This is a genomic window from Hyphomicrobium facile (assembly GCF_900116175.1).
In the GTDB taxonomy this organism is placed as follows: domain Bacteria; phylum Pseudomonadota; class Alphaproteobacteria; order Rhizobiales; family Hyphomicrobiaceae; genus Hyphomicrobium_B; species Hyphomicrobium_B facile.
In genome coordinates, this window is record NZ_FPCH01000002.1 from 56,516 (window position 1) to 112,215 (window position 55,700).

Here is a 55,700-nt window from a genome sequence, read left to right on the forward strand (position 1 = left end):
ATAAGCCGGCGACGAGATCTTGAATGAGCTTTTTCGGATTGAGCGGCTGGCCTGCCGCAAAGGCCGGACAGGATTGCTCGCATTTCCCGCATTCGACGCACGCGTCGAAACTCAAGAGTTCCGTCCATAGAAAATCAGAAGGCTTACGCGTTCCGAAATCGTGATTGCTCAATTTCAGCGGCGAGAGTGCGGTTGATCGCACTCCCGCGAAGCGCTCGGGCCGGGGATGGAATGCGAGATGCAGGAGCCCTGCGACCGCGTGCTTCATCGGACCGCCGGCTCCGATCCCAAGCGCGAGTTCCGCCGATCCTGCAAGCAGGAGCGCGAGTGCAGCGATCGCTATTCCAGCAGACAGCGTTTGCGATGGCACCAACGTCAGAAGGGCAAGCCCGAGCGCGAACGCAGCCAACGTATAAGGCAACCTGTTCCAAGCGCCGCCGGACAGTCTGAGAGGGGGATGACGCCGCCTCATCCACACGAAATACACGCCCGTCAGCATGACGCCTGCGGCGAGTAGAATGGCCCAGTCCAATACCGGTGCATAAAGTCCGAGGCCGTAGTTGATCGCCACGAGCACCAGGGCCGCGAATGCACCGCCTGCCGTCGCGATGTGCGTGTTCGCGATGTACGGATCGCGGGCGACGACATGATGGAGATCGACGAAGTAACGTTTGGGAACAGCCAAGAGGCCCGCCCATTCGACGTCCGCTTCCCGGCCCGTTCGCCACAACCTCGCCCGGCGCGCCAAGCCTATCGCCAGCGTCGCGACAGACACCCAAAAGAGTACCGTGACGGCAACCGCAACGGACACGATCAGAAATCCTTACACAGCCGGAGCGAGTCGTAGATGGCAGCGTGAATGTTGTGCATCGAAACGCAATCGCCGACGCGGAAGAGAAGGAATCGCTCGCCGTCCGTCGCTTCCTGGAGCGCGGGTTGCGGCTCGGCAGCATACAGCGATGCGAGATCGACCTGCCCGCGATTGAGAGAGCGGTCCTTCAGCGACGTGTAAAGCTCGGTATTCGGCGTGATGCCGTTTTCGATAACTACCTGATCGACGACGCGCTCTTCAAGCTCGTCCGTATATTCGTTGCGCAGCACGGCGACCTTCTTGTTGCCTTCCGCGTAGACGCGATCGAGCCAGAAATTCGGCGTCGGAATGATGCCTTGCGCATAGAGGCGACGGTAGAAGATCGGGAATGTCGTGCCGCCGACGTCATCGGAAACCTTCGCATCCGGCGTCACGATCTCGACGGTTGCGCCGCGGCTTGCGAGGAAATCCGCGGTGCCGAACCCCGCATGCGCGCTGATGCCGTCGTAAATGAGCACGTTCTCGGCGGGCGCCACTTTCTCCGAAAGGATGTCCCAGGAGCTAACGGATAGCCCGTCTTTTGCGCCCCAGTTGGCGACCTGATCGGTGAAGCTTCGGCCGCCCGTCGCGAGAACCACGATGTCGGGCTGCTCGCTCAGCACCATCTCGGGCGTCGCTTCCGTATCAAGTCGCCGGTCGACGCCCAAACGTTTCGTTTCGAGATCGAACCAGCGGACGATGCCCGCCATCTGCTCACGCTGCGGTGCCTTCGCTGCGAGGTTGATCTGGCCACCGACCGCCGAATTGCGTTCGAACAAAACGACGTCATGGCCGCGCGATCGCGATACGCGCGCGGCCTCGAGCCCGGCCGGTCCGCCGCCGACGACCACCACGCGCCTTTTTCTCGCGTCTTTGGCGGGCGTAATGACATGAGGCATCGTCGCTTCGCGCGAGGTCGCTGCGTTCTGGACGCAAAGCGTATCGGAGCCCGAATACATCCGGTCGATGCAATAGTTGGCGCCGACGCACTGACGGATCTGGTCCTCGCGTCCTTCGCGCACCTTCTTCATGATGTGCGGATCGGCGATGTGCGCGCGGGTCATGCCGACCATATCGACGAGGCCGTTCGCGAGGATGCGTTCCGCCTGTGTGATATCGCGGATGCCTTGCGCATGAAGCACCGGAACATCGACGACGGACTTGATTCCGGCGGCAAGATGCACGAACGGCTCGGGCGGCAACGCCATCGGCGGCATGCAATTCGCCAGCGTGTTATGCGTATCCGCGCCCGAACCGATCACGCTGAAGAAATCGATCATGCGTGTCTCGCACATGCGCTGTGCGATTTCCTTGAGGACTTCGTGATCAAGTCCGTCCTCATGGAACTCATCGGCACACATGCGCAGTCCGACGCAGAAATCGCGGCCGACGGCTTCGCGCACGGCGGTCAGCACCTCCAAGCCGAACCGCATGCGGTTCTCAAGGCTGCCGCCCCACTCGTCAGTCCGCATGTTGCTGCGTGGAGACCAGAACTGGTCGATCAGTTGCTGATGGGCGGCCGAGATCTCGATGCCGTCGAAACCCGATGCCTGCACGCGCTTCGCGGCCGCCGCGAAATCGCCGATGATGCGACGGATATCTTCAATCTCGATGGCCTTGGCATTGCCGCGGTGCACGAACTCGCGCACGCCTGACGGCGAGACGAGATGCGGCCACGGATCGCCGGCATAAGCCGAGCGGCGCCCCATATGCGTCGCCTGGATCATGATCTTCATGCCATGGCGATGGACCGTTTCCGCGAGCCGAGCCATCGGTTCGATGACGCGATCGGTCGTCAGGTTGACAGGCCGCCACGCGCCTTGCGGAACGTCGATCGACACGGGGCTCGACCCGCCGCAGATTGCCATGCTGAGGCCGCCCTTGGCTTTCTCCTCATAGTAGCGAATGTAGCGATCGCCCGGCATGCCTCCGGCTTCCGCATAAACCTCGGCGTGCGCCGTCGAGTAGATGCGGTTCGGCAGCGTCAATTGGTTGAGCTTGATCGGTGTGAAGATCGATGGGTAGCGCATTATGCTGGCACTCCCTCTTCAGTGACGCGGCTGCCGGCGAGGTCAGCAATACCCAATCCGTAGGGGACGGCAGCGCGCACGAGGTAGCGCCAAATGTAGTCGGCGAAGCTGCGCCGGATCACCACGCGGTAGCCTTCGCCCTGGCGGAATGCGTAAACCGACGACTTGCCGAATGTCGTGCCGACGACGCGGCCCGGTTCCAGCCCCGCGAAATCATAGACGCTGACATGCTGCAGAACGTCGAGGGCGTTCGGGCCTTCGATAATGACTTGCGTGTAGCCGCCCGAGTTATCGACGACCTGACTGCGCACGTCCGTCAGAGCGTGACGCAGACTGCCCAACAGCGCGGACAATTGAGCGCGCGGACAGACGATCATCCACTCGTCCGGGGAGAGCCACAAAATCGTTATGCCGTTCGATGAAGCGAACGTGCACGGCCGGAGCGGAAGCGATACGCCGAGCGATGTCGATGCGGCGGTAACGAAGGCAGGATCGGTGCCGTTACCGCGAAGGCTAATGTATCCGAGGTGCGGAATTTCGTTGGCCCAGACGCCGCAACTGCCGTCGATGGGCTTTGCCTGCTCTTCCAGACCGAAGGAATGGAGGGGCGACCGCATGGTTGGCTCAGACATTCTGCCGATCTCCTTTCGGGTCGACGAAAACAGGAGAGACGACCGTCACCTTGTGCGCTTTGCCGCCAGCGTAGGCGTAGAGCAGGTCTCGTCCGGATTTGTGTCCGTCTTCGCTCCTCCGGGCGATGCCGTCGCGGACGACCGCCAGCGCAATCGAGCGGCCGAGTTCGGGGCTGTAGTAGCTCGACGTGACGTGGCCGAGCATCGCGGCCGGTGGCGTGACATCGGCGCGCTCGATGACCTGAGCGCCTTCGGCGAGCACGATTTGCGGATCGTCCGTCAGTAGGCCGACGAGCTGTTTGCGGTTGGGGCCCGCCGTATCGCTGCGCGCGAACGAACGTTTGCCGATGAAGCTGAACGGCTTCTTCATGCCGACGGCCCAGGCCATATCGAGATCGAGCGGCGTCATGGATCCGTCCGTGTCCTGGCCGACGATGATGAAGCCCTTTTCGGCGCGCAAGACGTGCATCGTCTCGGTGCCGTAGGGCGTGATATCGAATTCACGGCCGCCGTCCATCAGCGCTTCCCAGACGTGATGGCCGTAATTTGCGTCGACGTTGACCTCGAACGCCAGTTCACCCGAAAAGCTGATGCGGAACACGCGCGCGGGAACGCCTGCGACTGTTCCCTCGCGCCAATCCATGAATTTGAAAGCCGACGGCGACAGGTCGATGTCGCTGCAGATCTTCGCCAGAACTTGCCGGCTCTTCGGTCCGACGACGGCGGCTGTCGCCCAGTGATCCGTAACCGACGTCATGTAGACGTCGAGATCCGGCCATTCGGTCTGATGCCATTTCTCGAGCCACGTCATAACGCGCGCGGCACCGCCCGTCGTCGTCGTCATGAGGAAGTGGTTGTCGGCAACGCACGCGGTCACGCCGTCGTCCATCACCATGCCGTTCTCATCGAGCATCAAGCCGTAGCGGCATTTGCCCGGCGCAAGCTGGGTCCAGGCGTTGGCATAGACACGGTTGAGGAATTCGCGAACGTCCTTGCCGCGAAGGTCTATTTTGCCAAGCGTGGAGGCGTCCATGATGCCGACACCGCGCCGCGCCGCCAGACACTCCCGGCGCACCGCCGCGTGAAGGTCCTCGCCCGTCTGTGGAAAATACCAGGGCCGCAACCACTGGCCGACCGGTTCGAACTCAGCGCCGCGCGCAACGTGAGCTGCCTGCATCGGCGAATAGCGCCGCGGCTCGAAGGTATCGCCCGCATGAGCGCCTGCGAGCGTGCCGAACGTCACGGGCGAATAGGCCGGGCGATACGTTGTCGTGCCGACTTCCGGGATGCTCTTGCCAAGAACGTCGGCTGCGATCGCGAAGCCGTTGACGTTGGAGAGCTTGCCTTGATCCGTTCCGAAGCCCAACGCCGTATAGCGCTTGATATGTTCGATCGATCGATAGTTCTCGCGCACCGCCAAATGGATGTCGGCGGCCGAAACGTCGTTCTGGAAGTCGACGAAGGCCTTCTTGCCGTGGCCCTCGGCCCGGCCGTCCGGCACTCGGAAGATGCGCCGCGCCGGGGTCGCATCCGGTTCATCCGTTTTTAGATTGCCTGATGATGTGGGCGCGGACTTGCCAAGCGATGAAAGGAGTTCACGCGTTATGCGCTCCGTTTGCTCAAGCGCGTTCTGCAAGCCGAATTCGCCGGTCACCGCGCCGACGCCGTAGATGCCGGATTTCGCGCGGCCCGCTTCCGGCACGACGAAGGCCAATCTCTCTTCGTCCCAATGAGGCCGACCGCCGTCGTGGCAGTAGAGATGGACCGTTGGCGATAAGCCGCCTGAGCTTCCCAGCGCATCGCAGTCGATAGACGGGCCGCTGCCAACAACGACATTGCGTTGTGCGTCGAGCTTTACGAGCTGCGCGCCTGTGACCGCGCGCCTTCCCCGCGCATAGGCGATCCCGAAGCCTGTTCTGACATCGACACCGGCGGCACGCACACGCTTTTCCCAGGCAGGATTTATGCGCGTGCGCGTATCGGCGAGCACGACTTCGCAGCCGGCGCGCGCGAGATCAGCGGCCCCCTGATAGACGTGATCGTTGCTCGTTTGCAGAAGAATGCGTTTGCCGACGGCAACCCCGTAACGATTGAGGTATGTCGTCAGCGCCGACGCCGTCATGATGCCCGGAACATCGTTGTTGCCGAACACCAGCGGCCGCTCGATCGCGCCCGTCGCCAAGACGACGCGCTCAGCGCGAATGCGATGCAGTCTCTGGCGCGGCTGATGGGCGGCGCGATCGGCTATCGGCAGATGATCCTGAAGCTGCTCGACGGCGAGCACCAAATTCATGTCGTGGAGCGCGAAGGCGCTCGTGCGCGTCAACACCTGCACGTTCGGCAGGCTTTGCAGTTCACCGACCGCAGACTTCAGCCAAGCGCTTGCCTGTTCCCCGCCGATGACGCTGTGCGGCGACGACAAAAGCCAGCCGCCACACTCGTTCTGCTCGTCGAGCAGGACAACCTTCAGCCCGGCACGTCCGGCCAGCAGGGCCGCGAGCAATCCAGACGCACCGCCGCCAACGATGACGACCTGTGCGTGCCGATGGCTGTGATCGTACGTTTCCGGGTCCGGTTCGGACGGCGCGCTGCCATAGCCCGCGGCCTGCCTTATGATGTGCTCGAACTTCGGCCAGAGCTTCTGGTTTTGAAACGTCTTGTAATAGAAGCCCGCGGGCATGAACCGCGAAAACAATCCACCGAGGCTCTTCAGATCGAATTCAAGTGTCGGCCAGCCCGTCGTCCGGCGCGCGACGAGGCCGTCGTAAAGCTCGACCTGCGTTGCCTTGAGATTGGGTATCGTATGCGCGCCGGTTTCGATCTGCATCAGCGCGTTCGGCTCTTCCGGCCCGGTGCCGATGATGCCGCGCGGGCGGCCGTACTTGAAGCTGCGGGCAAGCATTCGCGTGCCATTCGCGAGCAGCGCCGAGGCAAGCGTATCGCCTGCGAAGCCATCGTAAGCCTGGCCATCGAAGGAGAATGTCAGGGGCTTGTCGAAATCTACCCGCGCGCCAGGGCGGCGGACCCGATAACTGCTCACGTCGAGCCGCCCTCCGCATCATAGGCCTTGCGGCCTTCGGCCAGCGTCCACGATCCGGCAATGGCATTCGTCGCGGTGTTGCGCTTCACGACGAAGAACTTGCGGCACCCGGTGTTGTGCGACCACATTTCCCAATGCCAGCCCTTGGGATTTTTGCGCATGAAGAGATAGTCGCCCCAAGCTTCGTCATCGAGCGCTTCGGGAGTAGCGGGGCGCGGAATGAACGCCTCGCCGCCGTATCCGAATTCTTCCTCTTCCCGTTTTTCGCCGCAGTGCGGGCAAAACAACACAAACATCGTGCGGTCCTGAATTAGTGAGCGACGCCAGCTGCGCCGTGCTCATCGATAAGATGCCCTGTCGAGAAGCGTGCAAGATCGAACGCGCGGTTGAGCGGATGCGGATCGTCGCGCGCAATCGTGTGGGCGAAGACATTCCCCGATCCCGGCGTCGCCTTGAAGCCGCCCGTTCCCCAACCGCAGTTGAAGTAGAGGCCTTTGACCTTTGTCTTGCTGATGATCGGACATGCGTCGGGCGTCGTATCGACGATGCCGCCCCATTGGCGGTTCATGCGCGCGCGCGAAAACATCGGAAAGAGCTCGAGGATGGCGGCGGCGGTATGCTCGATGATGTGCGGGCTGCCGCGCTGCGTATAGCTCGTGTAGTGATCGATACCCGCACCGATGACGAGTTCACCCTTGTCCGACTGGCTCGCATAGCCGTGCACCGCATTCGACATGACGACGGTATCGAGGACGGGCTTCATCGATTCCGATACGAATGCTTGCAGCGGATGGCTTTCGATCGGCATGCGAATGCCGGCCATTTTGGCGAGAACGGACGAGTGCCCTGACGCGACGCAGCCGACGCGCTCGCTTCTGATCGTGCCGCGCGTCGTCTCGAGCCCAGCGATGCGGCCGTTCGCGATGTCCATTCCAGTGACTTCGCAATTCTCGATGATGTCGACGCCGTATTTGCTTGCTGCGCGCGCAAAGCCCCACGCGACCGCGTCATGGCGGGCGACGCCGCCGCGCGGTTGAAAGCTTGCGCCGAGGACCGGATATCGCGCTGACTTCGATGTGTTGAGGATCGGGATACGGCGCTTCACCTCGGCGGCATCGAGTACCATCGCGTCGATGCCGTCGAGGTTGTTGGCATTCACGCGGCGTTCGATATCGCGCATGTCCTGCAGCGTGTGTCCGAGGTTGAACACGCCCCGCTGGCTGAACATGACGTTGAAGTTCAGATCTTCGGTCAGGCCTTCCCAAAGTTTCAGAGCGTGCTCGTAGAGCAGGGCCGCTTCGTCCCAAAGATAATTGGAACGGACGATCGTCGTATTGCGCGCGGTGTTGCCGCCGCCGAGATATCCCTTCTCGAGGACCGCAATATTGCGAACGCCATGGTCTTTCGCGAGGTAGTAAGCCGTCGCCAAGCCGTGGCCGCCTGCGCCAACGATGACGACGTCGTAGGATGGTTTCGGCTCGGCGCTCCGCCACGCCGGATTCCAGCCCTCATTGTGCCTGAGGCCCTTCGTGAAAAGCGACCAGGAAGAGTAATCTTTCCTCATCCACACTCCCCACAGGCATCACGCGACGCGTGTGCTAAGCGACCATTTATCGAGATGCATGCGTTAGTTAGGCGGCGAGCGAGACTTCCGTGCTGCCGCAGAAGACGCAAACTTTGCTAATTGCGACACATCATAAACCGTTGCGTCAGGATGGCCCGTGGCGGGAGTGCCGTGTGCCCGCCCCTTCTATGCCGTGCGCATCTTGGCGATCAGCTCGCGCGTCGGCTCAATGGATATATCGGACCTTCCGGCCAATTCGAGGTCGCAGAAGGCCTTGGTCACGACTTCATGCTCCGTCAGGAACCGCAATGTCTCGACGTCGTCCGGCGCGCATCGCTCTTCGAGAGCGGCGTAGCGCTCGATGATTGGATCAAGCTCGCGGCTAAAGACTTTCATGAAGTCGGTCCACGGCATGCGCGCATATTTCTGAACGTGATCGACGCCCTTTTGACGGAAGACGTCGCTTTCGCGCGGGTCGCCGCCGAGCTTGGCGACGAGGTCGCGCATACGGGCTTTCGTCACCACTTCGAGTTCGGTCAATACGCGCCATTTCTCGGCGCGGGCCGGATCGTCCATCGCGCTGGCGATGCCACTGTAGAGCGCTTCGCCGTAGACTTCGCCCTGATAGGCGCGCTCGACCTTTTTGATGAAATCGTCTTCCGAATTGACCGTCATGGACAGCCCCCCTTCCGCATCGCGATAGCGCGCCGAGGCTAAAGCTGTGACGCGAAAGGACTTGGCGTCAAGGGCAGCGCAAACACGGTCAGCGAAAATGAGCCGGCGTTGTCACGGCGATCTGAAACATTGGAGACGCCGCTACGGCTGCCAGCGCCAGGCGGCGGCTTGGATCGAGTCATAGACGGCGTGATCGCCGTCGACACAGGCGACGACGACGATTGTCGTGCCGGACGCTCCGGCAAATTCATTCAACTTTTGGTCAACAATCGGTGAGGTGCCTTCTAATTGAACATGTAACACTATATCGGAACATATCGCGGGAAGAGCAACTCTGGCTGGGGGGTCAGATTTCCTGAGATTCAACAAGGAGTTATTTGGGGGTACCAAATTTTGAGACGTAGAAAACTGAAGCTTACGGTTATGGCCGGCACAGTCGGACTCATGGCCTCGCCCGGAAGCGCCCAGACGACCGCAGAGCCCTCCCACCAGTCTGAACTGCCGCACGTTGAGGTTGTTCAGCAAAAGAAAACGCCTCCAGCGGCGAAGAAAAAGACCGCACCGGTGCAGGCCGCGACGCCCCCATCGGCGCCGGCTCCGACCGCGGCGGCTGCGCCGGACGCACCGGTCCTTGAAAACTCGCCGTACGGCGCAAAGGCAAGCGGCGGTGCAGCTGCACGAGCCGAGAGCGGACCGATTTCGCCGATCAATGCCAAGTCCGTGCTGCCTGACAACCTGCAGGACTTCGCGGGCTCCGCCAGCCGGGTGACGTCCGGTGATATCGAAGCTGAGCGCCCGCTGACGACCCATGAAGCCCTGGTCAACGTGCCGGGCGTCGTGACCGTCACGGACGACGGCATGTCGCGCCACAGCGGCATCGGTGTCCGCGGCTCGCCATTCCGCCGCTCGCGCAAGGTCCTCGTCATGGAGGACGGCGTACCGATCAACTTCTCGACCTATCTCGACTCATCCACGCACTACACGCCGCCACTCGAACGTATCGAGAGCATCGAGGTGATGCGCGGACCCATCGTCAACTACGGCCCGCTCAACAACCACGGCGTGATCAACTTCCGCAATCTCTCGCCGTTCGGCGCCAATGAGACCGTTATCAAGAGTGCGATCGGGACGACGGATGGCAGCGACAGGGACATCAACAACTATCGCCACATCCATACGCGTCAGAACCTCGGGAACGTCGGCGTCGTCGCCTCGTACTCGGGTGCTGATGCCGGCGGCTCGTGGAATGTCGAAGATCTCGGCTACAACGACTTCTACGGTGCGATCGGATTCCGGGGCACGAACCAGGATCTGACCATCTCGGGCGGCTACTTCCGTCAGCGCGATACCTACGACGAGGACAACTTCCTTGGCTCGTATGCGGACTTCTTCAGGTTCGGGCGCAACAAGACCAAAGGCGCGGCTGCCGGCAACTTCGAAGCTCCGTGCTGCCACGATCTCAGCAACTACAATGCTGATTTCTTCCGCCTTCAGGTGGCGCACAATTACTACGTCGACAAGAACACGACCGTTTCGACGCGCTTTTTCACCAGCGATCACGAGCGCGCGCGCTTCTTCAACAGCGAAGACGCGCCGGGCGACACGCGGGCCGATATCCTGATGGAAGGACGTGACCGCCGCTACAAAAACTACGGCGCCGACTCGCGTGTCGAATTCGCAAATCTGCCGCTCGTCGGCGGCATTCGGCACGACCTGCAAGCCGGCATCCGGTACGAAGAGCAAGACTTCAACAATCAGAACCGCATCGGCGAGATTGGCGAGGTTCTCAACTTCGGAAGACGGGGCGCTCGCGACGGCGATCCGACAAAGCTCGAAGCGCAGTCGTTCGCGGCCTTCATCCAGTCCGCGATCCACGTAACGCCGACGTTCACCGTGGTACCCGGCGTCCGCCTCGAAACCTACGACATCAAATTCCATGATCTCGACGAAGGGATCAAGGGAAGCAAAAGCTACGACCAGGTGCTGCCGATGCTTGGCTTCGCGTGGAATGCAGCACCGCGGACAACGGTCTACGGCGGATATCACCGGGGTCTCACCCCGCACATCATCCGCGATGCGAACGATGATCTCGACTCGTTCCTCGCTCCCAAGGAGGAGATCGGCGATAATTTCGAGCTCGGCGTCCGCACGACAGCCTTCCACGGCCTGACGCTCGATATGGCCTACTTCCACAACCGGATTGACAATTATCAGTTCGGCGAAGCGTTCCAGAACGATGCCGGCGACCGCGTGTTCACGGCGCTCGACGAGGTCTCGATCAACGGCTTCGAAATCTACTCGCGGCTCGACAGCAAGCCCTTCACGGGCGGTCCCTGGAATTTCTTCGGTGAGGCGGTCTACACTTTTGCCGACGCGCAGATCGAAAAGGGCTCGGCGCTGGACGAAGACGACAATCTGCAGAACGTTGCAGGAAACAGCGTACCGGAATCGATCCGGCACTTCGCGAACCTCACCCTTGGCGTCGAGCACGCCATCGGATGGGACGCAAGCCTGAGCTGGACCTATCGCGGTGCGTTCCACACGGATGCGATCAATTCGTCCTATGCGGAAGAGGGTTTGATCCCGGACGTCTGGCTGCTGTCGGCTCGCTCCAACCTCAAGGTCACCGAGCAGCTCTCGCTGTTCGTCTCCGGCCAAAACCTGACGAACGAGTTCTATATCGCGGATCGGTCGGACGGCATCAAGCCGGGCCTCGGGCGCACCGTCATGGGGGGCTTCACGCTCAAGTTCGACTGATCAGAATTCTCGACACGACCCACGACCTTTGACTTCGGGCTCAATGCCGGATTTTCCGGCTTGGGCCCGAAGTTTTTTGCAGGATCAAGGTCCTCATGAAGCCGCCCGCGCGGCCGCCCGCCGAGCCGCGGCCTGATCAAAGTCAGCGAGATGCATATCAAATGACGCCCAGGGAACGCCGCTTATCTCTCCGAATGGCCAAACTCCGGCAGGCTGCGGTTGTCCGCCGAGTTCCTCAACGAGGCTATCGATCAAGGCCAGGAAGCGTTGTCTCTCAGGCTCAAGCTTTTTCAGCGTCTTGTCGCGTATATATGATTTGGGAATGTTCCTGCTCTTGAGCTCCGCGACCGCATCGCGGACCGCTCGCGGGGTTGCGTCACATACGATGCAGTATTCGGGATCGAAATATGCGTCCCGGCCTCCCGCGCTCGGCGTGCTGACGACCGAAAGGCCAGCGAGCATATATTCCACCGCTGCGTAGCTCGCGCCTTCTACCTCGGAAAGGAGAAGGCCGGTCGACGCCCAAGCGAGCGCGGCGTTGACCTCTGAATGAGAGACACGCACCGGCAGGTCATTTGAAATTTCGTTCAGCAACTCATGTGCTGGACAGCGCGCCTTCGTTTCGCGCCACAGGCGTTTAAAATCCTGCTGCCGGCTTTCCTCCGGCTCGCAATAGGTGAGGTAGGCAATTCTCTCAATCTCAGCTGCCAATTCGTGCCGCTTTCCAGCGACGAACCGAGCATTGTAAATCGCGTCAAACTCGACACTGGCCTCTGGAAGCGGCCGGAACACCCGCTCAGAAACGGTAAACTTGTGATTGAGAAACATCGCGGGCTGGCCAAATTTTTCGAGGAGCCGTGTCTCGCCCGGCGTGTTGCAAATGTATCGGATCTTATGGCGGGGATAGCGCTTGGTGTGCTGAAGAAATGACTGTCGAATTGCCTTCGCCTTTTGGGGCGTTTCTATCGACCAGGTAGGAAAGATGATGAAACCGGCTTCGACGTCTCCATAATGCCTCCCGAACGCGGGCGCCATTCCAAGAAACTCATCATAGGGGATGCCGGAAAGGAAAATTGGCGGCCGGTAGGACAGCACCCGGATTGGTCCGAATTTAATCGGTTCTCCGCGAAGCTCCGGAAGACGCTCAACTTCGAAAGAGGGACCCTCGGACGTCTGGCGAGAACCAACAAACTTTCGAATGAAGCGTGACAACCCCATGCGCCGTCTCCGGTTGTCAAAAAAGCTGGCAGCTGTCCGTTCGTCGATCTGCGGCAACACAATATGTCGTAATGCTTCATAAGGGAGCAAGGACCGATGCAAAGCCGGAGCAGAGCGGCGTGGGGGTCGTTGCCCAAACGCCCGGTCCCGGAAAAGATCCATGAGGTTCGACGAATGGGCGGCAGCAGGGGGCGCGAGCGGGAAACCGTGTCGCTGGTTCGAGAAATTTTTAGATGGCGACCCCGGCAGGATTCGAACCTGCGACATCGAACTTAGAAGGTTCGCGCTCTATCCAGCTGAGCTACGGGGCCAAAGGTGGCTAGTCTATACTCGTAAAAGGCCGCCGGATGAAAGACCCCTCTTCGCGTCGATCCCGGTTTCTGCCGGAGGAATTCGCGCGTGAATTCAGTGCTTCAGCCGTTCAGGCCGTCACATCCCGCGCCGATGTCTTCGTTTTGTCCGACCGCAAGACGCGGTAGATTTTCAGAAATCTGAAAACCGCCTGTATCGATGCGTACCTCAGGCCCACGAGACCGCCGGTCCAGTGCCGCCTGACGATGTAATATTTGAAAAAATTCATCGGCAGCTCGACGATCAAACGCGATGCGAGCACGCCCTGAGAGGTCGATCCGGCGTTTTCGACCATGAGCCACGTACGCTCGTCGAGCTTGCGTTTCATATCGGCAAAAGACCGCATCGAGTAATGATAGATGGGCGACTTGAGCGCGCCCACCGCAACCCCGTCGGTCACGACCGCATCATGAACGTTCGAATTCCTGAACCTGATGAACCGCCGGTTGTAGAGCCTCACATACCAATGATCCCGCGCCAACGGGCGTGGCGCCTCGGCCCCCGGATACACCAGATCTATCGGCAGTCCGTAAGCCACGAATTTCGGGTTGCCGTTCTTGAACGTGGCGATGATTTCCTGCGCGAGTTCCGGCGTGACCACCTCGTCGGCGTCTATATTGAAGACCCAGTCATTGCGGCATTGGTCTTCGCCGAAGCGTTTTTGCGCACCAAACCCCAGCCACGGCTGCGTGATGACCCTGCATCCTTCGGCAAGCGCGACGCTCACCGTATTGTCCGTGCTTTCGCTGTCGATCACGACGACTTCGTTCGCCCACGGGCGCAGGGATCGTATGGTTTGGGCGATACGGTCGCCCTCGTTCTTAGCAATGATGAAACAGGAAATTGGTACCTTAGGCATTACTCTGCCGCTCACCCCGCCTCGCGATTCGCACAAGCCCTAAGCACGTTCCAGCCAAGATGCAACCTTCGCAAACGATGTTTGCACAAGTTACAATCATAATGGCACATGCGACAGCGTGTCAGGAACTGCAGAAACAACAACGGGCCGCCACCGTCGCCGCCGACAGCCCGTCTAAACATTCATCAGATCCGCGCCGCTACGCTCGTCGTACCAATCGCGCGACGAACAGCAAAATGATCGCTCCGATGGCTGCAGCGATAATCTCACCAATGATGCCGGCACCTAGATGAAGCCCAAGATATGGGAACAGCCAGCCGGCAATGAACGCACCGATGATACCGACGATAATGTCTCCGACTAAACCGAAGCCACCGCCACTCATTATTTGCCCAGCCAGCCAACCGGCAATCGCGCCGATGATCAACCAGACGATCAGTGCTTGGAGATCCATTTTTATTTCTCCCTGTGAGCACGCTCACGAATCGCGATACGCGACACGGTATTATCATCCGCGTCAAAACGTCCGCTGGCAAGTTGGTCTCGTTGTCTCGCGGTCGGTACGAAACCGGCGACGTCCCGAAGGTGATCGCGTGACTGCGATTCGTCGGAAGCGCGGAGCTTTTCCGCGAGATCTGATGCCCCGGAGCCACAACCCACGACCGCGCGCATTCCGGCGGCCGCCCGCCGACGACAATTCGAAGTTAAATCAGCGGGACCAACTTACTGCTGTTGCCCGGTTATTGCGATTGCTTCGCGAGCCACGATCCGAGTTGCTCGAAATCCGCCGGTCCCGAGAACGCCGTGGCGGACCCATCGCCCGCGATGAGACGTGTGTAGGGCAGCTCACCCATCCAGTCTTGGCCGACGGCGAACCTCAGCTTTTCTTCAAACCCGTTGCCGAGAACGAAGCTCGACACTGAGCCGAGACCCGCTTTCTGAAGTGTGGGACTGATTTCAGCCGGCCGGGCTCCGCGTTGGTCCCAATTCACAAGGACCATCATGGCATCGGGGTGGGCGCGCGTGAACGCGCCCCAGTCCTTCAGCTCTGCCATGCAATTGCTGCAAGTCAGTCCCCAAAAATGGACGATGACCGGACGGCCTTTTTGGGCGTCCAGGATCTGCTTCAAACTATCCGCCTCGAACGGGCGGGCGGTTTGGGGGGCGGCTTCTGGGGCAGCTTCCGGGCTCGCCGCCGAACCGGCAATCGGCATCGCGGCGATGAACAGGGCGAGGAGTATCGAAGCAAGCCTCATGATTGGGGCTCCAACGGGATGAGCCGATAGCCATCCTGCAGCGTCAGCCACGAAAGGTACGCGCCCGCCGGACTTGCGATCAGCAACGGATGATCCGACGCATCGTGCGTCATCGCTATGCTGCGGGGGGCACTCCAGGTTTTTCCGGAATCGTGTGACGTGATGAGATCGATCGTCGTCATGGCGCCGTCGAAAGATTTGTAGGCAAGATAGACGACGCCGTGCGTCGCCAGAACATACGGCCGCGACGTCTGCGCGTTCGGATCGCCGAGCCGCATCGGCTCCGAAAACGTTTTTCCGTCGTCGTTCGAGTGTGCGTAGTAGAGGCCCTTCAATTTGCGTCCGAGCGCAAACCACGTCGCATGGTAGACGCCGTCCGGGCCGATCGCGAGGCTCGGGCCTTGATGGGGACAGGCGTCGATCTTCGCATCGTCATCGCTCACACGATAGAGCGGACCTGGCGTCTTGGAGTCTGCAAAGGTGATGACGGCATGATCGCGAATGCCGCCGTCGAAAATATTGCGAAAGAGTACGACCGGCCTCCCCGGCCCTGCGAAGGCGACGCCGATGCGGCAGCATTCGCAGGAATTGTCGCGTGCGATCGTCGCCGCTTGAAGCGTTCCGCCCGGCCGATCGTCCCATGCAAAGGCGAGCGCGGCTCCGGCGTAGGGTTTGCCATCCTTCTTTGCTTTCGCCCCGTTGCGCTTGTCGATCCAGGTGACGAACGCGCGACCATCCTGATCGAGCGCCGCCGTCTCGAAGCGCTGGCTCGGAGAGTCCGACGTAATCGGCTGCGGGGTTGAGAACGTCTTTCCGCCGTCGCCCGATCGCACGATGAAGGCGTGACCATTGTATTTTTCATCGCGCGACGCATACGTGACGATCACGCGGCCGGCTTGTCCGATAGCGATCTTCGGGCGGGCATCGGGCCCCTCATCGAGCGGCAAATCCGTTTTCGGCAGCGTCACCGGATCGGCGAATGTCTTGCCGAGATCGGCTGAACTTGCGACCGATACGCGGCCGCCCGCGATCCACGTTACCCATAATTTTCCGTCCGGCCCGAAAGCGGCCGTTATGACGCTGGCGCATGCGAGCGCCGTCGTTTGGCAGGCTGCGGGCGCGCCGTGATGGGCGTTCGCGTCATGTGCGACAGCGGCACCCGATCCGGGCATGATCGATGCGAGCAATAAAATCGCCATTTGAATATGAACGCGCATGACTCAAAACCTCACTTTCATACCGGTGAAGAACGTGCGCGGCGCACCCGCGTAAATTGAGCCGGTCCCGTCGGCGAGTTTATCGGCTGTCCCGCCGACGCGATCGGAGATGTTATTTGCAGATGAGATGTACGTTTCGTCGAAAACGTTCCTGACCTCGAAGTAAGTCATCAGCGAGCGTACGGGCCCGCTGCTGAATTCCATATTGTAGTGAACGTTGAGATTGACCAGATCGTAGCCGGGGGCCTTCAGGAGATTGGCATTCTCCATGAAGAAGCTGTCGTGCCATTCGTATTCGGCGAAGGCGCCTACTCCCTTGAACGGTCCGTGTGCGAAATCGTAACTTAGCCGCGTGGTGAATTCGTTCGGCGAGATGCCCGGGATTTTATTGCCGTCGCGGCTCGCAGCTTTGGCCGCACCCGAAAGCATCTCGGCATAATCGGTGTAATATTGATCGTTGTGGATGTAGGAGGCGGTCAATCTCAGACCGTCGGCAAGCGCGAAATCCGCAGCGACTTCGACGCCGCGGTGCTCGGATGCCGGAGCGTTGAAGCTGAATGACGATCCCGTGGGATCGACGGGCGCCTGCGATACGAGCTCGTTTTTGAAGAACTCATAGAAGCCGGTCACGCTCAATGTCAGGCCGGGCGCCGGTGTCCAGTCTCCGCCGAGGTCGAAGCCGACGTTTCTCTGCGACTTGAGATCCGTGTTGTTGCCGGGCTTGCCTTCCGGCGTCACGAACAAGTTCGAGAACTGCGGCGTGCCGTAACCGGTGCCGACGCGCGCGCGCCATTGCCATTCGCGCGACGGGGTATAGAGGACGCCGATCTCGGGCGCGACGTTCGTCATCTGGCGGTCGGCTGAATAGATCGTCGTGCTCGTCAGATCGCCGTCGGCGTTGTACTTAAAGCTCGTTTGCCCACCGTTGAGATATGTCCGCTCGACGGCCGCACCGGCAATGACTGCGACGTCGCTCGCGATGCGTACTTCCTCGCGTGCACGCACGCCGAAGTTCGTCGTCGATCCGGTGATCTCGGACTGAAGGAAACCCAATCTTGCATTTCCGCCCGGCGCGACGTTGTAGGTTTTGCCGTCGACGGGCAGATAATTCCAGTACGCGCCGAGATAGGAGAGCGTCGGCAGTCCGGCGAAATCGGAACGCTTCGTCAGGCCCGTGCTGACGTTGTATGAAAGATAATCACCCACCGCGCTCGTCGCGCCAGTCGGCTGATTGATGTTGCGGTCGTCGATCACGACCTGCACCTGCCCCGTGGTCGCTGCGTCGAAGGCGTGCTCCCACCGGAAACCTCCAATCGTGCGGCGATCGTCGCGGTTCGCGCCCGCTTCTTCAGCGGTTTGTTTCACGACCGGTCCGGAGCCCGTCGCCGAGAAGTTATTCGTCGCACATCCCACGGCGGCCGTTGCCGCAGTCGCGCAGCCCTTCTGAAACGGGTTCTGCTTGAACTGATTGAGGTTCATACGGAACGGCAATTCCGTTTCAATCGCGTTGTTGATGAACTTGAAGGTGAACGTGTCCGTCGCGGACGGCTTCCACGTCATGAGCGCGTTGACGGTTTGCGTATCGAAGGCGCTGTAGCCGAAGTAGCCGTCGCCGCGGACATCGCTCGTGAAGACCGACGCTTCCCAGTTCGCTCCGCGTTTGCCACCGATCGCGTAGTTGTTGAGGTAATTGAAACCGCCGACGTCGATGCCGTACTCGACGCCGTCTATGGCGCCGCCCGGGAAGGTCCGGAAGTTGATCGCGCCGCCCGTCGCGTAGTTTCCGAAGAGCGCCGAGGATGGTCCGCGCCAAACGTCGACGCCGGCATAGGCGTGCGGGTCGATCAGGTCGCTGCGCGAAAGTCCGTCGGGCTGCGTGACCGGAAAGCCATCGTCGAGGATGACGATATTGCGGATACCGAAGCCGTTTCTGGCGTTCGATCCGCGGATCGAGATGCCCATGTCACGCGGGCCGTTGCCTTGTTTCAGCGAGACGCCTGGGACTTCGTGGAGAATGTCGGTGACCGAAAATACCGGCGCGGCCTCGAAGCGCGTCATGTCCACGGCGGCGGCGGCTTGGGCACCCGGGCCGGATGCGCCGGACGCGCCCGCAACTGCCGCAGACGGCGTGCCGGGATTTCCGGACGTTGGCCCCGATTGAAGAGGCGGAGCCATCGGCGGGGATGCGGCGACGGTTGCCGACGGTGCCGTGGCGCTTGCCGGCGGCTTCGCTGTCGCCGTTGCCGGCTTAGGCCCGGTTTTCGCTTTCGGCTTCTCGGCAGCGGCCGGTCGGGCAGCAGGCGCGGCCTGATGCACCGTCACGTCCGGCAGATCGATTGTTTGCGCAGCCGTGTCGTGATCGGCGCGTACGTGTTCGCTGAGGGTGATGACGCATACGATAGCGGACGACGCGACAGCGATGCGTTTCAGGCGAGGCGTCGCCCAAGCGCGGGGCGCGAAGAGTTGCATTTGCAAAATTCCCAACTGATCTGAGGCTGGCGAGAGCGCGGCAGCGGCGGCTCAAGGCTCGTCGCGGCGCTACTCGTCAGAATGCCGAGAGGCTTCAGGTCAGTGAGGACGGGGGACCGCGCGCGGATTGTGCTCCGGGTTTCGGAGTCGCGCGGGAAATCTCGGTCGCGATCGCATAGGTGACCGAGGCGTAGCGTACGGTATGCGAAAGCAGATGCGGTGTTTCGTGATTGATCGCAACGGCGCCGACCGGCGCATACGGGCACGTGCTGTTATCTGCTATCGGCGGCTTGGCGGGCTGCGGAACGCCCTTATCGTCCAGGATCAAATTCTGTGGGCCGTGGCCGGTGCAGATGACGATCTCGACCGGTCCGCCGTGGGCAGTCGTTGCCGTAAGCATGAAGCCCACAGGCAAAAAGCTGCGCACCGCGAACGCAAGAACGATCAGAAGATTGACGTAACGGTGCATCGACGATCGTCTGTTGTTAACTGCGTTCCGCGGCGGACATCCAAGAAGCCCGTTTAGTTGCGTCTTGGCTATAACGCAACGCCCCCATCAGTGGAAGACGGACGGAAGTCCAACGCGGCGTCCGAAAGATCACACGGTGCGCCGCACAGCTGCGGGTGCTTCTCCGCCCGGGTGGAAATTGCGGACGGCCAGCCAGCCGAGCATGAGGAACACGAGCAATGCGATGCTCTGGGCGGCGATGAACGGCGGTTCGCCCTGCGTGGGCGCCAGAGCGTGAAGGGCCGGGACTTTGAGGAAGAGTTGAGCGATGAGCACGAAGACGTTGAGGTATAGCGCGGTCGATGCCGTCACGACGTAGACCCAGCGCCACGCGCCCGAGAGGTGGGCTCCGTAGAGGGCGTAAATCGCGACCGCCAAGGTCACCAGCAGTATGCCCCCAACGATGTGCGACGGGAGCAGCTTGGTGAAAGCGAAGCCGAAGCCGGTGACTCCGGTCAGCACCGTCGTCAGCAGAAAAAGAGCTGTCACGCCGGGCCATGAGGCATTCGCAAGAAATCCTAGGAAGACGATGACGCCCGCCGCGATGGCGATCAGGCTCAACGCGACGTGTATGAATGTGAAAGTATCCAACCGAAAGATGATGGCCATAATAAATACGGTCGCAACCCGGGCGCCTAATGGCCGCTGCCAGTCCGCGCGCTCGTTCGCCACCATTGGCGACCGCCGCTGCGGTAGCGCTGCCTTAAATTTCGGCATCTGTGCTGCGGATGGCCTACGAGTTCGGCAGAGCTCCAAACGCGAGGCGCTTCGCCGGGTCCCGACGTCGAAAATTGCTTGAAATCGATCAGTGGGTTAGTTGTCATCCGCAGCGGTGGCACATAATTTGAGTCCGCTCGCTACAATTGAAATCGAACATGCAGGTGCGTCACCCGTGAGCCAGGACGACATGCATGGCTACACGGTGGCCTACGAACGAGAAGAAATCCAATTTCCCGTCTATGTCGTTTGCCTGATCGGTGCGTGCCTGGGAACGATCGGCATCGCGATCGACAACATCGTTCTCATCGCAATTGCTCTTTTGGCGTTGGGGTTCGGCTATTACAATTATCCCCTGCTCGAGACGGGGAAACCGCGGATCGGGTCGGGGCAGTACGGCGTGTTCGCAGAGGGCCTCGGGATCGTTACCTGGCGGTCGATCAAGCAAATCGAGTTAATCACCGTCGATATCCGCGGCTCGACAAACAACGAGTTGCACATCACCCTCGAAGACCCGTTGGATCGGGCCTTGCTCGTCGACTGGCGCCGCCGCCCCTTCTACCGCTTCCTGATGCGGCTGCCCTGGACCATTTCCGGCAACGTCATTCGCATTCCGCTCGACGTTTTCGACCGGCCGGCCGATGAGATCATGCAAAGCTTCACGCGCATGATGACGTTCTACAAACATTGAGCATAGGGGGTTATCTCGCAGCGGCTGCGGCGCTATGGTGATGGGCGCGTCAATCGTTCACTGCTCGGCTGCGGGAATTACCAAACATGCTGCTGGAAGAAGTCGTCCTCGTCGACCATGAGGACAACGAAATAGGCTTTGCTGAAAAGCTCGAGGCTCACCGCCAGGGCGCCCTTCACCGCGCCTTTTCCGTGATGGTCTGGGACAGCAAGGGCCGCCTGCTCCTGCAACGGCGTCAGGTCGACAAGTATCACTCCGGCGGTCTCTGGACGAACACGTGCTGCGGCCATCCGCGGCCGGGCGAGACGACGCTCCAGGCTGCGGCGCGCCGCCTCAACGAGGAGATGCGCGTCATTTGCCCACTGACGCCGATCGGCACCTTCACCTATCGCGCCGAACTCGACGCCGGGTTGACCGAACACGAGTTCGTCCATGTGTTCCGGGGCACCTATGACGGGGTGATCGCGCCCGATCCCGTCGAGTGCGACGGGTACAGTTGGACGAGCCCCGACGTTATCCGCAAGCAGGTTGCGGCCGAGCCTCAGTGCTTTAGCGCGTGGTTCAAGAAATACGTCGAAGCGGAATGGCCGATCGCGCCACCAGGCTAAAACCACCGTCGAGCTGGATATAATCCGCTCACTGTCTCTGCCTCAGGTTTAGTCAGAGTGCCTAGGCATTGATCTCTCTCCCAGGTGTCTTGGTACATCTGTCCCAATGAAACGCGAATTTGTTTCATCTGGCACATTCCTTGCGAACATCCTCCCTGCCTGATGAGAAAGCAGCATAAACCCGCACAAGCTGTGGTCGGACGGCATGGAACGATCGGGACCAACATTGGGGGACTAGGAATGACTTCAAGACTTCGACCCTCGCTTGGAGCCACGGCTCTCAGCGCAGTAACACTACTTGCGACGTCGGCAATCGCACTTGCCCAGGAAGCAGCGCCAGCTGCTGCCGAACCCGCGGCGGCCGCGGCACCAGCTTTCAACAACGGCGACATCGCATGGATGCTGACGTCCTCCGTGCTCGTGCTCATGATGCTCGTCCCGGGCCTCGGACTCTTCTACGCCGGCATGGTGCGCAAGAAGAACGCGCTCGCCGTTCTCATGCAGTGCGTGTTCGGCGCCGGCCTCCTGTCGATCGTATGGGTTGTCGTCGGCTATTCGATTGCTTTCACGGAAGGCAGCCCGTTCTTCGGCGGCTTCTCGAAGGTATTGCTCGCCGGCATTGCGCCGGATACCCCGGCGCCTGCCGCTTCGGGCATCCCTGAGTTCCTCTTCGTCATGTTCCAGATGACGTTCTTCATCATCACGCCGATCATTGCCCTTGGCGGACCGGCTGACCGCATGAAGTTCTCGGCGTCCATGGCGTTCGTCACACTCTGGGCGATCTTCGCCTATGCGCCGATCGCTCACATGGTGTGGGGCCCAGGCGGCTACCTTGGCGGCGCAGGCGTTCTCGACTACGCCGGCGGCACCGTCGTTCACATCAACTCGGCTATCGCTGGTCTCGTCGCTGCCATCATCGTCGGCAGGCGCAAGGGTTACGGCACCGAGCAGATGGCACCCCACAACTTGGTTCTGACCATGATTGGCGGTTCATTGCTGTGGTGCGGCTGGTTCGGCTTCAACGTCGGCTCCGCACTGGGTGCCGGCGCAAGCACGGGCATCATCATGCTCAACACGCAGATCGCGACCGCGGGTGCTGTCGTCTCGTGGACGCTCGTCGAGTGGATCATCAAGGGCAAGCCGAGCCTTCTCGGTGCTGTCTCCGGCGCGATTGCCGGTCTCGTGGCGATCACGCCTGCTTGCGGCTTCGTCGCTGTCGACGGCGCCTTGATCATCGGTCTTGCGGCGGGCGTCCTGTGCTACTGGGGCGTCACCGGCCTGAAGCGTGCTCTCGGCTATGACGATGCACTCGACGTCTTCGGCGTCCACGGCATCGGCGGCATCCTCGGCGCAGTGCTCACCGGCGTCTTCGCCGTCCAGGCAGTCGGCGGCGAAGGAAAATCCGGCTGGATCGAAGGCAACTTGGGTCAGGTCTGGGTACAGATCGAAGGCATCGGCCTGACAATCGTCTGGTCGGCGGTCGTCAGTCTCGTGGCCCTGCTCCTCATCAAGTTCACCATCGGTCTCAGGGTCAACGAAGCTGAAGAAGCCGAAGGCCTCGATCTTGCTCTCCATGGAGAGACCTTCCACGACTGAGGTTGGCAGTGGGTGCTCCCTGACTTGCCTCAGACGCGGGCGCCGGAACCCCAAGTTCCGGCGCCCAACCTTGGGGTTCCTGAATTGCAATCCCGCATATTTTGAAGATCCAACAAGCGAGCAGAAAGGCCGGCGGAACTAAAAGTTATGATCGCGCGTCGGGCAATAAAGCCCATCAGCAAGCGCGTCATGACACCCAATGCCGAAGCACTCGACCCGGCCGTCCGCTCACTCCGCCGCCTCGAACGGCGATCTGTTTCCGGCTTCCGATGCCGAGGAACCTAAAAGCCTAACCGAACTCAACAAGATCATCACCGCGGCCAAGCCGATGGTTCCCGGCGGCAAGAAGGCCGTGCTTGGCGAAGGTCCCGCCGGCGCCGCCCTGGCCTTCGTTGGCGAGCAGCCGGGTGATCTGGAAGATCTGCAGGGCCGGCCATTCGTCGGGCCCGCCGGGCAGCTATTGGACAAGGCGCTAACGGCCGCGGGCATCGATCGGAAAGCCTCCTACGTGACCAACGCGGTCAAGCACTTCAAGCATGAAGAGCGCGGCAAGCGGCGCATTCACCAGAAGCCCACGATGGGTGAGGTGAAGCGTTATCGCTGGTGGCTTCTGAAGGAGCTTGGCTTCGTTCACCCTCGCCTCGTCGTGGCGCTCGGGGCGACAGCGGCCGCCGCTCTAGAAGGCGCGCCGGTCGCCATTGGAAAGTCGCGGGGAAAATATCAGTTCGGCGACATGCCGGGCTTCGTCACCATTCACCCGTCTGCGATGCTCCGCATGCCGGATCACGATGCACGCTCACAGGCGTTCGCCGACTTCGTTCGCGATTTGAAAGCTGCGCGAAAGCTGGCGCATTGATTCTTCGTCTCTGCTAAGGCAGCAGCGAACAGAAGTGCAACGAGCCGCAATTGGGCGGCACTGGATGAGGGTGTCTTGACGATTGCGAAGGTCCTTATTGTCGAAGACGAGATGCTCATCCGGATGGCGCTCGTCGCCGACTTTCAAGATGGCGGTTACGAGACCGTGCAGACCGGCACCGCTCATGACGCGCTGCATATTCTGCGGACCACGCCGGGCATCAAGGTCGTCTTTACCGATATCAATATGCCGGGCGATATGGATGGCCTGACGCTCGCGCATTACATCCGGCAGCACTGGCCACACATGGTGATCATCGTCAGTTCGGGAAAGCACCTACCGAGCATTGCGGCGTTGCCCGTCCGCGCGCGCTTCTTGGCAAAGCCTGCAACGCAAGCCGCCATGACGGTTCTTTGCAACGACATCAGGAAAGAGCTTTCGTGAAGCCGTTGCCCATTTGGTCGCGCTCTATTGGCGAGCGGGATATTTCACTTTCGTCATTGCGCCGACTTCGTCGATCAGCGCCTCGCCGAGATCAAGCGCCTGATCGGCGGTCAGCCCGTATGCCGGCTCATCCTCGAACCGCAGCATGACCACGGGCTCGTGGCGTCCGTGGCCGACGGCATAACGGTCAGGAATTTTGGTAAGGTCGCCGAAAGCCGACGCCGACTGAAAATGATCGCCGAGTATCGAGGAAAGCGTTTCGGCAATGCGTGCGTTGATGGAGATCGTTTGGCTCTCTCCAGCGGCGTTGCAAACCGTGATTTCCAACCGCTCGTTGGCGCGGTCGAATTCGGAGCGAGTCAGCATCTCCGCACAAAACGTCTTGGACATTCCTGCTTTCCTCAACACTAGAACCGTGCGCGTTCATACGCATTCTAGCCGGTCGAGGCAAAAAGAAAGGCCCAAAACTTGGGCCTTCCTTTATCGAAGTGCTGATAACTCTATCAGAGCGAGCCAGACCAGGTGTCGATTTCCTTCTTTGCCTGATCCTTGGCGTAGCCATAGCGCTCCTGAAGGATGCCTTCGAGCTGCTCGCGGTTACCGTTGACCTTTGCGATGTCGTCATCGGTCAACTGACCCCACTTCTCCTTTACCTTGCCGGAGAACTGCTTCCAGTTACCTTCAACGCGATCCCAATTCATGGAATTCCTCCTCTGCTTTGTGAGCGGTAAACGTGCACGAGGAAGCTCCGGTTCCGACGATATTTGACATTGCGAGGAGCGGGATACACGGGGCCGGCTTGGAACGAACCCCGACTGCGCGTGTACTGCTCCCGTGTCATTTTGGTCCTCGCGAGGTCGTTCCATGAGAAATCTGATTTTATCTGCGGTGTTAATGACGTCGCTTGCCGTGGCTCCGGCCGCGTTCGCGCAAAATGCGGCCGATGACGATGCCGGCCCCGTGGACGCGCCATATTATTCGGACGAACAGTACGGGACGCCACCGGAGGACGAGCCCGATGAAATCGCGACCGCACCCGACCCTTACGGTATCGACATCAGCGGAGAAGGCGCCGGTTCAGGCGAGAGCGGTCTCGGCGAAGATGATTACGACGATGCGTCACCAGGAGCGCCTCTGCCGGAGGAATAGGCGCGCGCCCGATCGGGGCGCCCGGCCGCCGATGGCGACCACAAGGTCTTTCGCAATCGAGCCAATTTTATTTATCCGGGCGTTGCCGCGAAAATAGCCTCGGTCCCTGCGCATCCGCAGGTCCCGAGGCCTTCCATGACCCCACGTCTAGGAGCCATGCGCCAGCTCTTCGCCGGCGATCAGGTGGGTTCTCACAAGTATCATTCCGCCGAAGCGAAGTTTGTGAAGACCGATACTCTCCAGAACGCCTGATCCCACGTGCGAGGCACGCGGTATGACTGCTTTACCTCACGGCGGCCGGATGGTTTCCTCTCCGTAGCGCACTGTGGCGCGGCGGGACTTTTCCGGGGAATTTGCGTGTCTCTTCGGAACCAACACCTATCGTCGCGCGTCATCATCACGTCCACCGCCGGGCCGCTCTGGCCGGCGGTGGACGCCCGAAGCAATCAAGCCACGGGGCAAGACACTGGGAGCGTCGTCATGGCGGCGGATGGAGATCGGTCAGGCCCCCGGGCTGTTGGCTCTCGCCCGAGTTCCCTGCTCCACTGGCTCAGCGATCGCGTGAATTTTCGTCTGTTCATCCATACGCTCGCAGCGAAACGGACGGTTTCAAGGAACATGTCGAAAGACGAAAAACTTCCTGCCACGATCAGGGCCAGCGACTATCTCGAAATATGCCGCGAAAAGGCGCTAGACGCCTACACGATCGAAGAAGCGATCTACTGGCACAATGAGATCATCACCGAGCTTTCGATCGAACTTCACACCGTCCAAACGATGCACTGGCCCGACACGGTCAAGGCCAGCATGATGATTGCTTTGGAAGATCGCTTAAGTCAGCACGCTGGCGCCGTCACGCGGCTGGCAGGCATTCTCGAAAGAAACGAGCAGCTTATCTGGCAGCCTTAGCGGCCGATCAGCCTTTCGCGCCTTCGCTGTTACGCGCGCGCTTGGCGGCCTTTTCCGTGCGCTTCACCGCATTTTCGAGCTTCTTCTGGCGGGCGACAATGCGGCGGCGGCGATTATCGGACATCGTGGGCATAAGTAGTGCACTCCTCGGATTGTGGTCAAAGACCCCGAGCCGCCAAAGCTGTCAGCCCGGGATCTTGCGGGCCTCTAGTAGCAGACCCAGACGAATTCGGCATAATAATTTGACCAGCGCCAGCAGGGCCCTATGCCGTAAGGATACCACCTTCCGTGCCAGAAGCGGCGGCCATGACCGCCGCGCGGGCCGTGGTCTCGAAACCGTTCTCGGCCGCGAAAACGTTCGCCGCCGCGAAATCGTTCTCCACCTCGAAAATGTTCACCGCCGCGAAACCGTTCTCCACCACGAAAACGTTCGCCGCCTCGGGGGCCGCCGCCGCCCGGAGGTCCGCCTTCACGGAATTGACCGCGCGGCGCACCCCCTCCCGGTCCGCCGCCGCCCCCACCTCCGCCTGGACCACGGCCACCACCGCCTGGACCACCTCCGCCGCCTCCGCCGCCGGGGCCGGCTGTGTGGCCGCCTCCTCCGCCACCACCACCTCCCCCACCTGGTTGACCCGACACGGCAAGCGGCATGCACAGCGTGGCGATCAGAGCGAACGCAAATGGAAGGTGACGCATCATCATTGGAGGCCTCTCCTTTTGGGTTTCCGCATTTTGTTTTCGAGCTAGCTTTTCGACCTAGCTCATGGCTCGCGGCCTACCACACTCCACGCTGCTCCTTCCAAATAGAGCGCCGGGTGGTGAACCAAACAGAATGGTTCGTTCCGGTTTTTTCGCGCGGATTTCTCGCCTCGTTTTACGTCGCTACGTCACGCGATTTTCCGCACGCGATTTGAAGTAATTTGTCCTCGATCGGAATGATATCTGTTGCACGGCGCAGGCCGCGCAACTGACGCGCCGGGACCTGAAAAGAGAAAGCACCCTGGCGGGGGGAGCCAGGGTGCTTAGGTCTTCACGGCTGAAAGGAGCACACCGGGGGGAGGTGCTGCCGTGGTGTGGAGAATACTTGCGGCTGGCGTACCCGTTCCCGCGACATCCAGTCGATTTGCGGCGCACCCTGCTTTGGCCGCGTCAGAAGGCGCCCGGCCGCCAGGCGCACATGCTCAGTGGTCGCCCGTCGATGGCGATGCCGGCTCGGAATTGTTCGTCTTCTTGTCGCTCGATTTATTTTCGTCGTGCGGTAGCTGCCTGGATTGCTCCGAGGGCAACGTCCGCTCGGTTGTCGCTCCGCCCATCGTATTGGCGTCGCCGCCCTGCGATGGGCCTCCCGCTTTGTTTGTATCGTTCGTCTGCGGCTGGCCGGTGCGATTGACGTCGTCGGCAAATGCGGCCGAGCCTATCGTCATCGCTAAACATGCAGCAGAGGCAATGGCGGCGCGTCTCATTTCATGGTCTCCGATTTGGACTTTGCGAAATCAAAGAGAGGCGGATTCCGTCACGATCGCCGCCTTCTGGAAAAGCGGAAGCCTCAGCAAGCGGCTGGTTTCCACCTCCGCCATTTTCTTCAGACAAAGCCGCTTCTCCTCGAGAAATGTCGGGCCAAAAGAGGGATTGTGAAGCACGATCGCCGAGCCGTTATCGATGATGTCTGCGAGCTTGATGAGCTTGGCGTCCCACGGAGCGCGCGACAGTCTCCACGCGGCTTGTATCGCTCGCGACGCGCGGCTTCCCTTCTCCGTATCGGTCAGCCAATAGACCAGCTCAGCAACGGTCTCGCCGAATTTCTGATGGATCTCTTCGATACTCGTGTCGGTTTTCTCGATCGTATCGTGAAGAAACGCGGCGGCGATAATTTCTGAACTTTTATATCCGTACTCTTCGAGGATGGCCGCGACCCCATCGAGATGCGCGATGTACGGACGCCCGTCATGCTGGCGCACTTGTCCGCTGTGCTTCGCAATCGCGAAATCTTTCGCATCATGTATGATCGCTGATACCAGCATGGGGAACCGTTCAGTCTCTCCTCAAAACCATCGTCAGCGTCCGCACGATTGTTCGCCGGATACTAGACGCTGACCGAGCGGATACGGTTTCGAAACGGTGGCAATGTGCCCTAGCCTGGAGCGGGAACTGTCAGCAACTGTCAGCGTAGGGATGATAAAGCAAACGGGTCACCCGTTCGTTGCCAAGGCATGCTCAGTTTGAAGCGCTTTAGCGATGCCCGTCGTTCGAGATGCCCGAGAGCTCCGCTCCGGCATTGCCTGTCATCCGGCAAACAGCCGCGTGTTCAGATGCACCGGCGGCGGCGTTTTCAAATATCGTTCGATCATCGGAATGTGCGGCTCGATCGCTGCTCTTCCGGCGTCCATCATTTCATCCGCGCGATGAAAGTCGAGAACGCCTATATCAGCGAGATCGGGCGTGACGAGCAAATCCGGCGGGTCGCCCATCAGGCGCGCTCGCGCGATGCGGTCGTGAAATATGCTGAACGAGTTCAGGATAACGGATGTGATGCCCGGCGCGCCGTCTTGGCGCTGCCCAAAGATTTGCCGATGGAGCAGCTGGAGCGCGCCGCTGCCGTTCCATCGCGTGATCGGCGTTTCCTCGACGACGATTTCGCCCGGGATTTCCTCGTCGTCGTCATCGCCGATGCAGATCCCGCCGCGCCCGAACTCGCTCGTCAGGTTGACGCCGACGACGACACGCGCCCCGAGGGCGCGGCAGACGGAAACGGGCACGGGGTTGACGAGGCAGCCGTCTACCATCCAGCGGCCATTGAGGCGTACGGGCCGAACAATCCCCGGGATGGCGGACGAAGCACGGACGGCCTCGGTGACGCAACCCCGCCGCAGCCATACTTCATGTCCCGTCGCGAGGTCGGTCGCGATGGCGGCGAACCGAACCGGGAGTTGCTCGATCGTCAGGCCGCGCAAATGATCGTCGAAGCGATCGAAGAGCCGCTGTCCGGCAATCAGGCCCGAACCCGAAACGCTCAAGTCCAAAAAGCTGAAGACGCGCCGGCGCGTGAGTTGGCGCGCAAAATCCGCGAGGTCGTTCAACCGGCCCGATGCGTAATGGCCTCCGACGATCGCGCCTATCGACGTTCCAACAACGATCTCAGGCTCCAGTCGAGCCTCGGCCAACCCTTGAAGAATTCCTATATGGGCCCATCCCCGAGCCGCACCTCCGCCCAAGGCTAACGCGAATTTCTGCTTCGCCATTTCCGCCACCTCTTGCCGCGACCCAAAGAACGGCGTTCCCACAACGCGCGAAGAGGCATTTTGTTCGATTTGGTTAGACGGCTGGGCTCAGAGCGCGGCAAAGTTGCTGTGGCGAAATGGAGCACAAGATGCGGAGAGCCCGCAGCTCTGGGCGATCTCAGGCAGCGACTTTGCGGTTACGGAAGTCGGAAGCGCAGACTTCGTTCAACACCTGATGAAGCTGGTGTCGCGCTTCCCGCAAGTGCCTCGTGCATTCGTCACGTTGTGCGATGTCGAGATAAATCGGTGCTGCCTTCAGGTCTTTCTCGAGCTCGCACACCGCCTTCAGAACGTCGTAGACATGATTGACGGCTTTCTTGCGCATCGCAGCCACCTCCGTTTGCTCGGTTCGACGTGGTTAACCACGCGTCGCAAACTGAGTTCCAGCGAAACGATCAAATGTCAGTCGAACTCGCCCTTCTGTTGCAGCTCGTGAAGGAACTGACGCAAATCATAGCATTCGTCATTGATCATCTTAAGCGCCATCTTGGCTTCGAAGGATTTGCCTTCGGCCCGCGCGCAATCCAAGCGCGACGCCTCCCCTCGAATTAAATTCAGGCTTTTGACGATCCGATCTGCGGCTTTAACTGTGCCCATGACACACACCCCGTTTTGTGCGTCCAGACTTTTTTCGCGCAAAATGCGGCGACGAGTTGGCAAGCCAACGTCACGTTCAGTTGCCGGACCTACACATTTGGACGCGGGGGCCGTGCGGCGCGCACCGTCAATCGGTCGAGGGCGCCGAGTCGCGGTCGCTAGCTGCAGCCACGATTGCCGTCGTTTCAACAGCGGCGCGGCGTTTTCGCGAAGCCGTACGCGGATTGCCTGGGAGGAGAGAATAGTAAAGAAGCGTCCCTGCGATCAAAAACGTCCCGCCGAGAACTACGATCATCGTCGCGACATTGCCCATGCGCGCCTCTCCTTTTTTGAGCAACGCCTGGTGAAAGAGGGCAGTTCCGCGTGGCACCGCTTCGCTTGCGACGGGCGGCAAAAACCACGCGGGAACACTGATGGTGTGCACACGTTACGAAATGACTGGGAAGCGCAAACAGGAAAAGGAAAGTGATGATTGTGGCGCGCGATATTGATGATTGGATGTTTCATTTCGAACGGCAGGCCGGACCCCGGCTGAAAGAGATTTTTGAACTCAATCTCGATGGCTTGCCGCCGGCGATCGCGTCGCGCCTGAAGAAATTGCGAACGGAAGAACACCCTCAGGCCGATGATCATGACGCCAAAGATGCGTCACCACACAAGCGATGAGATTTTGCGCGTTTCCCTAAATAGCAAGATCGGCATCCCGCTCCGTCCAATAGAGGTCGGCAAGACGGTCGAGGATAGAATCGGGAAGCGGATTTTTCGCGACCTCTGAGTAGAGATAATTGTTCGCTCTTACGAAAGCCGGGTCCGCTACCCTCGGCTTCTCGTCCGGTCGCGGCAAGAATTCTTCACCCATAAGCGACGTCTGCCAAACGCGAGACATCGATACGGACCAAATCCAGAGTGCCATTGCGGGGTGCATTTGACGTTCTCCTGAAAAAACCAGGAGTGAAACGCGCTGGCGCATCGTTAGGTTTCGATTCCGTTCGCTTCGAGCCCGCGACAATCGCGCCGGATTTACTCAGCCTTGCCTGCGGGGCGTGCCTCCCCGCTACTTGTATAGGCGGGCGGCACATAGAAATTCAGAGTCTTCATTGGAACGTTCGAGGTATTACGGACCTCATGCGTCTCACCGTGGGAGATGAGAATAAGCGATCCCGGCTGAAGCGGATAAGCGTGCCCGTTGACGATCGCCTTTCCGCTTCCGCTTTCGACATAGAGCCACTGGTCGGCTCCTTTGTGGAAGTTATCTTTCCCACCTTCACTCTCGCCGGGTTCGATCACCATTGAGGCGGCCTGCGAACGGTCGTCTCCGATGAGGACGTTGAATCCCTTCGCGTACTTTACGTTCACGTGTTCCATCGGTGCCGTTTCCATTGCTGCCGGCTAGCGCGGCTCAAGCTCCCAGTAACCTGGTGCACCATATGCTTCGTGCAAACGGCCTTCCGCATCGCGATTTCGCAACGACAGCGGATCAAGATCGGGCGAAGCTTGGAGCTGTTGCTCTGTGATGCCTGTCACATAGCCTTCGAGTTCAGGGTCCCAGCGAAGCGCTGTCCACGGAACTACGTACTGGCTTTTTCCGAGCCCTAAAAATCCGCCGAAGCTCAACGTGGCATAGCGAACTTTTCCCGTCATCGTGTCGATGATCAAATCATCTATGCTGCCGATCTCGGCGTGGGCTCCATCATAGACAGCTGTTCCCGCTACCCTGCTCGTCTCCAAAAATCTGCTTTCGGCCTGCATTCTGTTGGTCTCCTTCTTCCGTAACCGGAGGCTAAAGGCCAACGCCGCCTGCAACGCATTGTTCCGACTGCTGTGGTGACTAGGTATGCCGCCGCTTCGTAAATTCCGCTTGGAATTTGGCGATCTCTTCCTCGGTCGCGTGCTCGAGATCGATCAGAATATTGCGCGCACTCTGGGTGCTGCGAATAAGCTCATCAAGCTTCAGCTGGATAGCTTTGCCGTCCTTATTCTGGCTGTGCTGGATGAGGAACACGGCGAGGAATGTTACCAGCGTCGTGCCTGTGTTCACCACGAGCTGCCACGTATCGGAATAATGAAAATAGGGACCGGTTGCAGCCCAGAGTAGAACCGAAATCGTCGCGACTACGAAAGCCGAGGCCGAGCCAATGACGATTGCCGATCGGCCTGCAAATTCGGAAAATCCGCGCATCATCTTTTGGCGCCATCCAAGCCGCACGGCTTTAGCGCGTTCGGTTGGCTCGGTCGGAATGTCTTGAGTTGCGATAGTCATGTTGGCAGCACCGGCGAGGGGCGCACCCTTCGCGCATAAAATCCGCGCATCGGGAGGCGCGCCCGCCGCGATCTATTTAACGTTTTCTGAAACGCCGGATGTGCCGACGTTGTTCCGGGCCGCTGCTGTCCGCGACCTTTTGGGTCAAACGCCGGAGGCGTCTTTAACGCATTTCTTCGTGAAGCTCGTCTGTGCCGCTCCGTGCAAATTCTTCGCCTTGGCATCGGCGTCGCATTTCGCCGTCGCGTCTTTCTCGCATTTGGTCATGAAGCTATTGAGCGCCGCACCTGCCAGCTTTTTATCCTTTGCAGTTGCACTGCAGGACATATCGGCAGCCAGTGATGCGCCGGTCAGACATACGCTCATGATGACCGCAAGGATTATTCTCATGGTTTCCTCCATCATTGCCGAAGGACGATCGGCGATGCCGGCCGTCACTTGCTTGGCATACTGATTGATACGTCAATTTTGTTCGGCATCGTCAATTCGCGCGAACGAGCTTACCGAAAAGTAAAGTCGGAAGTCCGCGAAGGGTTCGTCGCTGCCATAGCCACTCTCTTGATCCATCTTCAGGTCAGGTTCATTTCGGCTGAACACTCTGATCGCCACCCGGCTCGCCCGGCGGCACGATCACCGGCATCTTGTCTCCTGTGTGCGCGGGTGGTGGCTGATGAATTCCAGGATCGACACCCTGCGGGGGCTTCAGAACACCGTTGTTCTCGTCGAGCTTCTTGCTGAGGGGGACATCCGCAGATTTTGTATCCGCCGCGTCGTTGCCCTTTTGAGGCGCCGCGGGTTCAGCAGGCGTTGTCGTCGGGTCCGCGCTCCCCGCTTGCACATCGTATGAGGGCGAATAAGCGGTCAATGCCACGACTGCACAGAACACGACCGACAAAATATGACCGCGCATTATCATTCCTTTCGCCTCCACTGACGTGAAGCCCGAACTTCAGCCCAGATACTCGGCAACTACTGGGCAACGGGCTCTTCCCCGTTCGAGTTCCGAACAATTGCAACCATCAGCCGGAGGGAAGGTTTGCAAGCGGAGGGAATTTGAAAGCGAAGGGAACTTGTTGGACCGCGCGTTGGTAAAGTTCCCGCCACGGCACGCACTTACCCTAGTGCGGCTGCCCCCAATGCCGTGGCTAAAAGGAGCACCCCGGTTTGGCAGGGGATCGGGGTGCCTCCACATTTTCACCGCTGCAAGGCTACTAGGCTGTTCGCGACGAGCCGGGCTCCGTCTCGGACTCGGAAGCTGATTTCCTCATGAGCGAGTTCAGCTGACCGAACAGCAATGGTCCCTCGACCTGGTCATCCTGATAGCCCTCCTCGCGAAGCTTGCGCTTGATATCCGCGACCGACGTGCAACGCCCAGAGCGCGCAAGTTCGAAGGCACGTTCCAATTGTGAAACCCGAATTTCCACAGCAATGCTCCTCAATGCTCCATTGTACTTTTCGCGGGTCCAGCGCTCCGAATTGACGACACCAATACTTGCGGTTCAGTACCCGGCACCTTGGCCCGCCATTATTCGGCCACTTCGCCTTGCGTTCAGCTTCATCGCTATGTCTCCAATCCGCGCTTGCCGTCTCTTTGAGACGCGGGCGACAGCCATGCGCAAAATGGCTGAGGGCGGTTTGGGGTTCCGACCTCTTTTTGGAATTTACTTAAAATGACGGATCAGCAGCCTATCGCCGCGCAAACCCGCGTGTTCATTGCCTGCAGTGAGGAATTCAGAAACCGGAAAGCCATCATGGAAGCCTTGGGTTCCATTTTTCTCGATACCATCGACGGGCAGCGTGAATATTTTTACTTCGATTGCCCGGCCTTGACCGAGATCTTCGACGATGGCGTTTTCAACCGCTCTGCCTTTCGCCGTTTGAACTCCGGCGACCCAAAGGACGCGTCCACCCTCAGATCCTTGAACTTTACGCATATCGTAGCGGGCGGCGACGATACCTTCGTCAAAGCGCTGGTATCGAATCTGGGCGCGCCGGAAGCGGCCATCGTGCGCCTCATGTGAGGCGGTCGCGAACCCCGATTGCCTCGAAGAGTTATCGAGAGAGAGACATCTCGAGATCGAGGACTGTCAATGGGCAAACGCAAAGCACAAGTCGTCGAGCCGGAAGCATTCGATCCGGACGAGCCGTCGCCCGTGTTGGTTCCGCTACCGGGAAGGCCGGAGAGCGTGCCCTCATATCCGGGAGATGATGACGATTCCGACGACGAGCGGGAAGACGAGAACGAGGCTGTTCCGGACGAGGACGGCCCTTCACTCCGTCGCGATCGACGTCGGAATCGAAAATCATGATGCCGAGCGCGATCGCTTGCGCGAAGACATCGCCGACATATGGAAACCGGGCGGAATGCCGCCCGGTCTCGCTTATTCGCTGATGATCGGCTTCGCTAATGGACGGCGCGATATGTTTGCGCGCTCTGCTCTGCAATCAGTCCCTTGACTGCGATGATCGCGCTCGACATCCGGCGGTTTGCCGAATAGCGCGCAGGTGGCTCCGACGTAAAGACGGCGGGTATGTTGCGCTCGGAAATCGAGCGGCAGAAGGAGATGGTTTCCGGATCTTGCGAATACGGAAGAATGACCGCGTCGATCGCTTTTATAGCGAGCAGCTTTTCCGCCAACGCGAAGCTTGCGACCACATGGGTTGCGGCGCCTGCGGCAATGAACGACTGGCGCAAGTCGAAAGCCACTTCGCCATTCGGATCGATGATGAGCACGGAGAGATTTTTCAGAGACGTCATAGTGGGTACCTTGCGGCGCGATACGGTCGCGCTTTCCGCTTGGAGCTAGAACCGATATGGGGGTTCGAGCAGTCCCAGGATGACAGCAACGCGACCGGGCAACGTGCTGACAAAACTTTTCGATGATCCCGGCAGGGCCAGCTATGCATCTGCACGGAGTTCAAGCAAGCTTAATTGCATCACCACACGAACAATCGTCGCTGCATCGCACATGCTAAAGGCAGTCTGAAGACGATTTGGAATTCCTAAATCGGCCGGCTTTTGCCCCGTTCACAAATCATCATATTTCGGTTGGCATGCAACGAGCGCTCTTGCATAGTCCGGGGAAGTCAAGCCCCAGCATCTTTATGAGATTCCTATAAGTCCTTCCGTCCGGTCAGCTCGAATTCATATGCGGCGAGTGGCACGTAATCGCCTGCTCGCCATCCATCCTTGCGCGAGATCACCAGTTCAGGATCGGAAACATCAAATGTTCGACACCATCCTTCTGGCAGGCGGCCTGGCGCTGTTCGCGGCGTCGATCGCCTATGCCTTCGCCTGCGACCGTCTGTGAGGCTTCCATGGCATTCGATTACACCTTGGCGGCGGTCGTCACCGCAGGCCTGCTCATCTACCTCGTCTACGCGCTCGTGCGTCCAGAATCCTTCTGAAAGGCACCTCAAATGACCCTCGTCGGTTGGGCGCAGATTGCCCTTTTCTGCGCAGTCGTCATTGCGCTCGTGAAGCCTCTCGGCTGGTATATGAACCGCGTGTTTTCCGGCGAGAGGACGTTTCTTTCGCCGGTTCTTCGGCCGATTGAGAATTCTCTTTATAAAATCGCCGGGGTGAACGAACGCTCCGAGCAGGATTGGCTGACATATGCCGTCTCGATGCTGATATTTCACATCGGCGGTTTTCTGATCCTCTATGTCCTGCTTCGTACGCAGGGCTTTTTGCCGTTCAACCCGCAAGGCATGACGGCGGTCGCGCCTGACCTGTCGTTCAACACCGCCGTCAGCTTCATCACGAACACGAACTGGCAGAACTACGGGGGAGAAACGACCGTTTCGTATCTCACCCAGATGCTCGGGCTGACCCATCAAAACTACCTGTCGGCCGCGACGGGCATCGTCGTCGCCATCGCGCTCATTCGCGGCTTCGCGCGGGCATCGACGCGCAATATCGGCAACTTCTGGGTCGATATCACCCGCTGCACGCTTTACGTCCTCTTGCCGATTTGCATCCCTTTGGCGCTCTTCCTCGTTTGGGACGGCATACCGCAGACGCTCGGCGCGTACGTTGATGCAACGACGCTCGAAGGCGCCAAGCAGACAATCGCTGTCGGCCCCGTCGCGTCGCAGGTCGCCATCAAGATGCTCGGCACCAACGGCGGCGGCTTTTTCAACGCCAACGCGGCGCATCCTTTCGAAAATCCGACGGCCTTCAGCAACTTCATCCAGATGGTTGCAATCTTCGCGCTCGGCGCGGCGCTGACTAACGTCTTCGGCCGCATGGTCGGAAATCAAAAGCAAGGCTGGGCCATCCTTTGGGTGATGGGCGTGCTCTTCATCGCCGGCGTCGCCGTTTGCTACTGGGCTGAAGCCGCGGGCACCACGGGCATCAACGATCTCGGTCTTGTGGGTGGCAACATGGAAGGCAAGGAAGTTCGCTTCGGGATACCCGCCTCCGCGCTTTTCGCCGTCATCACGACCGCGGCATCGTGCGGCGCCGTCAATGCCATGCATGACAGCTTCACCGCGCTCGGCGGCATGATCCCGCTGATCAACATGCAGCTCGGCGAGATCATCGTTGGCGGCGTCGGCGCGGGCTTCTACGGCATGCTGATATTCATTGTCATCGCCATCTTCGTTGCCGGCCTCATGGTCGGCCGCACGCCGGAATACGTCGGCAAGAAGATCGAGGCGAAGGAAGTGAAGATGGCAATGCTCGCGATCCTCGTTCTTCCTCTCATGTATCTGGGCTTCACGGCCGTGGCGTCGGTGCTCCCGTCCGCCTTGGCGTCCATCGCGAACCCCGGACCGCATGGCTTCTCGGAGATGCTCTATCTCTACACGTCGTCAACGGCGAACAACGGCTCGGCGTTCGCCGGCATCACCGGTAACACCCCGTTCTACAACATCACGGGTGCTATCGCGATGTTCGTCGGCCGCTTCTTCATGATCGTTCCCGCGCTCGCGATTGCGGGCTCCATGGCCGAGAAGAAGATCGTGCCGCCATCGGCCGGCACATTTCCGACGACCGGCGGCCTCTTCGTCGGAATGGTCGTCGGCGTCATCGTGATCGTTGGTGGCCTGACGTTCTTCCCTGCCCTCGCCCTTGGCCCGATCGTCGAGCAGATCTCGATGACCAGAAACATGCTCTTCTGATGGTTCCGGAGACACTCGCTATGGAAACTACCGTGCGCAAGAAGCGCTCGATCTCAACGATGCTCGATCCCGCTATCGTCCTTCCGGCGATTGGGTCGGCATTCGTGAAGCTCGATCCCAGAACGCTGATCAAGAACCCGATCATGTTCGTGCTCGAGGTCGTGTCCGTTCTGACAACGATCATTTTTGTCCGGGACGTCATCGAAGGTGGACACGACCTCGCCTTCACGTTCCAGATTATCGTGTGGCTGTGGTTTACAGTCCTCTTTGCGAATTTCGCCGAAGCGATCGCCGAGGGGCGCGGCAAGGCGCAGGCCGATGCGCTTCGCCAGCAACGCACCGAAACGCAGGCGAAGCTGATGAGCGGCGCGGGCAAGAACTTCAAGCTCGTCCCGGGCACATCGCTCGCTGTCGGCGATGTGGTTCTCGTCGAAGCCGGCGATACGATCCCGTCCGACGGCGAGGTCATCGAGGGCATCGCTTCGGTGAACGAATCCGCGATCACCGGCGAATCGGCCCCGGTCATTCGCGAATCCGGCGGCGACCGTTCGGCCGTGACCGGCGGCACGCAGGTTCTGTCCGACTGGATCGTCGTCCGCATCAGCGCGGCGCAGGGATCGACATTCCTCGACCGCATGATCCGGCTCGTCGAAGGCGCGGAACGCCAGAAGACGCCGAACGAAATCGCGCTCAATATTCTGCTTGCCGGCCTGACGATCATTTTCGTCTTCGCCACGGCCACAATTCCGAGCTACGCGGCTTATGCCGGTGGCACCATCTCGGTCGTCGTACTCGTTGCGCTGTTCGTGACGCTCATTCCGACCACGATCGGCGCGCTTCTCTCGGCAATCGGCATCGCGGGCATGGATCGCCTCGTGCGCTTCAACGTCCTCGCGATGTCCGGCCGTGCGGTCGAAGCGGCGGGCGACGTCGACACGCTGCTTCTCGACAAAACCGGCACGATCACGCTCGGCAACCGGCAGGCAACCGAATTCCTGCCGCTGACGGGCGTCAGCGAAGCCGAGCTTGCGGATGCTGCGCAGCTTTCGTCTCTGGCCGACGAAACGCCGGAAGGCCGTTCCATCGTCGTACTCGCGAAGACGAAGTATGGGCTTCGCGGCCGTGAAGTCGCCGATGTGAAGGCGCGCTTCATACCGTTTACCGCGCAGAGCCGGATGAGCGGCGTCGAGACCGAAGAGTCCTCCATCCGCAAGGGCGCTGTCGATGCCGTCATTCGATACGTCAACTCCCTTGGCGCCGCGTCTCTGTCGGCGGGATCTGCCGCGCAAGCCCTGCGGCCCGCGATCAGCACTGAAACCGCGCGCGAGATAAAGGCAATAACCGACGCGATCTCCAAATCGGGCGGCACGCCTCTGGCCGTCGCCAAGGACGGAAAGCTGCTCGGCGCCATCCATCTCAAGGACATCGTCAAAGGCGGTATTCGCGAACGCTTCGCAGAACTCCGCCGGATGGGCATTCGCACGGTCATGATCACCGGCGACAACCCGATGACGGCGGCGGCGATCGCGGCAGAGGCTGGCGTCGACGACTTCCTGGCGCAGGCGACGCCTGAGGACAAGTTGCGCCTCATTCGCGACGAACAAGCCAAGGGCAAGCTCGTTGCGATGTGCGGCGACGGCACCAATGACGCCCCTGCGCTGGCGCAGGCCGACGTCGGGGTTGCGATGAACACCGGCACCGTCGCCGCGCGTGAGGCCGGCAATATGATCGACCTCGACAGCAACCCGACCAAGCTCATCGAGATCGTGGAAATCGGCAAGCAGCTGCTGATGACTCGCGGCGCCTTGACGACGTTCTCCATTGCAAACGACGTCGCCAAATACTTCGCGATCATTCCCGCGATGTTCCTCGCCTTCTATCCGCAGCTGCAAGCCCTCAACGTCATGAACCTCGGCAGCCCGCAAAGTGCGATCCTGTCGGCGATCATCTTCAACGCGCTGATCATCATCGCCTTGATCCCGCTCGCGCTCAAAGGCGTCGCCTACCGCCCGATCGGCGCGGGCCCGCTGCTTCGCCGGAACTTGCTGATCTACGGGCTCGGCGGCGTCTTGATCCCGTTCGTCGGCATCAAGGCCATCGACATCGCGGTCAATGCTCTGCACCTCGTTTGATAGGGAACTCCAATGTTCAAACTCTTACGCCCCGCGTTCGTTTTGCTGGTCTCTCTGACAGTCATCACCGGGCTCATCTATCCGCTCGCGATGACAGGGCTTGCGGGCGCACTCTTTCCAAAACAGGCGCAGGGCAGTCTGATCGTGCGCGACGGAAAAGTCATCGGCTCGGAACTGATCGGGCAATCCTTTACGAGCGACCGCTATTTCCGGGGCCGGCTGTCGGCGACCACCGGCACCGATCCGTCTGACCCCAGCAAAACCGTGCCGCAGCCATACAACGCCGCAAACTCGATGGGCTCGAACTTAGGCCCGACGAACAAGGCGTTGATCGATAGGGTCAAGGGCGACGTGGAAAAGCTCAGGGCGGAGAATCCTTCGACGCCCGTCCCCCTCGACCTCGTGACGACGACCGCCAGCGGGCTCGATCCCGATATATCGCCGGCCGCCGCATACTTCCAGGTGCCGCGCGTCGCCAAAGCCCGCAATCTGCCGGAAGCCGATGTTAAGCAACTCGTCGATAGGCATATCGAAAGCCGCCTTTTTGGTTTAATCGGTGAACCCCATATCAATGTTCTAGCGCTAAACCTCGATCTGGATCGCGTGGCGGCGCGATGAAGGTAGAGCGGCGGCAGTCGCTCTCGGAATAGCCTCGATGGCAGAAGATACCTACGCGCAGCACAAACGGCCCTCGCCAGACGCACTTCTCGAGATTTCGCGACGAGAAGCGCGCGGGCGGGGCCGGCTCAAAATCTTTCTCGGCGCCGCGCCAGGCGTCGGAAAGACCTATGAGATGCTGCGCACGGCTCGCGCAAAGATCAAGGAAGGCGCCGATGTCGTCGTCGGCGTCGTCGAGACGCATGGCCGCAAGGAGACGAAGGCACTCCTCCGTGGAATGACGGTCATCCCTCCGCGGAAGGTCGACTACAAAGGCAAGGAGCTCGACGAGCTCGATCTCGATGCGCTCATTGCGCGCCGTCCGCAAATCGCGCTGATCGATGAACTCGCTCATACGAATGCGCCGTCGAGCCGGCACCCGAAGCGGTATCTCGACGTCGAGGAATTGCTGGATCAGGGCATCGACGTCTACACGACGGTCAATATTCAGCATATCGACAGTCTCAACGAAGTGGTCGCGCAGATTACGGGCGTCCGCGTGCGCGAGACGGTTCCCGATTCCATTCTCGCCCGCGCTGACGATGTCGAACTCGTCGACATCACGCCTGAGGATCTGATCCAGCGACTGAAGGAAGGGAAAGTTTATATTCCCGAGCAAGCGCAGCTCGCGCTCGAGAACTTCTTCTCGCCCGTCAACCTCACGGCGCTTCGCGAGCTCGCCTTGCGGCAAACCGCTGAACGCGTTGACGAGCAGCTTGTGACGCAGCTGCGCGCCAAAGCCATGTTGGGGCCGTGGGCCGCGTGCGAACGCGTGCTCGTTTGCATCAGCGACGATCCGCGTTCGGCAGGGCTCGTGCGGTACGCGAAACGGGCCGCCGATCGCCTGCACGCACCGTGGACCGCGTTGACGGTCGAGACGCGCCGCAGCATCCGCCTCTCCGACGAGGAGCGAAACCGCATCGCCGAAGCGCTGCGGCTCGCCGAGCAGCTCGGCGCGGAAACGCTCACCATTCCGGGAAGCTCGCGGAGGATCGCCGACGACATTATGGCTTACGCGCGAGAACATAATGTCACTCAGATCATTATCGGCAAATCCGAGAGGCCGCGCTGGTTCGAAATTCTGCACGGCTCCGTCGTCCACGATCTTGTCAGGCAATCAGCCGATACCAGTGTGCACGTCATTTCGGGCGAGCAGCTTCCCAACGGCGCGCAACCGCGGCCAGCCGTCCGCGCCGCACCTGAGAAGACTTCCAACAATCTCCTGGCCTACACGTTTGCGATAGCAGCGGTGGCGACGTCACTTGGCTTGGCGTGGCTGATCCGGCCGTGGGTCGGCGTCGAGAGCATCGACCTCATTTTTCTGACGGGCATCATCGCCGTCGCGGTTCGCTACGGCCTGTTGCCTTCGCTCGTCGCCAGTATCTTGGGTTCGCTCACGTACAATTTCTTCTTCCTTCCGCCGCTCTACACGTTCACCATTTCGGACCCGAAGAACGTCGCAGCGTTCGTATCGTTCGCAGTCGTCGCAATCGTCGTATCGAACATCGCAGCCCAGACGCGGAGTCAGGCGGTCATTGCCGTCAATCGCGCCAGCACTACGGAATCGCTTTACGGCTTCAGCCGAAAGCTCGCCGCAACAGCCACGCTTGACGATGTTCTGTGGGCGACCGCCTTCCAGATCGCGTCAATGTTGAAAGTTCGTGTCGTGCTGCTGCTGCCGGACAATGGTTCCATCGCGGTCAAAGCCGGTTATCCGCCGGAGGATACCCTCGATGCGTCGGATTTGGCGGCGGCCACGTGGGCATGGATGAATGATCGTCCGGCGGGGCGCGGAGCGGATACGCTGCCCGGCTCACAGAGGCTCTTCCTGCCGCTGCACACGGCGCGTGGTGTCGTCGGCGTCGTCGGCATCGATAGCGACAATCCGGGCCCGTTGCTGACGCCCGATCAGCGGCGTCTGTTCGATGCCCTGATCAACCAGGGAGCGCTTGCGATCGAACGCGTGCGACTGGTCGAGGACATCGAGCAAGCGAAGCGAACTGCGGAGACCGACCGGCTTCGGGCGGCGCTGCTCACTTCGCTGTCGCATGATCTCAAAACGCCACTCGCCGCGATCCTCGGCGCGGCAAGTACCTTGCGCGACGTCGCGGACAAGCTCGACGAGGCGCAGCGGGATGAGCTTCTGTCGACGGTCATAGATGAATCCGAGCGTCTCAATCGCTTCATCGCCAATCTCCTGGATATGACCAAGCTCGAGGCGGGCGCCGTTGCGCCTAAGGCAGAGGTGCACGACGTCAGCGAGATCGTCGATGCAGCCCTCAAGAGAGCGAAGAAGATTCTAGCGAATCACAATGTGCGGTACACGCCTGCTGCGGACAACCCGCAAGTAAAGGCAGATCCAGTCCTCCTGGAGCAGGTGCTTTTCAACGTATTGGACAACGCCGCCAAATACGCGCCGGAAGGCACCGCTATACAAATCGATGCCTGGCAAGACTATGACCGGATCACTTTGCAGGTATCGGATGAGGGCCCCGGAATTCCACCGGAAGACCTTGAGCGGATCTTCGATAAGTTCTATCGGTCCTCCAAAGGTGATCGCGTGCGCGCCGGAACGGGGCTCGGACTTCCCATTTCGCGCGGGTTCGTCGAGATCATGGGCGGCACAATAACGGCCGCAAACCGGCTCGATCGCAGCGGCGCCGTGTTCACGATTTCCCTGCCGGCGGGCTTCGAGAGCGAAACGTTGGATCACGCCGCATGAGCGCGCCTCTCAACGTTCTGGTCATCGACGACGAGCCGCCCATTCGCAAGCTATTGCGCATGGGGCTTGCGACGCAGGGCTATCAAGTGACGGATGCGCCCAACGCCAAAGCCGCGTTGGAACTCATGGATACGAAGCCGGATCTCATTATCCTGGATCTTGGGCTTCCGGACATGCAGGGTCTCGATCTCCTCAGCGCCCTTCGCGCCAAGAATGAATCCGTTCCCATCGTGGTGCTCTCGAGCCGGGCCGACGAAGGCGCCAAAGTTCATGCACTCGATCTCGGGGCCGACGATTACGTTACGAAGCCTTTCGGCATAAACGAGCTTCTGGCCCGCATCCGCGCAGCTCTACGCCACCAGCTGCAAAGCCATGGCGAGCGGCCTATTTTTCGTGTCGGAGATCTGAGCGTCGATCTCGTCCGGCGCATCGTTAAAGTCGGTGACCGCGAGGTTAAGCTTTCTCCCAAGGAATACGATCTGCTGCGGCTGTTCGTTCAGCACGCGGGAAAGGTTCTCACTCATAACTTGTTGCTTCGGGAACTCTGGGGCCCCTCGGCGGATTCTCAGTACGTGCGTGTCTATGTCCGCCAGCTCCGGCAAAAAATCGAGACGCATCCGGAAAGCCCTGAATACATTCTGACCGAAACAGGCGTCGGCTATCGCCTGCGCATTCCCGACGAATTATAGAGCAGCCATAAATGCCAACCAGTATCAGCAGCTTTCTCTCGCCCAGCGACGTGTTCCTCGACGTCGGCGAGCCGGACAAAATCTCTCTGCTCAGAGATCTCGCGCGGCGTGCGGCGCCGTCGGTCGGATTGAGCAGCGACGTCATCGTCACCGAACTCATGAAACGAGAACAACTCGGATCGACGGGCATGGGTGGCGGCGTTGCAATTCCGCATGCTCGCTTTATCGGGCTGAAAAAGCCGTTCGGGCTCGTTGCACGCCTCAAGCCGCCCGTGGATTTCGAAGCGATCGACAACATGCCGGTCGACCTCGTTTTTCTTCTGCTCGTGCCGTCCGCCGCCGAAGGCGATCACCTCAACATGCTCGCCGCGGTGTCACGGCGGATGCGAAGCCGCGAGGTGACGCAGAAGCTGCGCACCCTTCAGGACAAGGATATTTTCTACAAGCTGCTCACGGCCGAGCCTGAGAAACATTGATCGCACCAATCGGCGGCCGATCTTTCTACGACATGATCGCTTCGATCAGGCGCGGTCCCTTCTCAGCGAGCGCTTTTTCCAATTCGCGTACCAGCGCTTCAGCGCTGTCGACTGCGACGGACGGCACGCCGAAACCTGCTCCGATCTTGACCCAATTGAGATTGGGACGGTCCAACCCCGTCATCGAGCGGGCGACTGGCCCCGGCGCCGTTACGCCTGCCCGCTCGAACTCCACGTTCAAAATGTTGTAGCTGCGGTTGGAGCCGATGATCGTGACGACATCCAGATTCTCGCGCGCCTGCGTCCAGAACGCCTGCACGGAATAAGCGCCGCATCCATCGGACTCGAAATTGATGACCTTGCGGTCCGGACATGCGATGGCAGCACCTGTTGCCGTGCCTGGACCTTGGCCGATGGCGCCGCCCGTCAACATCAAATGGCTGAAGCGTGGTGCGTTCCTGGATGCTTCGAAATAGGGCGTGCCGGCGGTCAAGGCCTCGTCCATAACGATGCAGTTTTCCGGCTGCAGCAGCCCGATGATTGCGGTGACAGACTGGGCGTCGAGACCCCCGCGCGGCATCGAGATAGGCTTACCTGGCTGACGGCGGACATCTTGCGAAGCCTGAAGCTCGGCTGCGACTGCCTCAAGTGCTCCGAGAACGTCCTCGCCGCGAGCCGCCAGCGTGACGGTCTGCTCTTCGCTGGTCAAGTAGCTGGGTTGCTCATGATATCCGAAGAAGGCAACGGGGCGGCGCGTGCCAGCGAGCACCACGTTTTCGTAGCGGCGTGTCAGCGCCAGCGCGTGGTCGGGAAAATATGGGAGCCTCGTTGCTGCGGGTAAATCGCCGCCGCGCTCCATGCGAGCGAAGAACGTATCGCAGAGAAGATCGGCTCCGGCCGCGGCCGCAATTCTACCCGCGAGCCGCATGCCTGTTTCCGACAAGCCCTCGCCGCCCAACAATATGGCCGACTTTCCGCGCTTCAGCGCCCGCGTTGCCGCCGTCACATTCGCTGGCGAATAGCTATTTTTCGATATGGCGCGCTGATGTGGACGATCGTCACCGGCGTCGCCCAGCTGGCAATCGTGGGGAACGATCAGGGTCGCGATACCCTCGGCCCGCGCGCGCTCGACCGCTTCGGCGAGATCCGACGCTATGCCTGCCGCATCCACGTTTCGCTTCGTATACGCGCTGACCGTATGGGCCAGCCCTTCGATGTCGGATGCCAACAACGGATCGGCCGCACGATGCCAAGTCGCATGCTCGCCGATGACGTTCAGGATCGGTGTTCCTGCGCGCCGCGCGTTGTGCAAATTCGTCAGGCCATTGGCGAGGCCTGGACCCAAATGGAGTAAGCACATTGCCGGCTTCGTCAGCATCCGGCCGTAGCCATCGGCCGCTCCGGTCGCGACGTTCTCGTGGAGGCAAAGGATGCCACGCATACCGGCAACCTGATCCATCGCGAGAACCAACGGCAACTCCGTCGTTCCCGGATTTGCGAAACAGACCTCGATGCCTTCGTTCAAAGCGGTGGTGATGAGTGCCTGCGCACCGTTCATGTCCCGGTTCCTTTGGTTCGCTGCCGAGAATCAGGACCCGACTTCAATCCCACCACGCATGTACGCTGAGAACGCCGATTGCTCGACGCATTCGGATCGGCCTGCCAGCGCGGTTCCCGCAGCGCCGCGTTTCTGCGACGCGTTTCTGGGGCGCGTTTCTGGGGCGCGTTTGCCGACTCCTAATGCCGAACATCGCTTTAGAGGAGAAATTCCTTCTGGCAAGCGGCTAATTGCTGGTGATTTTCGCGCGCGATGGAAATCCAAACGGCGTTGGACGGCTAAGGGCTCTTCTTGAATAAATGGTCGCCTACAGTCTGCTCCCCGGTGCAGCACCTGATGAGGTCATTGCCAGAAATCGACCTGCCGTCGCCAAACTGTATGGCGACGTCGGATTGACCACCGGCGATCAGACGGCAAGCCTCCTCCAATGCTGCGTCAAGGCTCGGATGTTCGTTGCCAATTGCTACGGGGATTGCGCCGAACGTTACAAAATACGCCATTCTTTACTCCCAGCCATCGCGACGCATGCAGAATATTCCTTCCATTTGGCCCTTCCATTTGGCGGAACGGCGCGCATCCCGAAGCGTTCCGCTTTTTTCAGGGCGCCATTTTCAGGGGGCCAGAGGTGCATTGGACTTTGGTCAATTCGTACGCGCCACGTTCGCGCCAACTTAGCGATTGTCCCCTCATAAAGCGCGACCAGACCCACGTCTTGGAGGCGCCTATGCGCGTACCTGTTGTTTTGGCGGCGGTGGTGTTTCTGACTTTTACCGCCGGTCTCCTCATCGCTGCAGAAGACCCGGTGATGAAAGAGGCTCAATCGACATTCGTGCCGATTCCTCTCACGCCGCCCCCCGTGAAAGGCGTAACCGCCACTCCCGCACTGGTCGAACTCGGCAAGGCGCTCTACTTCGATCCCCGGCTATCCCAAAGCCACAACATCAGCTGCAACACATGCCATCAGATCGGCCTCGGCGGCGTCGACATGCTGCCCACCTCCATCGGCCACAAATGGCAGCACGGCGCCCGCAATTCCCCGACAGTATTGAACTCCATATTCAACATCGCGCAATTCTGGGACGGGCGCGCAGCAGATCTAGCGGCACAGGCCGGCGGTCCTATTCAAAATCCCGTCGAGATGGCCACCACTCATCAGCACGCCATCGAAATGCTGAAAGGTATTCCCGGTTACGAGAAGCTGTTCAAAGCGGCTTTCCCCTCGCAGACAGACCCTATCACCATAGGAAATGTCGAGGATGCCATCGCGGCATTCGAAGCGACCCTCATCACGCCCAATGCGCCTTTCGACAAATTCCTGCGCGGCGACGAGAACGCTTTAACGTCCGAGCAAAGGGAAGGTCTGCAGCTGTTCATGAGCAAGGGCTGCTCGACTTGCCATTCCGGCATCAATGTCGGCGGGCAGATGTATGCGCCGTTCGGCGTGGTCGAGAAGCCGGGCGCCGAATTGCTGCCGCAGAATGATAAAGGCCGCTTCGACGTGACAAAGACCGCGAGCGACGAGTACGTCTTCCGCGTGCCGCCGCTGCGGAATGTCGAGCTGACGCCGCCGTATTTCCATAGCGGGAAAGCCTGGGATCTTCGGCAAGCCGTGGCTGTGATGGGGAACAGTCAGCTCGGTGAAAAGCTGACGGACAGCGAAATAACGAAGATCACGGCGTTCTTGCGATCTTTGACGGGCGACCAGCCGAAGGTCACGTACCCGATCCTGCCGCCAAGCGACGCCTCGACGCCACCCCCTGAGCCATAGCGCGCGCTCGGGCTTGCGGCTGCCGGGACAGATCAGCTACGCAGGCCGGGAGCTTCCTGGCCGGTCCGCTCGACGTACTCCGTGTAACCACCGCCGTGCTTGTGGATGCCGTCGGGGGTCAGCTCCAGCACCCGATTGGACAGCGCAGCGAGGAAGTGCCGGTCGTGCGAGACGAATAGCATCGCGCCCTCGTATTGCGAGAGCGCGACGATGAGCATTTCCTTGGTCGCCATGTCGAGGTGGTTCGTGGGCTCGTCGAGCACGAGGAAATTCGGCGGGTCGTAGAGCATCTTCGCCATGACGAGGCGCGCCTTCTCGCCGCCGGAGAGTACACGGCATCGCTTCTCCACGTCGTCGCCGGAGAAGCCGAAGCAGCCGGCCAGCGAACGCAGCGAGCCTTGGCCCGCTTGCGGGAACGAATCCTCCAGCGACTGGAATACGGTGCGGTCGCCGTCGAGGAGGTCCATGGCGTGCTGGGCGAAGTAGCCCATCTTCACGCTGCCGCCGATATTGACCGTGCCCGCATCGGGCTCCGTCGACCCGGCTACGAGCTTTAGAAGCGTGGACTTGCCGGCGCCGTTGATGCCCATGACGCACCAGCGTTCCTTGCGGCGCACGTGGAAATCCAGCCCTTCATAGATGGTGCGGCTGCCGTAGCTCTTATGCACACCCTTGATGCTGACCACGTCCTCGCCCGAGCGCGGCGCCGGCTGGAACTCGAACATCACCGTCTGGCGGCGCTTCGGCGGCTCAACCCGGTCGATCTTCGCCAGCTGCTTGACGCGGCTCTGCACCTGGGCGGCGTGCGAGGCGCGCGCCTTGAAGCGCTCGATGAATCTGATCTCCTTGGCGAGCATCGCCTGCTGGCGGTCGAACTGTGCCTGCTGCTGCTTCTCGGCGAGTGCGCGCTGCTTCTCGTAGAACTCGTGGTTGCCTGAATACGTCGTCAGCGAGCCGCCGTCGATTTCGACGATCTTGGTGACGATGCGGTTCATGAACTCGCGATCGTGCGAGGTCATCAACAGGACGCCCTCGTAGCCCTTGAGGAATTCTTCCAGCCAGATCAGGCTTTCCAAATCAAGGTGGTTGCTCGGCTCGTCGAGCAGCATGGCGTCGGGGCGCATGAGAAGCACACGTGCCAGCGCCACGCGCATTTTCCAGCCACCGGACAAGGCGCCGATGTCACCGTCCATCATCTCCTGGCTGAAGGAGAGGCCAGCCAGCACTTCACGCGCGCGGCCTTCGAGGGCATAACCGCCCAGCTCTTCGAAACGGCCCTGCACCTCGCCGTAGCGCTCGACGATCTCTTCCATCTCGTCCGCGCGGCCGGGATCTGCCATGGCGGCCTCGAGCTCCGCCAGCTCGGCCGCGACTGCGCTCACCGGGCCCGCGCCGTCCATCACCTCGGACACGGCGCTTTTGCCTGCCATCTCACCCACGTCCTGGCTGAAGTAGCCGATGGTGATGCCGCGATCGGTCGAGACTTGGCCTTCGTCCGGCTGCTCCTGGCCAATGATCATGCGGAAGAGCGTCGTCTTGCCGGCGCCATTCGGACCCACGAGGCCGACCTTCTCGCCCTTGTTGAGGGCGGCGGACGCTTCGATGAAGACGATCTGGTGCCCGTTCTGCTTGCTGATGGAGTCGAGACGAATCATATGCGCGCTTTGTTTGGCGCTGGCTGCGACAGCACTTGCTGCCGAGTCACCGTGCGCACAGGCTCCGGACAAACGGTTGTTCGGCACCCTTAGGCCATGCGTCGAGCCCACGGAAGAGGCTTCCGCGCGGCCGCGACATTCGTTCTCAAATAGTGGGATTGGGGAGACTTGTTGCGCGCTGCGTTCCCGGCGTTCGCCGGTTTCCAGAGACGTCGCGCTTCTTACGGGAGTTGGACCCGTCTTTTCGGATTGTGGTTAGGTTTCCTGCCCGAATATTTCGGTGGGTGGACGCGGCCGGCAGGGGCTTGAAAAGCCCCCGAGTTCGCCGACCGATTTGAAGCCTCTTTTCAGGCGGCCAATTTGACCTGAGCTTCGGGATATCCCGAATGCGCGGTCGCGCCATCTATCTTCGCGCGTGACTGTCCCAGCTCCAGGAGCTGTAAGCCAGGGCGATTCCGAACCCGGCAAACGCCGAGAGACAGATCGCAAGATAGTAGGTTTCAAATGTCGTCATTATCGCCTCCCTTAGAAGATTGAGGCGAGTTTAGAGCGGTGCCCAATTGATGAATTGATATACGTCAATTGGGCAAAGCATTGGACGACGCGGCGCGCACGCCGCTGCCGGGCGACATCGCTAACGGTTGTCGATCGCTCTCTTACGCCAACTCAGGCTGAGGTTCGATGTTCGCCCTTGGCTTCATTGAAATGACGAGCAACGCGGCGACGATGCACATAACGCCGGCCACATAGAGCGCCGGAAGATATGTGCCGAAGATGGTGCGCGTCGCGCCTGCGCCGAACGCTGCAGTTGCCGCCCCGAGCTGGTGCCCGGCGAAAATCCAGCCGAACGTCAAAGTGGCTCGCTCCGGTCCAAAGCGTTCAGCCGTCAGCTTCACGGTCGGGGGCACCGTCGCCACCCAATCAAGGCCGTAGAAGAGGCCGAAGAGCGACAGGCCAAGCACTGTGAACTCGCTGAACGGCAGGTAGAGGAGCGACAGCCCGCGCAACCCGTAAAACCAGCAAAGCAGCCAGCGATTGTCGTAGCGATCCGATAGCCAGCCCGCCAAGATCGTACCCATGAAATCCAATACGCCGATCATGGCGAGCATGCTCGCTGCGCCGACCGGCGCGATCCCAAAATCTCCGCACAGCGATATCCAATGTGTTTGGATAAGCCCGTTGGTGCTGAGCCCGCAGACGAAGAAGGTCAGGAACAGAACCCAAAAGGTCGGCGTGCTCGACGCTTCGCGCAGAGCCATGAGCGGCGAGGACAAGAGCGATAAAAGTCGGTGATCGTGCTTCGGCGGCTCGACGATTTCCTTTTCGCCAAATGGCGCCAAGCCGACATTGGAGGGGTAGTCGCGCATGAAGAGCACGACGGCGAGCAGGGCCAGGAGCAGGATTGCCACGACGAAGAGAAGAGCGGCGCGCCATCCGATGCGCTGCGTCAGCTCCGCCAGGAGAGGCAGGAAGACGAGCTGGCCAGTGGCAGTGCTCGCCGTCATCATGCCGACGACCAGGCCGCGGCGACGTGAGAACCAGCGTGTCGCGACTGTCGCGCCGAGGACGAGCGCCGTCATGCCCGTGCCTATTCCGACTAGGATGCCCCAGAAGACGACGAGCTGCCACACCGAGATCATCGCCAAAGATCCAAGCAGGCCAACGGAAATCAGCGACAGCGCGGCGATGACGACGTTGCGAACGCCGAAGCGGTTCATCAGCGCGGCGGCAAACGGGCCCATTAAACCGAACAGCACCAAGCGAACAGCGAGTGCGAATGAGATATCGGCATTCTGCCAGCCGAAATCGCGTTGGAGCGGCTCCAGCATGACGCCGGGAGACCCGAGCGCCCCGGCCGTCGCGAGCATGGTCAGGAACGTCGTTCCGGCGACGACCCATCCATAGTGGATGTTCTTCGTGTCGAGCCATGATGCAAGCCGAGCAGAGATCATCGCAAATCCTGGAATTCGGTGAAGGACATAAGGATATATGCCCGCATATCGTCAAAGGAGTGACTGAAGAAGCGTTCTCAAGTCCACGAATTCCTCCAATGACTGGTTGGGCCCCCATGAACTTCACGGGGGCCTTGTCGATGTCCGTTGCTCAACGGAAGGCGCACGTCATCCACCCGCATTCAACGTGTCGGCATCACGCGCCACCCGTTTCACAGCCGGTTAATCTTGATAATGCCCGCGCCCCACAAAATTATTTGGCGCCTGTTATTCATAATTGCTCAGCCGTCGCCACCCGAAAATGGTCTGCCATTTGGACTATCGCATCCATCAACGAAAGGCCGCTGCAATGTCGCCTAACAAGATTGATCGTCGCGATTTTATAACCAGTTCGATTGCCGTTGGCACGACCACCATCCTCGCCAGCGAATCCGGCAGTGCGGATCCCCAAGAGAATACGGAGACGCGTGGCTCAGAGACAGGAACGGTTTACACAGGTGAGTCTGTCCAGGGAAAGAAAGTTGTCAGTCGGCTTGACGTCACCGACCTTGAACCCGGCAAAAAGCACTTTCTCTATTTTCAGGGCGTGCAGGCGCCCGGCGGTCAGCCTTGGTATGTTTCGGTCGCCATCGCGAGGGGCATCCGACCCGGAAAGCGATTCACGCTGACCAGCGGTGTTCACGGCGACGAGATGAGTTCGATCCAGACGGTCCACACCGTGATCGATCGGCTTGATCCCACGCAGATGTCCGGGACTGTCATGGCAGTTCTAGACATTGCGCGCCCCGCAGTAGAAAGCATGCAGCGCCGGTGGCCGAATTCGGGGCGCGGTGCCGATCTCATCGACATGAATCGGGAGTGGCCGGGCGACGAGAATGGCGCAAGCGCCACAAGCCGTCACGCAGGCCTATTGTTCAACCGCCTCTTGAGGCCGAACTCTGACTTCGCGATCGACTTCCACACTGGGACAACCGGTCTGGAAGTTGCTGCCTTCATCATCGGTGATCGCCGCCTCCCCGACGTAAAGACCATGGCGGACCTCTTTCCCGTTGGGTTGATGTGGGATGATCCAGCTTATCCAGGCGTTTTGCACAATGCGTTTGTGGATGCCGGCATCCCGTGCTTCACGCCTGAAGTTGGCGCGGCCCGTGTCCTTGATAGAGATATGATCGCCCTGTTTGTTGAAGGCACGTTGAACGTACTCAAACACTATGGGGTCATCAGCGGGCCCATTGGCCGTACTGCGGCGGATGCGAACATGCTCATCGGCGACGCAGCGTTTCCGATCATCGCGACACATGGCGGCTTGGTTGAATTTCATGCAAAGCTCGACGATGAAGTCAAAGCCGGTCAGACGATTGCCGTACAGCGAAACATGTTTGGCGAGGTGGTCGCAGAATATACCACCGCGGTGAATGGCAAATTGGCAGCCTATCGCACCGACGCATCCTCGGATCCCGGCAACGTATTGGCATTCATCCTATTCAGTCAGCCCGGTACGCCCCCACGCGGCGGCGCGCAGCCCTATAGGGAAGAGTCTTACCCCGAGTAACGGCCCGCCGCGCTCTCCTCGACACCTTGGAAGTGGCTTTCCTACGAAAAGTAGGAATGGGGCAACGGCGGCGTTTCCGATTGGCCCTTCTCGACAAGCCGCGCAAGATCCTCGACCATCCAGCTAAACAATTCTGCGCCTTCCGCTTCCGTCGCCAAGCTCGGCTTGCCGGTCACTCCGTTTGTGCTTGTGCGATTGACCGGATGGGAGAACACCAGTCCCGCCGTTCGGTCCGGATCATCCGCATCCTTGATTGCCTCGCTCCTGACGATCTCGGGGGCAACAGACAACATCAGTGCCGTCTCCGCGCGGTTTGCGTGCCAATCGTCGCCGTCCGAGCAGTGGGAAGCACGCACGCGGTCGCTGATTTGCGCAGTGTTGACGAGCGCGATCATGAGATCGTCGTGCTCTGCTCTCAGCATTTCGAGTGCACATCTCAGAGGCGCGGCATTCGTCACGTGACCGTTGACGATGATGAGACGGCGCACGCCGGTATAATAGGCCCAGTCCCCGATCTCTTTCACCATCGTGATAACAGTAATCGGCTGTAGCGCGATCGTTCCCGGCCATCGCCGACTGTGACCAAGTGAACAGCCATAAGGGATGGTTGGAAGCATGAGCGCGCCGGTCTTTTCCGCCACTGCGCGACAAAGACGGTCGGCAATCACGGTGTCCATGCCGGTTGCAAGATGGGGTCCGTGCTGCTCTGTCGCTCCGATCGGAAGGAGTGCTGTCTGCTTTGCGTCGGCAACATCCTTCGCGAATTCAGTCCAGGTGCGTTCTGCCCAATTCATGTCAGATCCGATGTATCGAAATGCGAAAATCCAGCGCTCGTCGCTACTGCATGCGCAGCCGCGCCGAGTGTGGAAAAAAAAGGAAAGCGCTCTGAGGGACCCGCAAGCGCTTTCCAGTCAGAAGTGCCCCGGAGGGAATTGCGCAGGGCACTTCTCGCGGGTCAGTAGAATTTCAGGTAGCGTTCCAACTCCCACTTCGAGACGTGGTTGGTGTAGGCGTGCCATTCGTCGCGCTTGAATTCCAGCCACGAGTTGAACATCGCGTCGCCCATAACTTCCCTGGAGATTGGGTCGGTCGCGAAGGCATCGAGCGCTTCTGAAAGCGATCCAGGCAGCTGCTTGATGCCGAGCTCCGCGAGTTCCTCGGGCGTTTTGAGATACATATTGTCGAGGTGCGGCGCACCAGGATCCAGCCGATCACGGATACCTTCGAGACCGGCACGGATCGTCATAGCGGCGCCGAGATATGGGTTGCACGCGCTGTCGGCAACACGAAGTTCGACGCGGCCGCCGCTCTTCGGAATGCGAACAGTATTGGTGCGGTTGTTGTTGCCGTAGCACAAGAAGACCGGCGCCCAAGTGAAGCCGGACATGCTTCCCTTGGTGACGAGGCGCTTGTAGCTGTTAACTGTGGGCGCGACGACGGCACAAATTGCAGGCAAGTGCTTCAAAACGCCGGCGATGAAATGATAGCCGAGATCGCCGAGCTTGCAGCCGCGCGGATCATCCGCCGATGCAAAAAGATTCTTGCCCGTTTTCTTGTCGGTAAGCGACATGTTGAAATGCGCGCCGCTTCCTGCGCGATCGGCATAGGGCTTCGGCATGAACGTCGCGAAACCACCATGCTTACGCGCAATTTCGTGCGCCATCAGGCGGAAGAAGACGTAACGGTCCGACATCGTGAGTGCATCGGCGTGACGGAAATCGATTTCAAACTGACCGATGCCGTCCTCGTGATCCATCGAGTAAACGTCCCAGCCAAGATCATTCATCGAGCTGACAAGCTCAAAGAGCCAGCCACGATTGTCGAGGAACCGCGAAACGTCGTAGGCGGGCTTGGCAAGGTGGTGACGATCGGAAAGCGGCTTGAAGCCCTCCTTCTCATCGTCCTTTAGAACGAAGAATTCCGCCTCGATGCCGAGATTGACCCCGTAGCCCATTTCATCGGCCATCGCCAACGTCCGCTGCAGAATATTGCGGCTGCACGGTTCAAAGGGCTTTCCACCACACCACAGATCACTCGCGAACCACGCCACTTCGTTGTTCCAAGGAAGAACGGTTGCCGAGCGGATATCGGGATGCGAGGAGACTTCTTCGTCGCTGACATCCTGGGGGACGCCATCGAGTGCTGCGCCCGTGCACAGCTCAGACCCATCGACCATGTCCTCGATGTGCGGAAGCGGGACTACTTTCGTCTTCGAAACGCCGTGCATATCGACGTACGTCGGCATCATGAATTTGACGCCCGCCGTCTCGAGTTTCTTTTTCAGTGTCGCGATTGAACTGGCTTTGTCTGTCGTCATAGTTTTCTCATCCTAGCTTCAATGTGGTGCAGGCGTGCAAGTGCGCGCGAAGGAAGGTGCGCACTTGCGTTTGGTGAGTTCGATTGTCAGTAAACGGCGATGTAGTAGCCGAAAGCGATGACGGAGCCGCCGGCAAGAAGCGTGAGATAGGGAAGGATCCCTGCCCTCGTTTTCACTTCCGTCTCGTCGGCGCCTGCAAAATCCTCGAACGTCTGCTTCGGGAATTTTCCGCCATCCACGACGTAGTGCCGGAATGCGAAGACAGGCAGGATCATCAAAGCAACGGCGAAGCCAGCCGCCAGCGTTCCGGAGCCCCAGATGTTCGCACCCATGCCGAGCAGCAGGAGATTGACGAAGCCAAGAACGGCACCTGTTGCGAGCACGGAAGTGGGTGCCCGATAGGGACGCGGCGTATCCGGCCGATCAACGCGATGAAGCCATCCGGATTGGAGATTGAGGAAGTTGAAGATCATGTAGTTGACGTTGGCAATCGCCAACAGGAACACGTAGTCCGACATCATCAGCAGCAGCATGTTGAAGCCGAGGTCGGTCCACATGGCAGCCACC

At 60.2% G+C, this 55,700-nt stretch carries 58 protein-coding genes and 1 tRNA gene (2 of these 59 running past the window's edge); 20 read left to right on the forward strand and 39 right to left on the reverse strand.

Going from position 1 to position 55,700, the window contains the following annotated elements; genetic code table 11:
• The 7 genes from BM399_RS07295 to BM399_RS07325 form a co-directional block, all read right to left on the reverse strand.
• Positions 1–811 carry the 5' end (the start) of a (Fe-S)-binding protein gene (locus BM399_RS07295; protein WP_092866660.1) on the reverse strand. Its footprint begins 1,070 nt before the window's first position, so the window shows 811 of its 1,881 coding nt (coding positions 1–811); it begins with the start codon at positions 809–811; its stop codon lies off the left edge, out of view.
• Between the two features lie 2 nt (positions 812–813).
• Positions 814–2,880, reverse strand: a complete 2,067-nt coding sequence (locus BM399_RS07300; RefSeq protein ID WP_092866662.1) for an NADH:flavin oxidoreductase — start codon at positions 2,878–2,880, stop codon at positions 814–816.
• Positions 2,880–3,512 (reverse strand): sarcosine oxidase subunit gamma, encoded by a 633-nt coding sequence (locus BM399_RS07305; protein WP_092866664.1) that lies wholly within the window; start codon positions 3,510–3,512, stop codon positions 2,880–2,882. The genes BM399_RS07300 and BM399_RS07305 overlap by 1 nt, the downstream gene beginning before the upstream one ends.
• The gene (locus BM399_RS07310; protein ID WP_092866666.1) at positions 3,505–6,552 is read right to left on the reverse strand and encodes a sarcosine oxidase subunit alpha family protein; all 3,048 of its coding nucleotides are present in this window, start codon (positions 6,550–6,552) and stop codon (positions 3,505–3,507) included. Before BM399_RS07310 ends, BM399_RS07305 begins: the two co-directional genes overlap by 8 nt.
• The gene (locus BM399_RS07315) at positions 6,549–6,848 is read right to left on the reverse strand and encodes a sarcosine oxidase subunit delta (RefSeq protein WP_092866668.1); all 300 of its coding nucleotides are present in this window, start codon (positions 6,846–6,848) and stop codon (positions 6,549–6,551) included. The genes BM399_RS07310 and BM399_RS07315 overlap by 4 nt, the downstream gene beginning before the upstream one ends.
• Positions 6,849–6,862: 14 nt before the next feature.
• Complete coding sequence (locus tag BM399_RS07320) at positions 6,863–8,116, reverse strand: sarcosine oxidase subunit beta family protein (RefSeq protein WP_092866670.1); 1,254 nt, start codon at positions 8,114–8,116, stop codon at positions 6,863–6,865.
• A gap of 186 nt (positions 8,117–8,302) precedes the next feature.
• Positions 8,303–8,791, reverse strand: a complete 489-nt coding sequence (locus BM399_RS07325; protein ID WP_092866672.1) for a hypothetical protein — start codon at positions 8,789–8,791, stop codon at positions 8,303–8,305.
• Between the two features lie 423 nt (positions 8,792–9,214).
• Here BM399_RS07325 and BM399_RS07330 point away from each other — a divergent pair, with 423 nt between their 5' ends.
• On the forward strand, positions 9,215–11,548 hold the full coding sequence (locus tag BM399_RS07330) for a TonB-dependent receptor family protein (protein ID WP_244531142.1): 2,334 nt from the start codon (positions 9,215–9,217) through the stop codon (positions 11,546–11,548).
• Between the two features lie 93 nt (positions 11,549–11,641).
• On the opposite strand, the gene BM399_RS07335 is transcribed toward BM399_RS07330, so the two are convergent.
• From BM399_RS07335 to BM399_RS07375, 9 genes are all read right to left on the reverse strand, one after another.
• Positions 11,642–12,766 (reverse strand): glycosyltransferase, encoded by a 1,125-nt coding sequence (locus BM399_RS07335; RefSeq protein WP_092866676.1) that lies wholly within the window; start codon positions 12,764–12,766, stop codon positions 11,642–11,644.
• Between the two features lie 234 nt (positions 12,767–13,000).
• Positions 13,001–13,077 (reverse strand) — tRNA-Arg (locus BM399_RS07340).
• Between the two features lie 110 nt (positions 13,078–13,187).
• A complete protein-coding gene (locus BM399_RS07345; protein WP_092866678.1) occupies positions 13,188–13,976 on the reverse strand; it encodes a glycosyltransferase family 2 protein in 789 nt (262 codons plus the stop codon).
• A 199-nt stretch (positions 13,977–14,175) separates the two neighbouring features.
• The gene (locus BM399_RS07350; protein WP_092866680.1) at positions 14,176–14,430 is read right to left on the reverse strand and encodes a GlsB/YeaQ/YmgE family stress response membrane protein; all 255 of its coding nucleotides are present in this window, start codon (positions 14,428–14,430) and stop codon (positions 14,176–14,178) included.
• Positions 14,431–14,716: 286 nt separating this feature from the next.
• Positions 14,717–15,232, reverse strand: a complete 516-nt coding sequence (locus BM399_RS07355; protein WP_092866682.1) for a TlpA family protein disulfide reductase — start codon at positions 15,230–15,232, stop codon at positions 14,717–14,719.
• Positions 15,229–16,449 carry a sialidase family protein gene (locus BM399_RS07360; protein ID WP_092866684.1) on the reverse strand — a complete coding sequence of 407 codons (1,221 nt, stop codon included), beginning with the start codon at positions 16,447–16,449 and terminating at the stop codon, positions 15,229–15,231. Before BM399_RS07360 ends, BM399_RS07355 begins: the two co-directional genes overlap by 4 nt.
• Positions 16,450–16,452: 3 nt before the next feature.
• Positions 16,453–18,918 (reverse strand): TonB-dependent receptor family protein, encoded by a 2,466-nt coding sequence (locus BM399_RS07365; RefSeq protein ID WP_092866686.1) that lies wholly within the window; start codon positions 18,916–18,918, stop codon positions 16,453–16,455.
• Positions 18,919–19,012: 94 nt separating this feature from the next.
• Positions 19,013–19,387, reverse strand: a complete 375-nt coding sequence (locus BM399_RS07370) for a hypothetical protein (RefSeq protein ID WP_092866688.1) — start codon at positions 19,385–19,387, stop codon at positions 19,013–19,015.
• 129 nt (positions 19,388–19,516) lie between these two features.
• Positions 19,517–20,035, reverse strand: a complete 519-nt coding sequence (locus BM399_RS07375; protein WP_092868103.1) for a hypothetical protein — start codon at positions 20,033–20,035, stop codon at positions 19,517–19,519.
• A 283-nt stretch (positions 20,036–20,318) separates the two neighbouring features.
• On the opposite strand from BM399_RS07375, the gene BM399_RS07380 reads away from it, so the two are divergent.
• The 5 genes from BM399_RS07380 (at position 20,319) to BM399_RS07400 (ending at position 24,338) form a co-directional block, all read left to right on the forward strand.
• Positions 20,319–20,834, forward strand: coding sequence for a hypothetical protein (locus tag BM399_RS07380; RefSeq protein WP_244531143.1), 516 nt, complete (start codon positions 20,319–20,321; stop codon positions 20,832–20,834).
• Positions 20,835–20,920: 86 nt separating this feature from the next.
• Positions 20,921–21,442 (forward strand): isopentenyl-diphosphate Delta-isomerase, encoded by a 522-nt coding sequence (gene idi, locus BM399_RS07385; protein WP_092866690.1) that lies wholly within the window; start codon positions 20,921–20,923, stop codon positions 21,440–21,442.
• Positions 21,443–21,682: 240 nt separating this feature from the next.
• Complete coding sequence (locus BM399_RS07390) at positions 21,683–23,038, forward strand: ammonium transporter (RefSeq protein WP_092866692.1); 1,356 nt, start codon at positions 21,683–21,685, stop codon at positions 23,036–23,038.
• A 199-nt stretch (positions 23,039–23,237) separates the two neighbouring features.
• A complete protein-coding gene (locus tag BM399_RS07395; RefSeq protein WP_092866694.1) occupies positions 23,238–23,894 on the forward strand; it encodes a UdgX family uracil-DNA binding protein in 657 nt (218 codons plus the stop codon).
• Between the two features lie 75 nt (positions 23,895–23,969).
• Positions 23,970–24,338, forward strand: coding sequence for a response regulator transcription factor (locus BM399_RS07400; RefSeq protein ID WP_244531144.1), 369 nt, complete (start codon positions 23,970–23,972; stop codon positions 24,336–24,338).
• Between the two features lie 24 nt (positions 24,339–24,362).
• Here BM399_RS07400 and BM399_RS07405 read toward each other — a convergent pair whose 3' ends face one another.
• Together BM399_RS07405 and BM399_RS07410 are read right to left on the reverse strand one after the other, a co-directional pair.
• Entirely contained in the window at positions 24,363–24,728 is a 366-nt protein-coding gene (locus tag BM399_RS07405) for a hypothetical protein (protein ID WP_092866696.1), read from the reverse strand.
• A 113-nt stretch (positions 24,729–24,841) separates the two neighbouring features.
• A complete protein-coding gene (locus BM399_RS07410; RefSeq protein WP_092866698.1) occupies positions 24,842–25,039 on the reverse strand; it encodes a CsbD family protein in 198 nt (65 codons plus the stop codon).
• 163 nt (positions 25,040–25,202) lie between these two features.
• Between BM399_RS07410 and BM399_RS07415 the strand changes: the two genes are divergently transcribed.
• Both BM399_RS07415 and BM399_RS20890 read left to right on the forward strand, forming a co-directional pair.
• Positions 25,203–25,487, forward strand: coding sequence for a hypothetical protein (locus tag BM399_RS07415; RefSeq protein WP_143111362.1), 285 nt, complete (start codon positions 25,203–25,205; stop codon positions 25,485–25,487).
• Between the two features lie 618 nt (positions 25,488–26,105).
• Positions 26,106–26,396, forward strand: coding sequence for a hypothetical protein (locus tag BM399_RS20890; RefSeq protein ID WP_143111363.1), 291 nt, complete (start codon positions 26,106–26,108; stop codon positions 26,394–26,396).
• Positions 26,397–26,403: 7 nt separating this feature from the next.
• Here the strand turns inward: BM399_RS20890 and BM399_RS21485 are convergent, their stop codons facing one another.
• The 8 genes from BM399_RS21485 to BM399_RS20895 all read right to left on the reverse strand — a co-directional run bounded on the left by BM399_RS21485 (position 26,404) and on the right by BM399_RS20895 (position 30,584).
• Positions 26,404–26,529 (reverse strand): hypothetical protein, encoded by a 126-nt coding sequence (locus BM399_RS21485; protein WP_280140534.1) that lies wholly within the window; start codon positions 26,527–26,529, stop codon positions 26,404–26,406.
• A 130-nt stretch (positions 26,530–26,659) separates the two neighbouring features.
• Positions 26,660–27,004, reverse strand: a complete 345-nt coding sequence (locus tag BM399_RS07425) for a hypothetical protein (RefSeq protein ID WP_143111364.1) — start codon at positions 27,002–27,004, stop codon at positions 26,660–26,662.
• Between the two features lie 573 nt (positions 27,005–27,577).
• A complete protein-coding gene (locus BM399_RS07430) occupies positions 27,578–27,859 on the reverse strand; it encodes a hypothetical protein (RefSeq protein WP_143111365.1) in 282 nt (93 codons plus the stop codon).
• 30 nt (positions 27,860–27,889) lie between these two features.
• The gene (locus tag BM399_RS07435; RefSeq protein WP_092866708.1) at positions 27,890–28,417 is read right to left on the reverse strand and encodes an HD domain-containing protein; all 528 of its coding nucleotides are present in this window, start codon (positions 28,415–28,417) and stop codon (positions 27,890–27,892) included.
• Between the two features lie 261 nt (positions 28,418–28,678).
• Complete coding sequence (locus BM399_RS07440) at positions 28,679–29,635, reverse strand: patatin-like phospholipase family protein (RefSeq protein WP_092866710.1); 957 nt, start codon at positions 29,633–29,635, stop codon at positions 28,679–28,681.
• 157 nt (positions 29,636–29,792) lie between these two features.
• A complete protein-coding gene (locus tag BM399_RS07445; protein ID WP_092866712.1) occupies positions 29,793–29,999 on the reverse strand; it encodes a hypothetical protein in 207 nt (68 codons plus the stop codon).
• Between the two features lie 77 nt (positions 30,000–30,076).
• Complete coding sequence (locus BM399_RS21490) at positions 30,077–30,202, reverse strand: hypothetical protein (RefSeq protein ID WP_280140535.1); 126 nt, start codon at positions 30,200–30,202, stop codon at positions 30,077–30,079.
• Positions 30,203–30,398: 196 nt separating this feature from the next.
• Positions 30,399–30,584: a hypothetical protein gene (locus BM399_RS20895; RefSeq protein ID WP_143111366.1), complete on the reverse strand. Its 186-nt coding sequence runs from the start codon at positions 30,582–30,584 to the stop codon at positions 30,399–30,401.
• A gap of 155 nt (positions 30,585–30,739) precedes the next feature.
• Here BM399_RS20895 and BM399_RS07460 point away from each other — a divergent pair, with 155 nt between their 5' ends.
• Complete coding sequence (locus BM399_RS07460; RefSeq protein WP_092866718.1) at positions 30,740–30,937, forward strand: hypothetical protein; 198 nt, start codon at positions 30,740–30,742, stop codon at positions 30,935–30,937.
• 16 nt (positions 30,938–30,953) lie between these two features.
• Here the strand turns inward: BM399_RS07460 and BM399_RS07465 are convergent, their stop codons facing one another.
• The 6 genes from BM399_RS07465 to BM399_RS07490 form a co-directional block, all read right to left on the reverse strand.
• The gene (locus BM399_RS07465; RefSeq protein ID WP_143111367.1) at positions 30,954–31,196 is read right to left on the reverse strand and encodes a hypothetical protein; all 243 of its coding nucleotides are present in this window, start codon (positions 31,194–31,196) and stop codon (positions 30,954–30,956) included.
• Positions 31,197–31,291: 95 nt separating this feature from the next.
• Positions 31,292–31,636, reverse strand: a complete 345-nt coding sequence (locus tag BM399_RS07470; RefSeq protein WP_092868106.1) for a cupin domain-containing protein — start codon at positions 31,634–31,636, stop codon at positions 31,292–31,294.
• Between the two features lie 24 nt (positions 31,637–31,660).
• Positions 31,661–32,020 (reverse strand): PRC-barrel domain-containing protein, encoded by a 360-nt coding sequence (locus tag BM399_RS07475; RefSeq protein ID WP_092866722.1) that lies wholly within the window; start codon positions 32,018–32,020, stop codon positions 31,661–31,663.
• 79 nt (positions 32,021–32,099) lie between these two features.
• A complete protein-coding gene (locus BM399_RS07480) occupies positions 32,100–32,531 on the reverse strand; it encodes a low affinity iron permease family protein (protein WP_244531145.1) in 432 nt (143 codons plus the stop codon).
• Between the two features lie 144 nt (positions 32,532–32,675).
• Positions 32,676–32,921 (reverse strand): hypothetical protein, encoded by a 246-nt coding sequence (locus tag BM399_RS07485; RefSeq protein ID WP_092868108.1) that lies wholly within the window; start codon positions 32,919–32,921, stop codon positions 32,676–32,678.
• A gap of 190 nt (positions 32,922–33,111) precedes the next feature.
• Positions 33,112–33,447 (reverse strand): hypothetical protein, encoded by a 336-nt coding sequence (locus BM399_RS07490; RefSeq protein ID WP_143111368.1) that lies wholly within the window; start codon positions 33,445–33,447, stop codon positions 33,112–33,114.
• A 754-nt stretch (positions 33,448–34,201) separates the two neighbouring features.
• Here BM399_RS07490 and BM399_RS07505 point away from each other — a divergent pair.
• Together BM399_RS07505 and BM399_RS07510 are read left to right on the forward strand one after the other, a co-directional pair.
• The gene (locus BM399_RS07505; protein ID WP_092866733.1) at positions 34,202–34,552 is read left to right on the forward strand and encodes a hypothetical protein; all 351 of its coding nucleotides are present in this window, start codon (positions 34,202–34,204) and stop codon (positions 34,550–34,552) included.
• Positions 34,553–34,621: 69 nt separating this feature from the next.
• Positions 34,622–34,840 carry a hypothetical protein gene (locus tag BM399_RS07510; protein WP_092866736.1) on the forward strand — a complete coding sequence of 73 codons (219 nt, stop codon included), beginning with the start codon at positions 34,622–34,624 and terminating at the stop codon, positions 34,838–34,840.
• A 95-nt stretch (positions 34,841–34,935) separates the two neighbouring features.
• On the opposite strand, the gene BM399_RS07515 is transcribed toward BM399_RS07510, so the two are convergent.
• Positions 34,936–35,289, reverse strand: coding sequence for a hypothetical protein (locus tag BM399_RS07515; RefSeq protein ID WP_092866738.1), 354 nt, complete (start codon positions 35,287–35,289; stop codon positions 34,936–34,938).
• 560 nt (positions 35,290–35,849) lie between these two features.
• Here BM399_RS07515 and BM399_RS07520 point away from each other — a divergent pair.
• The 7 genes from BM399_RS07520 to BM399_RS07550 are packed head-to-tail and all read left to right on the forward strand — an operon-like array spanning position 35,850 to position 44,331.
• On the forward strand, positions 35,850–35,939 hold the full coding sequence (locus BM399_RS07520) for a K(+)-transporting ATPase subunit F (protein WP_143111369.1): 90 nt from the start codon (positions 35,850–35,852) through the stop codon (positions 35,937–35,939).
• Positions 35,940–35,951: 12 nt separating this feature from the next.
• On the forward strand, positions 35,952–37,655 hold the full coding sequence (gene kdpA / locus BM399_RS07525; RefSeq protein WP_092866742.1) for a potassium-transporting ATPase subunit KdpA: 1,704 nt from the start codon (positions 35,952–35,954) through the stop codon (positions 37,653–37,655).
• A gap of 20 nt (positions 37,656–37,675) precedes the next feature.
• Positions 37,676–39,787 (forward strand): potassium-transporting ATPase subunit KdpB, encoded by a 2,112-nt coding sequence (gene kdpB, locus BM399_RS07530; RefSeq protein WP_092868109.1) that lies wholly within the window; start codon positions 37,676–37,678, stop codon positions 39,785–39,787.
• Between the two features lie 12 nt (positions 39,788–39,799).
• Positions 39,800–40,405, forward strand: a complete 606-nt coding sequence (locus BM399_RS07535) for a K(+)-transporting ATPase subunit C (RefSeq protein WP_092866744.1) — start codon at positions 39,800–39,802, stop codon at positions 40,403–40,405.
• Between the two features lie 37 nt (positions 40,406–40,442).
• On the forward strand, positions 40,443–43,166 hold the full coding sequence (locus BM399_RS07540) for a sensor histidine kinase (RefSeq protein WP_092866746.1): 2,724 nt from the start codon (positions 40,443–40,445) through the stop codon (positions 43,164–43,166).
• Complete coding sequence (locus BM399_RS07545; protein WP_092866748.1) at positions 43,163–43,855, forward strand: response regulator; 693 nt, start codon at positions 43,163–43,165, stop codon at positions 43,853–43,855. Before BM399_RS07540 ends, BM399_RS07545 begins: the two co-directional genes overlap by 4 nt.
• A gap of 11 nt (positions 43,856–43,866) precedes the next feature.
• Positions 43,867–44,331: a PTS sugar transporter subunit IIA gene (locus BM399_RS07550; protein WP_092866750.1), complete on the forward strand. Its 465-nt coding sequence runs from the start codon at positions 43,867–43,869 to the stop codon at positions 44,329–44,331.
• A gap of 25 nt (positions 44,332–44,356) precedes the next feature.
• Here the strand turns inward: BM399_RS07550 and BM399_RS07555 are convergent, their stop codons facing one another.
• Positions 44,357–45,889, reverse strand: a complete 1,533-nt coding sequence (locus BM399_RS07555) for an acetolactate synthase large subunit (protein WP_092866752.1) — start codon at positions 45,887–45,889, stop codon at positions 44,357–44,359.
• 724 nt (positions 45,890–46,613) lie between these two features.
• On the opposite strand from BM399_RS07555, the gene BM399_RS07565 reads away from it, so the two are divergent.
• The gene (locus tag BM399_RS07565) at positions 46,614–47,657 is read left to right on the forward strand and encodes a cytochrome-c peroxidase (protein ID WP_092866756.1); all 1,044 of its coding nucleotides are present in this window, start codon (positions 46,614–46,616) and stop codon (positions 47,655–47,657) included.
• A 32-nt stretch (positions 47,658–47,689) separates the two neighbouring features.
• On the opposite strand, the gene BM399_RS07570 is transcribed toward BM399_RS07565, so the two are convergent.
• Positions 47,690–49,312, reverse strand: coding sequence for an ABC-F family ATP-binding cassette domain-containing protein (locus BM399_RS07570; protein ID WP_092866758.1), 1,623 nt, complete (start codon positions 49,310–49,312; stop codon positions 47,690–47,692).
• Between the two features lie 656 nt (positions 49,313–49,968).
• Positions 49,969–51,264 (reverse strand): MFS transporter, encoded by a 1,296-nt coding sequence (locus tag BM399_RS07575; protein ID WP_092866760.1) that lies wholly within the window; start codon positions 51,262–51,264, stop codon positions 49,969–49,971.
• Between the two features lie 349 nt (positions 51,265–51,613).
• On the opposite strand from BM399_RS07575, the gene BM399_RS07580 reads away from it, so the two are divergent.
• Positions 51,614–52,816, forward strand: a complete 1,203-nt coding sequence (locus BM399_RS07580; RefSeq protein ID WP_092868110.1) for a succinylglutamate desuccinylase/aspartoacylase family protein — start codon at positions 51,614–51,616, stop codon at positions 52,814–52,816.
• Positions 52,817–52,857: 41 nt separating this feature from the next.
• On the opposite strand, the gene BM399_RS07585 is transcribed toward BM399_RS07580, so the two are convergent.
• The 3 genes from BM399_RS07585 to BM399_RS07595 form a co-directional block, all read right to left on the reverse strand.
• The gene (locus BM399_RS07585; RefSeq protein ID WP_092866762.1) at positions 52,858–53,610 is read right to left on the reverse strand and encodes a creatininase family protein; all 753 of its coding nucleotides are present in this window, start codon (positions 53,608–53,610) and stop codon (positions 52,858–52,860) included.
• 161 nt (positions 53,611–53,771) lie between these two features.
• On the reverse strand, positions 53,772–55,133 hold the full coding sequence (gene glnT, locus BM399_RS07590; protein WP_092866764.1) for a type III glutamate--ammonia ligase: 1,362 nt from the start codon (positions 55,131–55,133) through the stop codon (positions 53,772–53,774).
• A gap of 86 nt (positions 55,134–55,219) precedes the next feature.
• Positions 55,220–55,700, reverse strand: partial view of a trimethylamine N-oxide permease gene (locus tag BM399_RS07595; protein WP_092866766.1) — the final stretch only. Its footprint extends 1,151 nt past the window's final position; the window shows 481 of its 1,632 coding nt (coding positions 1,152–1,632); the start codon falls outside the window, past its right edge; its stop codon occupies positions 55,220–55,222.

Excerpts from the sequence above, each read along its gene's own strand:
- BM399_RS07585 (WP_092866762.1), bottom strand. The coding sequence starts at position 53,610 with ATGAATTGGGCAGAACGCACCTGGACTGAATTCGCGAAGGATGTTGCC.
- BM399_RS07445 (WP_092866712.1), bottom strand. The coding sequence starts at position 29,999 with ATGCGCAAGAAAGCCGTCAATCATGTCTACGACGTTCTGAAGGCGGTG.
- BM399_RS07300 (WP_092866662.1), bottom strand. The coding sequence starts at position 2,880 with ATGCGCTACCCATCGATCTTCACACCGATCAAGCTCAACCAATTGACG.
- kdpA (WP_092866742.1), top strand. The coding sequence starts at position 35,952 with ATGACCCTCGTCGGTTGGGCGCAGATTGCCCTTTTCTGCGCAGTCGTC.
- BM399_RS07435 (WP_092866708.1), bottom strand. The coding sequence starts at position 28,417 with ATGCTGGTATCAGCGATCATACATGATGCGAAAGATTTCGCGATTGCG.
- BM399_RS07370 (WP_092866688.1), bottom strand. The coding sequence starts at position 19,387 with ATGCACCGTTACGTCAATCTTCTGATCGTTCTTGCGTTCGCGGTGCGC.
- BM399_RS07505 (WP_092866733.1), top strand. The coding sequence starts at position 34,202 with ATGACGGATCAGCAGCCTATCGCCGCGCAAACCCGCGTGTTCATTGCC.
- BM399_RS07320 (WP_092866670.1), bottom strand. The coding sequence starts at position 8,116 with ATGAGGAAAGATTACTCTTCCTGGTCGCTTTTCACGAAGGGCCTCAGG.
- BM399_RS07325 (WP_092866672.1), bottom strand. The coding sequence starts at position 8,791 with ATGACGGTCAATTCGGAAGACGATTTCATCAAAAAGGTCGAGCGCGCC.
- BM399_RS07355 (WP_092866682.1), bottom strand. The coding sequence starts at position 15,232 with ATGAGGCTTGCTTCGATACTCCTCGCCCTGTTCATCGCCGCGATGCCG.
- BM399_RS07520 (WP_143111369.1), top strand. The coding sequence starts at position 35,850 with ATGGCATTCGATTACACCTTGGCGGCGGTCGTCACCGCAGGCCTGCTC.
- BM399_RS07515 (WP_092866738.1), bottom strand. The coding sequence starts at position 35,289 with ATGACGTCTCTGAAAAATCTCTCCGTGCTCATCATCGATCCGAATGGC.
- BM399_RS07490 (WP_143111368.1), bottom strand. The coding sequence starts at position 33,447 with ATGATAATGCGCGGTCATATTTTGTCGGTCGTGTTCTGTGCAGTCGTG.
- BM399_RS07405 (WP_092866696.1), bottom strand. The coding sequence starts at position 24,728 with ATGTCCAAGACGTTTTGTGCGGAGATGCTGACTCGCTCCGAATTCGAC.
- BM399_RS07345 (WP_092866678.1), bottom strand. The coding sequence starts at position 13,976 with ATGCCTAAGGTACCAATTTCCTGTTTCATCATTGCTAAGAACGAGGGC.
- BM399_RS07580 (WP_092868110.1), top strand. The coding sequence starts at position 51,614 with ATGTCGCCTAACAAGATTGATCGTCGCGATTTTATAACCAGTTCGATT.
- BM399_RS07570 (WP_092866758.1), bottom strand. The coding sequence starts at position 49,312 with ATGATTCGTCTCGACTCCATCAGCAAGCAGAACGGGCACCAGATCGTC.
- BM399_RS07315 (WP_092866668.1), bottom strand. The coding sequence starts at position 6,848 with ATGTTTGTGTTGTTTTGCCCGCACTGCGGCGAAAAACGGGAAGAGGAA.
- idi (WP_092866690.1), top strand. The coding sequence starts at position 20,921 with ATGCTGCTGGAAGAAGTCGTCCTCGTCGACCATGAGGACAACGAAATA.
- BM399_RS07465 (WP_143111367.1), bottom strand. The coding sequence starts at position 31,196 with ATGCACCCCGCAATGGCACTCTGGATTTGGTCCGTATCGATGTCTCGC.
- BM399_RS07360 (WP_092866684.1), bottom strand. The coding sequence starts at position 16,449 with ATGCGCGTTCATATTCAAATGGCGATTTTATTGCTCGCATCGATCATG.
- BM399_RS07330 (WP_244531142.1), top strand. The coding sequence starts at position 9,215 with ATGGCCGGCACAGTCGGACTCATGGCCTCGCCCGGAAGCGCCCAGACG.
- BM399_RS07475 (WP_092866722.1), bottom strand. The coding sequence starts at position 32,020 with ATGCAGGCCGAAAGCAGATTTTTGGAGACGAGCAGGGTAGCGGGAACA.
- BM399_RS07485 (WP_092868108.1), bottom strand. The coding sequence starts at position 32,921 with ATGAGAATAATCCTTGCGGTCATCATGAGCGTATGTCTGACCGGCGCA.
- BM399_RS07565 (WP_092866756.1), top strand. The coding sequence starts at position 46,614 with ATGCGCGTACCTGTTGTTTTGGCGGCGGTGGTGTTTCTGACTTTTACC.
- BM399_RS07470 (WP_092868106.1), bottom strand. The coding sequence starts at position 31,636 with ATGGAACACGTGAACGTAAAGTACGCGAAGGGATTCAACGTCCTCATC.
- BM399_RS07575 (WP_092866760.1), bottom strand. The coding sequence starts at position 51,264 with ATGATCTCTGCTCGGCTTGCATCATGGCTCGACACGAAGAACATCCAC.
- BM399_RS07510 (WP_092866736.1), top strand. The coding sequence starts at position 34,622 with ATGGGCAAACGCAAAGCACAAGTCGTCGAGCCGGAAGCATTCGATCCG.
- glnT (WP_092866764.1), bottom strand. The coding sequence starts at position 55,133 with ATGACGACAGACAAAGCCAGTTCAATCGCGACACTGAAAAAGAAACTC.
- BM399_RS07390 (WP_092866692.1), top strand. The coding sequence starts at position 21,683 with ATGACTTCAAGACTTCGACCCTCGCTTGGAGCCACGGCTCTCAGCGCA.
- BM399_RS07430 (WP_143111365.1), bottom strand. The coding sequence starts at position 27,859 with ATGAGACGCGCCGCCATTGCCTCTGCTGCATGTTTAGCGATGACGATA.
- BM399_RS20890 (WP_143111363.1), top strand. The coding sequence starts at position 26,106 with ATGTCGAAAGACGAAAAACTTCCTGCCACGATCAGGGCCAGCGACTAT.
- BM399_RS07480 (WP_244531145.1), bottom strand. The coding sequence starts at position 32,531 with ATGACTATCGCAACTCAAGACATTCCGACCGAGCCAACCGAACGCGCT.
- BM399_RS07410 (WP_092866698.1), bottom strand. The coding sequence starts at position 25,039 with ATGAATTGGGATCGCGTTGAAGGTAACTGGAAGCAGTTCTCCGGCAAG.
- BM399_RS07440 (WP_092866710.1), bottom strand. The coding sequence starts at position 29,635 with ATGGCGAAGCAGAAATTCGCGTTAGCCTTGGGCGGAGGTGCGGCTCGG.
- BM399_RS07535 (WP_092866744.1), top strand. The coding sequence starts at position 39,800 with ATGTTCAAACTCTTACGCCCCGCGTTCGTTTTGCTGGTCTCTCTGACA.
- BM399_RS07395 (WP_092866694.1), top strand. The coding sequence starts at position 23,238 with ATGCCGAAGCACTCGACCCGGCCGTCCGCTCACTCCGCCGCCTCGAAC.
- BM399_RS20895 (WP_143111366.1), bottom strand. The coding sequence starts at position 30,584 with ATGGGCAATGTCGCGACGATGATCGTAGTTCTCGGCGGGACGTTTTTG.
- BM399_RS07545 (WP_092866748.1), top strand. The coding sequence starts at position 43,163 with ATGAGCGCGCCTCTCAACGTTCTGGTCATCGACGACGAGCCGCCCATT.
- kdpB (WP_092868109.1), top strand. The coding sequence starts at position 37,676 with ATGGAAACTACCGTGCGCAAGAAGCGCTCGATCTCAACGATGCTCGAT.
- BM399_RS07415 (WP_143111362.1), top strand. The coding sequence starts at position 25,203 with ATGAGAAATCTGATTTTATCTGCGGTGTTAATGACGTCGCTTGCCGTG.
- BM399_RS07555 (WP_092866752.1), bottom strand. The coding sequence starts at position 45,889 with ATGAACGGTGCGCAGGCACTCATCACCACCGCTTTGAACGAAGGCATC.
- BM399_RS07550 (WP_092866750.1), top strand. The coding sequence starts at position 43,867 with ATGCCAACCAGTATCAGCAGCTTTCTCTCGCCCAGCGACGTGTTCCTC.
- BM399_RS07540 (WP_092866746.1), top strand. The coding sequence starts at position 40,443 with ATGGCAGAAGATACCTACGCGCAGCACAAACGGCCCTCGCCAGACGCA.
- BM399_RS07460 (WP_092866718.1), top strand. The coding sequence starts at position 30,740 with ATGATTGTGGCGCGCGATATTGATGATTGGATGTTTCATTTCGAACGG.
- BM399_RS07365 (WP_092866686.1), bottom strand. The coding sequence starts at position 18,918 with ATGCAACTCTTCGCGCCCCGCGCTTGGGCGACGCCTCGCCTGAAACGC.
- BM399_RS07375 (WP_092868103.1), bottom strand. The coding sequence starts at position 20,035 with ATGGCCATCATCTTTCGGTTGGATACTTTCACATTCATACACGTCGCG.
- BM399_RS07350 (WP_092866680.1), bottom strand. The coding sequence starts at position 14,430 with ATGGATCTCCAAGCACTGATCGTCTGGTTGATCATCGGCGCGATTGCC.
- BM399_RS07335 (WP_092866676.1), bottom strand. The coding sequence starts at position 12,766 with ATGGGGTTGTCACGCTTCATTCGAAAGTTTGTTGGTTCTCGCCAGACG.
- BM399_RS21485 (WP_280140534.1), bottom strand. The coding sequence starts at position 26,529 with ATGCCCACGATGTCCGATAATCGCCGCCGCCGCATTGTCGCCCGCCAG.
- BM399_RS07305 (WP_092866664.1), bottom strand. The coding sequence starts at position 3,512 with ATGTCTGAGCCAACCATGCGGTCGCCCCTCCATTCCTTCGGTCTGGAA.